General features: G+C 44.3%; 42 protein-coding genes, 3 tRNA genes and 1 riboswitch (1 of these 46 cut by a window edge). Of the genes, 35 read left to right on the forward strand and 10 right to left on the reverse strand.

Annotated features, from left to right (window positions below; translation table 11 throughout):
- A protein-coding gene (locus CIK90_RS00245) for an alkaline phosphatase (RefSeq protein ID WP_094464051.1) crosses the window boundary here: on the forward strand, positions 1 to 350 show its end. 559 nt of this gene lie to the left of the window's left edge; the window shows 350 of its 909 coding nt (coding positions 560-909); the start codon falls outside the window, past its left edge; the stop codon is at positions 348 to 350.
- Positions 351 to 504: 154 nt separating this feature from the next.
- Here the strand turns inward: CIK90_RS00245 and hisB are convergent, their stop codons facing one another.
- Together hisB and CIK90_RS00255 are read right to left on the reverse strand one after the other, a co-directional pair.
- Positions 505 to 1,563: a bifunctional histidinol-phosphatase/imidazoleglycerol-phosphate dehydratase HisB gene (gene hisB, locus CIK90_RS00250; RefSeq protein ID WP_094435338.1), complete on the reverse strand. Its 1,059-nt coding sequence runs from the start codon at positions 1,561 to 1,563 to the stop codon at positions 505 to 507.
- A 195-nt stretch (positions 1,564 to 1,758) separates the two neighbouring features.
- Positions 1,759 to 2,739 (reverse strand): hypothetical protein, encoded by a 981-nt coding sequence (locus CIK90_RS00255; RefSeq protein WP_094464026.1) that lies wholly within the window; start codon positions 2,737 to 2,739, stop codon positions 1,759 to 1,761.
- Positions 2,740 to 2,860: 121 nt separating this feature from the next.
- On the opposite strand from CIK90_RS00255, the gene CIK90_RS00260 reads away from it, so the two are divergent.
- Genes CIK90_RS00260 through CIK90_RS00295 form a run of 8 tightly spaced genes read left to right on the forward strand, consistent with a single transcriptional unit; the run spans position 2,861 to position 11,411 of the window.
- Positions 2,861 to 3,847 (forward strand): Gfo/Idh/MocA family protein, encoded by a 987-nt coding sequence (locus CIK90_RS00260; protein ID WP_094390798.1) that lies wholly within the window; start codon positions 2,861 to 2,863, stop codon positions 3,845 to 3,847.
- 7 nt (positions 3,848 to 3,854) lie between these two features.
- On the forward strand, positions 3,855 to 5,027 hold the full coding sequence (locus tag CIK90_RS00265) for a DUF4421 domain-containing protein (protein ID WP_094390797.1): 1,173 nt from the start codon (positions 3,855 to 3,857) through the stop codon (positions 5,025 to 5,027).
- Entirely contained in the window at positions 5,027 to 5,872 is an 846-nt protein-coding gene (locus tag CIK90_RS00270) for an N-acetylmuramoyl-L-alanine amidase-like domain-containing protein (protein WP_094390796.1), read from the forward strand. The genes CIK90_RS00265 and CIK90_RS00270 overlap by 1 nt, the downstream gene beginning before the upstream one ends.
- 27 nt (positions 5,873 to 5,899) lie before the next feature.
- Positions 5,900 to 6,292, forward strand: coding sequence for a YkvA family protein (locus CIK90_RS00275; RefSeq protein ID WP_173824974.1), 393 nt, complete (start codon positions 5,900 to 5,902; stop codon positions 6,290 to 6,292).
- The gene (locus CIK90_RS00280) at positions 6,289 to 7,857 is read left to right on the forward strand and encodes an NAD(P)/FAD-dependent oxidoreductase (RefSeq protein ID WP_094390794.1); all 1,569 of its coding nucleotides are present in this window, start codon (positions 6,289 to 6,291) and stop codon (positions 7,855 to 7,857) included. The genes CIK90_RS00275 and CIK90_RS00280 overlap by 4 nt, the downstream gene beginning before the upstream one ends.
- A gap of 46 nt (positions 7,858 to 7,903) precedes the next feature.
- A complete protein-coding gene (pheT, locus tag CIK90_RS00285) occupies positions 7,904 to 10,354 on the forward strand; it encodes a phenylalanine--tRNA ligase subunit beta (RefSeq protein ID WP_094464027.1) in 2,451 nt (816 codons plus the stop codon).
- 33 nt (positions 10,355 to 10,387) lie between these two features.
- Positions 10,388 to 11,125 carry a YebC/PmpR family DNA-binding transcriptional regulator gene (locus tag CIK90_RS00290; protein WP_094390792.1) on the forward strand — a complete coding sequence of 246 codons (738 nt, stop codon included), beginning with the start codon at positions 10,388 to 10,390 and terminating at the stop codon, positions 11,123 to 11,125.
- Between the two features lie 13 nt (positions 11,126 to 11,138).
- On the forward strand, positions 11,139 to 11,411 hold the full coding sequence (locus tag CIK90_RS00295) for a TIGR03905 family TSCPD domain-containing protein (RefSeq protein WP_094464028.1): 273 nt from the start codon (positions 11,139 to 11,141) through the stop codon (positions 11,409 to 11,411).
- Positions 11,412 to 11,495: 84 nt separating this feature from the next.
- On the opposite strand, the gene CIK90_RS00300 is transcribed toward CIK90_RS00295, so the two are convergent.
- The 4 genes from CIK90_RS00300 to CIK90_RS00315 form a co-directional block, all read right to left on the reverse strand.
- Positions 11,496 to 11,891, reverse strand: coding sequence for a hypothetical protein (locus CIK90_RS00300; protein WP_144007178.1), 396 nt, complete (start codon positions 11,889 to 11,891; stop codon positions 11,496 to 11,498).
- 43 nt (positions 11,892 to 11,934) lie between these two features.
- Positions 11,935 to 12,552: a formate/nitrite transporter family protein gene (locus CIK90_RS00305; protein ID WP_094464030.1), complete on the reverse strand. Its 618-nt coding sequence runs from the start codon at positions 12,550 to 12,552 to the stop codon at positions 11,935 to 11,937.
- Between the two features lie 62 nt (positions 12,553 to 12,614).
- Complete coding sequence (locus CIK90_RS00310; protein WP_094464031.1) at positions 12,615 to 13,508, reverse strand: AraC family transcriptional regulator; 894 nt, start codon at positions 13,506 to 13,508, stop codon at positions 12,615 to 12,617.
- Between the two features lie 4 nt (positions 13,509 to 13,512).
- Positions 13,513 to 14,136: a flavodoxin family protein gene (locus CIK90_RS00315; protein ID WP_094464032.1), complete on the reverse strand. Its 624-nt coding sequence runs from the start codon at positions 14,134 to 14,136 to the stop codon at positions 13,513 to 13,515.
- A gap of 191 nt (positions 14,137 to 14,327) precedes the next feature.
- On the opposite strand from CIK90_RS00315, the gene CIK90_RS00320 reads away from it, so the two are divergent.
- The 7 genes from CIK90_RS00320 (at position 14,328) to CIK90_RS00350 (ending at position 23,629) form a co-directional block, all read left to right on the forward strand.
- On the forward strand, positions 14,328 to 15,389 hold the full coding sequence (locus tag CIK90_RS00320; RefSeq protein ID WP_094464033.1) for a UDP-N-acetyl glucosamine 2-epimerase: 1,062 nt from the start codon (positions 14,328 to 14,330) through the stop codon (positions 15,387 to 15,389).
- Positions 15,390 to 15,404: 15 nt separating this feature from the next.
- Positions 15,405 to 16,346, forward strand: coding sequence for an adenosylcobinamide-phosphate synthase CbiB (cbiB, locus tag CIK90_RS00325; RefSeq protein WP_094464034.1), 942 nt, complete (start codon positions 15,405 to 15,407; stop codon positions 16,344 to 16,346).
- A gap of 57 nt (positions 16,347 to 16,403) precedes the next feature.
- Positions 16,404 to 17,924, forward strand: a complete 1,521-nt coding sequence (locus CIK90_RS00330; protein ID WP_094464035.1) for a cobyric acid synthase — start codon at positions 16,404 to 16,406, stop codon at positions 17,922 to 17,924.
- A gap of 69 nt (positions 17,925 to 17,993) precedes the next feature.
- Positions 17,994 to 18,184: riboswitch (cobalamin riboswitch) on the forward strand.
- A 42-nt stretch (positions 18,185 to 18,226) separates the two neighbouring features.
- Positions 18,227 to 20,245, forward strand: a complete 2,019-nt coding sequence (locus CIK90_RS00335; protein WP_094464052.1) for a TonB-dependent receptor — start codon at positions 18,227 to 18,229, stop codon at positions 20,243 to 20,245.
- 39 nt (positions 20,246 to 20,284) lie between these two features.
- On the forward strand, positions 20,285 to 21,475 hold the full coding sequence (locus CIK90_RS00340; protein ID WP_094464036.1) for a YncE family protein: 1,191 nt from the start codon (positions 20,285 to 20,287) through the stop codon (positions 21,473 to 21,475).
- 10 nt (positions 21,476 to 21,485) lie between these two features.
- Complete coding sequence (locus tag CIK90_RS00345; RefSeq protein WP_094435306.1) at positions 21,486 to 22,622, forward strand: ABC transporter substrate-binding protein; 1,137 nt, start codon at positions 21,486 to 21,488, stop codon at positions 22,620 to 22,622.
- Positions 22,619 to 23,629: an iron ABC transporter permease gene (locus CIK90_RS00350; RefSeq protein ID WP_094390770.1), complete on the forward strand. Its 1,011-nt coding sequence runs from the start codon at positions 22,619 to 22,621 to the stop codon at positions 23,627 to 23,629. The genes CIK90_RS00345 and CIK90_RS00350 overlap by 4 nt, the downstream gene beginning before the upstream one ends.
- Positions 23,630 to 23,732: 103 nt before the next feature.
- Here CIK90_RS00350 and CIK90_RS00355 read toward each other — a convergent pair whose 3' ends face one another.
- Positions 23,733 to 25,172, reverse strand: coding sequence for a tagaturonate reductase (locus CIK90_RS00355; RefSeq protein ID WP_094390769.1), 1,440 nt, complete (start codon positions 25,170 to 25,172; stop codon positions 23,733 to 23,735).
- 386 nt (positions 25,173 to 25,558) lie between these two features.
- Between CIK90_RS00355 and feoB the strand changes: the two genes are divergently transcribed.
- Both feoB and CIK90_RS00365 read left to right on the forward strand, forming a co-directional pair.
- Entirely contained in the window at positions 25,559 to 27,940 is a 2,382-nt protein-coding gene (feoB, locus tag CIK90_RS00360; protein ID WP_094464037.1) for a ferrous iron transport protein B, read from the forward strand.
- A gap of 18 nt (positions 27,941 to 27,958) precedes the next feature.
- Entirely contained in the window at positions 27,959 to 28,678 is a 720-nt protein-coding gene (locus tag CIK90_RS00365) for a DUF5715 family protein (RefSeq protein ID WP_094390767.1), read from the forward strand.
- Positions 28,679 to 29,158: 480 nt separating this feature from the next.
- Here CIK90_RS00365 and CIK90_RS00370 read toward each other — a convergent pair.
- Positions 29,159 to 29,233: transfer RNA gene (locus tag CIK90_RS00370), tRNA-Arg, on the reverse strand.
- 527 nt (positions 29,234 to 29,760) lie between these two features.
- Between CIK90_RS00370 and CIK90_RS00380 the strand changes: the two genes are divergently transcribed.
- The 12 genes from CIK90_RS00380 (at position 29,761) to CIK90_RS00435 (ending at position 40,738) form a co-directional block, all read left to right on the forward strand.
- Positions 29,761 to 32,151 carry a TonB-dependent receptor gene (locus tag CIK90_RS00380; protein WP_094464039.1) on the forward strand — a complete coding sequence of 797 codons (2,391 nt, stop codon included), beginning with the start codon at positions 29,761 to 29,763 and terminating at the stop codon, positions 32,149 to 32,151.
- 176 nt (positions 32,152 to 32,327) lie between these two features.
- Positions 32,328 to 33,884 (forward strand): sensor histidine kinase KdpD, encoded by a 1,557-nt coding sequence (locus CIK90_RS00385; RefSeq protein ID WP_094390765.1) that lies wholly within the window; start codon positions 32,328 to 32,330, stop codon positions 33,882 to 33,884.
- A 47-nt stretch (positions 33,885 to 33,931) separates the two neighbouring features.
- A complete protein-coding gene (locus CIK90_RS00390) occupies positions 33,932 to 34,630 on the forward strand; it encodes a response regulator transcription factor (RefSeq protein ID WP_094464053.1) in 699 nt (232 codons plus the stop codon).
- Positions 34,631 to 34,731: 101 nt separating this feature from the next.
- Positions 34,732 to 35,334, forward strand: coding sequence for a ribosome biogenesis GTP-binding protein YihA/YsxC (gene yihA / locus CIK90_RS00395; RefSeq protein ID WP_094464040.1), 603 nt, complete (start codon positions 34,732 to 34,734; stop codon positions 35,332 to 35,334).
- A 1-nt stretch (position 35,335) separates the two neighbouring features.
- Positions 35,336 to 37,129, forward strand: a complete 1,794-nt coding sequence (locus CIK90_RS00400; RefSeq protein WP_094464041.1) for an ABC-F family ATP-binding cassette domain-containing protein — start codon at positions 35,336 to 35,338, stop codon at positions 37,127 to 37,129.
- A gap of 27 nt (positions 37,130 to 37,156) precedes the next feature.
- Complete coding sequence (gene recR, locus CIK90_RS00405; protein WP_173815116.1) at positions 37,157 to 37,774, forward strand: recombination mediator RecR; 618 nt, start codon at positions 37,157 to 37,159, stop codon at positions 37,772 to 37,774.
- A 78-nt stretch (positions 37,775 to 37,852) separates the two neighbouring features.
- On the forward strand, positions 37,853 to 38,287 hold the full coding sequence (locus CIK90_RS00410) for a hypothetical protein (protein ID WP_094464042.1): 435 nt from the start codon (positions 37,853 to 37,855) through the stop codon (positions 38,285 to 38,287).
- Complete coding sequence (locus tag CIK90_RS00415; RefSeq protein ID WP_094464043.1) at positions 38,284 to 39,192, forward strand: glycosyltransferase family 2 protein; 909 nt, start codon at positions 38,284 to 38,286, stop codon at positions 39,190 to 39,192. The genes CIK90_RS00410 and CIK90_RS00415 overlap by 4 nt, the downstream gene beginning before the upstream one ends.
- On the forward strand, positions 39,189 to 39,701 hold the full coding sequence (locus CIK90_RS00420) for a GNAT family N-acetyltransferase (protein WP_094464044.1): 513 nt from the start codon (positions 39,189 to 39,191) through the stop codon (positions 39,699 to 39,701). The genes CIK90_RS00415 and CIK90_RS00420 overlap by 4 nt, the downstream gene beginning before the upstream one ends.
- Positions 39,702 to 39,772: 71 nt before the next feature.
- Positions 39,773 to 39,849, forward strand: a tRNA-Asp gene (locus CIK90_RS00425).
- Positions 39,850 to 39,870: 21 nt separating this feature from the next.
- Positions 39,871 to 39,944, forward strand: a tRNA-Asp gene (locus CIK90_RS00430).
- A gap of 104 nt (positions 39,945 to 40,048) precedes the next feature.
- Positions 40,049 to 40,738 carry an SGNH/GDSL hydrolase family protein gene (locus CIK90_RS00435; RefSeq protein WP_094390759.1) on the forward strand — a complete coding sequence of 230 codons (690 nt, stop codon included), beginning with the start codon at positions 40,049 to 40,051 and terminating at the stop codon, positions 40,736 to 40,738.
- Here CIK90_RS00435 and CIK90_RS14020 read toward each other — a convergent pair.
- Positions 40,732 to 40,908: a hypothetical protein gene (locus CIK90_RS14020; RefSeq protein WP_158214652.1), complete on the reverse strand. Its 177-nt coding sequence runs from the start codon at positions 40,906 to 40,908 to the stop codon at positions 40,732 to 40,734. The genes CIK90_RS00435 and CIK90_RS14020 overlap by 7 nt on opposite strands.
- Positions 40,909 to 41,054: 146 nt before the next feature.
- Between CIK90_RS14020 and rpsF the strand changes: the two genes are divergently transcribed.
- From rpsF to CIK90_RS00460, 5 genes are all read left to right on the forward strand, one after another.
- A complete protein-coding gene (rpsF, locus tag CIK90_RS00440; protein ID WP_094390758.1) occupies positions 41,055 to 41,399 on the forward strand; it encodes a 30S ribosomal protein S6 in 345 nt (114 codons plus the stop codon).
- A gap of 3 nt (positions 41,400 to 41,402) precedes the next feature.
- Positions 41,403 to 41,669 carry a 30S ribosomal protein S18 gene (rpsR, locus tag CIK90_RS00445; RefSeq protein ID WP_094390757.1) on the forward strand — a complete coding sequence of 89 codons (267 nt, stop codon included), beginning with the start codon at positions 41,403 to 41,405 and terminating at the stop codon, positions 41,667 to 41,669.
- Between the two features lie 20 nt (positions 41,670 to 41,689).
- A complete protein-coding gene (gene rplI / locus CIK90_RS00450) occupies positions 41,690 to 42,223 on the forward strand; it encodes a 50S ribosomal protein L9 (protein ID WP_094464045.1) in 534 nt (177 codons plus the stop codon).
- A 151-nt stretch (positions 42,224 to 42,374) separates the two neighbouring features.
- Positions 42,375 to 43,445 (forward strand): carbohydrate porin, encoded by a 1,071-nt coding sequence (locus CIK90_RS00455; protein WP_094464046.1) that lies wholly within the window; start codon positions 42,375 to 42,377, stop codon positions 43,443 to 43,445.
- 58 nt (positions 43,446 to 43,503) lie between these two features.
- The gene (locus tag CIK90_RS00460; RefSeq protein ID WP_094390755.1) at positions 43,504 to 43,791 is read left to right on the forward strand and encodes a hypothetical protein; all 288 of its coding nucleotides are present in this window, start codon (positions 43,504 to 43,506) and stop codon (positions 43,789 to 43,791) included.
- Between the two features lie 139 nt (positions 43,792 to 43,930).
- Here CIK90_RS00460 and CIK90_RS00465 read toward each other — a convergent pair.
- Positions 43,931 to 44,124 (reverse strand): transposase (locus tag CIK90_RS00465; protein WP_216820902.1); only part of this gene is annotated, 194 nt, incomplete at its 5' end.

Genomic DNA, 44,124 nt, shown 5'->3' on the forward strand with positions numbered 1-44,124 from the left:
GTCATGAGTCTGGTCATGACACACCAGCCTATTACGATGCAATTGCAAGAGCCGACCGCTATGTGGGTCGTATCATTCAAGCCACAAAAGATGCAGGTATCTTTGAAAATACCATATTTATTATAACCTCCGATCATGGTGGTAAGGAGAAAGGTCATGGCGGTAAGACATTATTAGAAATGGAAACCCCATTTATTATCTATGGAAAAGGTATTAAGGAGGGATATCAAATTACAGATGTGATGATGCAGTTTGACGTGGCTGCCACTATTGCTGAAATTTTCCATCTAAAACGTCCCCAGGCATGGCGTGGACAACCCATTACCAGTGTCTTTAAAGGTCGCAGATAATCTTCTTGATGAAGCGACTCTATTAAACGGAAAAAATAATTCATTATAAAAACATAGGTTGCTAAGTATCCTCTTTCATGATAAGTTAGCAACCTATGTTTTTTATACGAGTTAGCCATATAGCTTTCACCAAGCGTGCCAACTAAAGAGAGCCTTAAAGCATTCCTTTGGTGCTGGGTAGTTGGTAATGGAAGATATCGCGTTTGACGGCCATGCGCAAAGCACGTGCAAGGGCCTTGAAGATGCCTTCAATTTTATGGTGCTCGTTTTGACCTTCAGCACGGATGTTGAGGTTCATGGCAGCCGCATCACTCAGACTCTTGAAGAAATGCAGAAACATCTCTGTTGGCATTTCGCCAATGCGTTCACGATGAAATTCTGCATCCCATACCAACCATGGGCGTCCACCGAAATCTAAACATACTGAGCATTGACAATCGTCCATGGGCAATGCGTAACCATAACGCTCAATGCCTCGTTTGGATCCTAAAGCCTGATGCAGGCAAGCGCCCAGCGCCAAAGCGGTGTCCTCTATGGTGTGGTGCTCATCGACGTGAAGGTCGCCTTTGGTGTGGATGGTCAAGTCCATCATACCGTGTTTTCCAATCTGTTCAAGCATGTGGTCGAAGAACCCTAATCCAGTATGTATGTCACATTGCCCCGTACCATCAATATTCAAACGAACGTAAATATCAGTTTCTTTGGTGGTGCGTCGAACCTCGGCAGTACGGTCACCAGCAAAGATGCGTTCTGTAACCTCATTCCAGTTGCCGATTTGAGCAAATTGGCAACCAATATTTTCTGCAAATTGTCTATCAGTATCTCGGTCGCCAATCACATAGCTGTGAGCCATGTCGTAGTCGGGGTTGTTCATGTATTTCTCCACCAGACCAGTAGCGGGTTTACGCGTAGGCGCATTGTCGTTTGGAAAATGGCGGTCGATGAGTATATCATCAAATTCAACACCTTCGCCCTTCAGCGTTTGAAGTATGAAATTATGAACAGGCCAAAATGTTTCTTCAGGAAATGAATCGGTTCCTAATCCGTCCTGATTGCTCACCATGACAAGCTCATAGTCGGTGTGTTGTCTGAGAAAAGCAAGGTTGCCGATGGCGCCCTCTACGAATTGCAGTTTCTCAAAAGCATCAATTTGTTCGTCCTCGGGTTCTTTGATTATGGTTCCGTCCCGGTCTATGAAGAGTATTCTTTTCATGTTAATTTATGGGGTTTGTGAAAATATATCAAGTGTATGATTTTTATTATATTCTGAAGTTCCATTCATGCCGCATTTTCTCGCCATGGCAGATTTAAAGCGAGCTTTACCTCTGCTCATTTGGCTTGCCGAAAACGTTGGATTTCATCCTTCGTTTTCTCGCCATGGCAGATTTAAAGCGAGCTTTACTTCTGCTCATTTGGCTTGCCGAAAACGCTCTTGTTCACGAGAAACAATGGCGCCATAAGCATAATAACTGTGGAATAGAGCCGGAAGAGTGGCGAAAAACTGGAAAAATCCACAGATGGTAAATGTCACAAAGGTAAGCATTGGCATATAGGCAGGCATGGACAATGGGTCACCATAAAGTTGGCCTGTCTGTGCCGAGAGGTTGGCCATAAACAGGATTTTGGCAGGAAGGCAGATGATGAGATCAACGATGATGGCCCATAGAACATCTATGATTACGATAGCGAAAAGACCACCCCAAAAACGGAATCCCCCTTTGTAGTTGGCACGCAAGGCCTGTAGGAAAGGAGTGCGTTCACAAAATATATAATGTATCAGGGTAGGAACGATGGGTAGTCCGAAGGCAATAATCAAGAGGGAAAGAATAACTACTGCCACACACACGGTAGTAGAATGAGTAGCGAAAGATTGAGGTGAGGCTATGGAATATGCGATGGTACCGCCTGCCAATAATGCAATGGGTATTATCGTTAGTAAGGAAGTGAAAATACCGCCTTTAACGGTTCGCCACGCTAATAGAAAATTGGGCTTCCACCAACTTGTAGGCAACACTAATGTATGGTTTTCTTTGTGCTCTTTAAGACGTGTCAACACACACCCTATGGTAACTGCGAGTAATAGCATACATACAATCACAAAGACCACGAGAAGTCCACCAGTGATAAAATAACTCTTCTGTGAGTCAATAAGTGCAGTACTGTCTGCACCGTATTGTGTTAAAGTTATCAGTTTCATAACGACCTTGGGCATTTGTACCGCAGCAACCAATCCTGTAAGACCGACCATAAGTGAGTAGGCTAATGCCATCAGCCATGAAGACTTAAATACAGTGCGAAAATGTGCTGTATAGAAACGGAATCCAGAAGAAACAACTGCTCTGTAGCTGCGCGGTTTCATCAGCTCGTCGATTTGCTCTTTACTATTCATTTAATCTTTAATTTTAGAAATCGAAGCCAAAGGTAGTCAATTATATTTAAAAAATAGGTGAAGACTGCAAAGAATTAAGAGATTTTTTCTAACTTTGCATGAAATTAAAGAAACTATACGCATGTTAGAGACCGTAAAATGGGGATTTATCGGTTGCGGAGAAGTAACTGAGAAAAAAAGTGGACCTGCCTTTTCTGAGGTTGAGGGTTCTACTGTAGTGGCTGTTATGAGTCGTACCGAAAAACGTGCACGAAGCTATGCTGTTTGCCATGGAATACCCAAATGGTACACAGATGCTCAAGAGCTCATAGATGACCCTGATGTCAATGCCGTCTATGTTGCCACGCCTCCGTCGAGTCATGCTACTTATGCCATTATGGCCATGCGTGCAGGAAAACCCGTTTATGTGGAGAAGCCATTGGCTGCCTCATATGACGATTGTGCGCGAATCAATCGAGTAAGTGAAGAAACAGGAGTGCCCTGTTTTGTAGCATATTATCGTCGTTATCTGCCTTATTTCCTTAAGGTGAAGGAAATTGTGGATAGTGGTCGTATTGGTCGTCTTGTCAATGTGCAGGTGCGTTTTGCTGTGCCTCCACGAGCACTTGACTATGACCGACCAGATAAAATGCCGTGGCGCTTGCAGCCCGATGTGGCAGGAGGTGGCTATTTCTACGATTTGGCTCCTCATCAGTTGGATTTGTTGCAATATATGTTTGGCACCATTATTGAGGCTCGTGGAATTAAGGCTAACAGAGGTGGTCTCTATGAGGTTGAAGATTCCGTTAGTGCCTGCTTCGAATTTGAAAACGGAGTACCAGGAAGTGGCTCCTGGTGTTTTGTAGCTCATGAGTCAGCACAGGAAGATCGTATCGAACTGATTGGTGATCAAGGATCGGTGAGTTTCTCAGTATTTGTCTATCAGCCAATTCGTCTGCATACCAGCGAAGGCGAGGAAAACATTACCGTACCTAATCCCCCATACGTACAGTATCCCATTATTAAGAATGTGATAGAACATTTGAGAGGTATTGGCGTTTGTGAGTGTACAAGTATATCGGCAACTCCAGTTAATTGGGTGCTCGATCGTATTCTTGGTAAGTTCTAAAAAAAAGATGATGACGGTGGAATACTTAAGAATGGTATTGATTGTTCTTGTGTTGGCATTGGCTACGACGATGAAAGGCCATGCTACTCAAGTTCTGCCGTCTGTTAACTATCCTGTAAAAGCGGAAACTGATACACAAAAAGTACCAACGGAAGTTTCTGTACCTCCCAAGCGCAAATTGAGTTGGTTGCGGCGTACTATACGCGGATTCAGTTATATTGATACAAATTATGTAGAACCGCAACATTATAACTGGGCAGTTATGCTACAAGCTACCCAAAGTTACGACATCTATCAATTACGTACGTCAGAGAAGAATGGGCAGTCTTTGACATTTTCTCCGAATCCGACCGTAAAAATCGGACCGTATTTTGGATGGAGGTGGGTGTTTCTTGGTTATACTTTCGATGTAAAGCACTTTGGATTCAACCAAGAAAAAGCCAAACAAGGTTGGGATTTTAGTATCTATGCTGCACAGGTCGGTCTTGACATTTTTTATCGTAAGACAGGAAGCGATTACAAAATAAGTAGGGTGAGACTATCTGATAAAAGCTCAGAGCAGCTGTTGAAAGGCCACTCATTTGATGGACTCAAGGTTGGAACTACAGGTTTCAATCTCTATTATATTTTCAACCACCAACGTTTCTCTTATCCTGCTGCTTTTGCACAAAGTACATGTCAGAAAATCAGTTGTGGTTCATGGATGGCTGGTATAGGATATTCGCACAATAGTCTGTCGTTTGACCACGAACGGTTACAAGATCTTATAGATAAAAACGAAGGAATGCATGGTGAACAACTCGATAGTGCACTAATGTTCAATAAAGTGAAATACTACAACTATAATGCTTCCGTGGGCTATGCTTATAATTGGGTTTTTGCACCTAATTTTCTGTTCTGCGCCAGTACATCGTTGGCTCTTGCCTATAAAAAAACGAAGGGAGAAATGAAAGAACCTGCAGCACATGGATTTGATATAAACAATGTTAATATTGATGGAATAGGACGATTCGGGCTTGTCTTCAATAATACCCGTTTTTTTGCAGGACTGAGTGCTATCGTCTATTGGAACAACTATAAGAAATCTCGTTTTTCCGCAAGTAATATATATGGTACAGTAAATGCCTATGTAGGTTATAATTTCGGTAAACGTGGAAGATATAAAAACAGAAAACAGTGATGAAAAAATATATTCTGATGCTCATTATGGGCATTTCGCTGCAAATTCACGCACAACGTTGTGTTTATCAAAAGGTGGATAGTGTAAAAATTGTGACTATGCTGCAAAAGGCGGTTGATAATCATAAGAACAAGACGCCGCTATTCTTTGCCCATCAATTGATAGGACGGCCTTATGTGGCTCATACACTTGAAGGTCAACCGACAGAACGACTTGTGGTTAATACCCGACAGCTTGACTGTACCACCCTTGTGGAAACGGTGACCGCACTTACCATCTGTGCAAAAAACAAGCAAACCTCGTTCGATGCTTATTGTAGCATGTTGGAAAAATTACGTTACCATCATCACAAAATCAATGGATATACGTCCAGATTGCATTATTTTACAGACTGGATACTGTCTAATGGAAAAGCCGGATGGGTTAAGGAAATTCAAAGCAACAATACCCCATTTACTGCGGTACAAAACGTCCGTGTAGGCTATATGAGTGCTCATCCGCTATCCTATGTGGCCTTGAAGAACAATCCTAAGGATGTCAAAGTGATAGCTGCACAAGAACGGAAACTTACAGGACAGACCTTCAGTTATATTCCCAATAAACAGATTACAAATAGCAAGATTCTTCGACAGACGATACATGATGGCGATATTTTAGCTATTGTAACCAATAAGAAAGGGCTCGATATTTCACATGTCGGATTTGCAGAATGGAAAAGTGATGGATTGCATTTACTCAATGCGTCTATGATACATAAAAAAGTGGTGCTCGAACCTATGACACTTGCTCAGTATATGAAGAAGCATCCATCATTTCTTGGAATTCGCGTTATTAGAATAAAATAGTATAAAACAAATTTAAAACTGAAAAATATGGAATTACCTGATTTCATGAGTTATGCCAACAAGTTCTCTCAGTCAGACTTCGTTGAAAAGATTTCACGCATCGCTAAACGTGCCGGTGCGAAGTTGGTCTATGCGGCCCTTATCCTGTACTATACGTTACAAAGCGACAAAGTAAGTACAGCCAATAAAGCGCTGATTATTGGAGCGCTGGGATATATGATAAGTCCCTTGGATGGTATTCCTGATGCAATTCCCATTGTGGGATTGACCGATGACCTTGCAGTATTGCTCTATGTACTGAAAAAAGTATGGGGCGATGTGGCACCTGAAATACAGGAAAAAGCAAAACAACGCTTAAGCAAATGGTTTGACGAGGACGAAATAGAAGAAGCAAACGATCTCTTCGGTAAGTCAGAATGATCCGAGAATACGACGTTAGAGTAATACCGCAAGTGGCTGCCTGCGAACAGAATCTTGTGGCGTTTTTGGCAGATGAGTACGGCTTTGACAGACGTACGGTGAAAAGTGTACGTGTCTTGCGGCGGAGTATTGACGCAAGACAACGTAGGGTGGTGGTAAACCTCAAGGTGCGATTATACATCAACGAACTGCCCACAGACGAGGCCTACGAACAGACAATTTATGGCGATGTGTCAGACAAACCTGCCGTTGTGGTAGTGGGCGAGGGGCCTGGCGGACTTTTTTCCGCTTTACGCCTTGTGGAGCTCGGACTTCGTCCTATCGTGTTGGAACGCGGTAAGGATGTTCGCGAAAGAAAGCGTGATCTTTCGTTGATAACCAAAAATCAACGTGTTGATGGCGAAAGCAACTATTGCTACGGAGAAGGTGGGGCAGGTGCCTATTCAGATGGAAAACTCTATACACGTAGCAAAAAAAGAGGAAACACTACCAAAATACTCAATGTGTTCTGTCAGCATGGTGCTTCAACCGCTATATTGGCAGACGCACATCCTCATATTGGTACCGATAAGTTGCCACGTGTGATAGAAAATATGCGCCACACCATTTTACAATGTGGAGGTGAAGTGCATTTTCAAACGAAGATGACACGGCTCATGTTGAAAGACGATGTGGTGGTAGGTGTAGAGGCTGTCTATTTACCCACAGGAGAACAGCAAGTTTTCAAGGGCCCCGTGATTCTCGCAACAGGACATTCTGCACGTGATGTCTATCGTTATCTCGCAGATGCGCATATTGAGTTGGAAGCCAAAGGAATTGCTGTTGGTGTGCGCCTGGAGCATCCTTCTGCTCTGATAGACCAAATTCAGTATCATTCTAAACAGGGACGTGGACGTTATCTTCCTGCCGCAGAATATTCTTTTGTGACGCAGGTTGAAGGACGTGGTGTATATTCGTTTTGTATGTGTCCGGGAGGTTTCGTAATACCTGCCGCAACAGATCAGCAACAGATTGTTGTTAACGGAATGTCACCTAGCAACCGAGGTGGACAATGGAGTAATAGCGGTATGGTAGTAGAAATCAGACCAGAAGACGTGGAAGGAGATGATCCACTTTGCATGATGCGTTTCCAGCAACAGATGGAGTATGACTGTTGGTTGCAAGGCAATAGGAAACAAACCGCTCCAGCACAACGTATGGCTGATTTCGTAAATGGTAGACTCAGTGCCGACCTACCGCGGTCATCGTATGCACCAGGGCTCATATCTTCACCACTTCACTTTTGGATGCCACCAGCTGTAAGCAATCGGTTAAAAGCAGGATTTTTACAGTTTGGAAAGTCATCACATGGTTTTTTAACCAACGAAGCATTGATGATAGGCGTTGAAACTCGTACCTCTTCGCCAGTACGTATTGTACGCGACCGTGACACTTTAATGCACGTTCGCATTAGAGGACTTTTTCCTTGTGGTGAGGGCGCAGGCTATGCGGGAGGAATTGTTTCAGCAGGCGTCGATGGAGAACGTTGTGCCGAAATGTGTGCTAAATATTTGGGTGTTTGCTGATTTTTTAGTAATTTTGCGCGGAAATTGAAACAATAAATTCATTGCAATGAATATTTCTTATAAATGGTTAAAAGAATATGTTGACTTCGACCTGACGCCACAGGAAGTGTGTGACGCCTTGACATCTACTGGTCTCGAAGTTGACGCACTTGAAGAAGTTCAGAGTATTAAAGGTGGTCTTAAAGGTCTGTATGTTGGCAAAGTAGTCACCTGTGAAATGCATCCTAATTCAGATCATCTGCATGTGACAACTGTTGACCTCGGTCGTGAGTCACTATCGCAGATCGTATGTGGAGCGCCAAATGTTGCTGAAGGACAGAAAGTTATAGTGGCAGATTTGGGCTGTGTCCTGTATGATGGTGATAAGGAGTTTGTTATTAAGAAATCAAAACTGCGAGGTGTAGAATCTTGTGGTATGATTTGTGCAGAAGACGAGATAGGTGTTGGTAATTCACATGATGGAATTATCGTATTGCCTGAAGATGCAAAGGTCGGAATGACTGCCGCAGAATATTACCATTTGGAGAGCGATTGGCTCATCGAGGTTGATATTACTGCCAATCGTGCTGATGCACTTTCACATTGGGGAGTGGCTCGCGACCTTTATGCTTGGCTCAAGCAAAATGGTTATAAAACACAACTTCACAAGCCTTCAACGGCAGATTTTAAGGTAGATAACCACGACTTACCCATTGAAGTGGTTATTGAGAACCAGGAAGCTTGCAAGCGTTATGCATGTGTTAGTGTTACAGACTGTGAAGTGAAAGAATCCCCTGATTGGCTGAAAAATAAACTTTCTACCATCGGTCTGAGACCAATCAATAACATCGTTGATATTACCAACTACGTGATGATGGCACTGGGTCAACCTTTGCATTGTTTTGACGCAGATATGGTAACAGGACGAAAGATTGTAGTGAAAACCATGCCAGAGGGAACTCCATTCCAAACTCTTGATGGAGTAGATCATAAACTTTCAGAACGTGACCTCGCCATTTGTAATGCAGAATCACCTATGTGTATTGCAGGTGTATTCGGTGGAAAGGGTAGTGGTACGTATGAAAGCACTCGTAATGTGGTTCTTGAGAGTGCTTATTTCCATCCTACCTGGATAAGAAAGTCTGCACGTCGCCACGGTCTGTCAACCGATGCTTCATTTAGATTTGAGCGTGGTGTAGATCCGAATGGTACAGTAGAGGCTTTGAAATATGCAGCATTGCTTTGTAAGCAGTTGGCAGGTGGTAAGGTTTCTATGGAAATCTGTGATGTATATCCAAAACCTATTAAAGATGCAGTGGTTGACCTGAAGTTTGACTATGTAAACTCACTCATTGGAAAAAACATCGATGTGGTTACATTGAAGTCAATCTGTCTCTCGCTCGAAATGGAAATCATTGAAGAAAACGAACTTGGCTTAACACTTAAAGTTCCAGCCTATCGTGTAGATGTACAACGTCCTTGTGATGTGGTTGAAGATATTTTACGCATCTATGGTTACAATAATGTGGAAATTCCAACACAGTTGAAGAGTTCACTCGTTATAAAAGGTGAGGAAGACCATAAACACAAAATGGCCAATCTCGTCAGCGAACAACTTGTTGGCATGGGCTTCAATGAAATTCTAAATAATTCGCTGACAAAAGCCACTTATTATGATGAACGTCAGGATACGTTGGTGAAAATCATGAATCCGCTTTCATCTGACTTGAACGTCATGCGACAATCATTGCTTTATGGAGGATTGGAAAGTATTGAACACAATGCCAATAGAAGAAATGGAAACTGCCGTTTCTTCGAATTTGGAAATGTTTATTATTTTGATCCGAATAAGACAAATGAAGAAAATCCAATGCAAGCCTATACAGAACAGTATCACCTCGGTATTTGGCTCACTGGTAAACGAATTACAGGATCTTGGGCGCATCCTGACGAAGATTTCTCATTTGCAGAACTGCGCGCTTACGTTGAAAACATCCTTACTCGAATCGGATTACAGTCTGGTATGGTTGTGCGCAAAAAATCAACAAATGAGATTTTTAGTGCTGGACTGACATACGAAAATCGTGGTGGTAAGGTTTTGTTGGAGATGGGCGTTCTGTCAAAGAAGGAACAGAAAGCTGCAGGTATCGACACACCTGTATATTATGCAGAACTGAATTGGACAGCTTTGATGAAAGCTGTACGCAAACAAAAGGTTCTTTACACCGAGATTGCAAAATATCCTATAGTAAGCCGTGATCTTGCATTGCTTATTGATCAACAGGTTGAATTTGCTCAGATTGAGGAGGTTGCCCGTCAGACAGAAAAGAAACTCTTGAAGAAAGTGGAACTCTTTGACGTCTATGAAGGAAAGAACCTTCCAGAAGGTAAGAAAAGCTATGCAGTAAATTTCATTCTCCAGGATACTGAGAAAACGATGGGAGATAAACAGATTGATGCTATCATGCAGAAGCTCATCAATAACCTTAAGCAGAAACTTGGTGCCGAACTTCGTTAATTCAAAGAAATAATAATAAAAAAATACAATAAAATGGGAAGAGCATTTGAATATCGTAAAGCTGCAAAGCTGAAAAGATGGGGCCACATGGCCAAAACATTCACAAAAATTGGTAAACAAATAGCAATTGCCGTTAAGGCTGGTGGACCAGACCCTGACATGAACCCTGCTTTGCGTGCCATTATTGCCAATGCAAAGCGCGAAAACATGCCGAAGGATAACATCGAGCGTGCTATCAAAAACGCCATGGGTAAAGATCAGAGTGATTATAAGGAAGTGACTTATGAAGGATATGGTCCTCATGGAATTGCCATCTTCGTAGATACACTGACCGACAATACCACCCGTACTGTGGGAGACGTACGCTCGGTATTCAACAAGTTCAACGGAAACTTGGGTACTCAAGGATCACTCTCTTTCCTTTTCGACCATAAGGCCGTGTTCACTTTCAAAAAGAAAGATGGATTGGATATGGATGAGATGATTCTTGACCTCATTGATTACGGAGTAGAAGATGAATTCGACGAAGATGAGGAAGAAAACAGCATCACCATCTATGGTGATCCGCAGTCTTTTGGCGCAATTCAGAAGCATTTGGAAGAAAACGGATTTGAAGTAACAGGCGCTGAGTTTACTCGTATTCCTAACGACCTCAAAGATGTTACTCCAGAAGAGCGTGAGACTATCGACAAAATGGTTGAAAAGCTTGAGGACTTCGATGACGTTCAGACTGTTTATACAAACATGAAACCTGAAATCGTAGAAGAATAATAAGTTGGTCTCAATGGCAACAAAGCATATTTGTTACGAAACGCATGGTACATGTTCTAGAATGATTGATGTAACTTGCGATGAAAATAATATTATTCAGCAGGTCTTTTTTCTTGGAGGTTGTAATGGCAATCTTCAAGGAATTGGCCAACTGGTGAAAGGACAGCATATTGATAATGTGATCCGCAAAATTAATGGAATTCGTTGTGGAACAAAAAATACCAGTTGTCCTGACCAACTTTGTAGGGCTTTAGAAATTCTTAAAGAAAAAACGGTTGATGATTAAATCATTAACCGTTTTTTCTTCACTTTCTTATCAGATGTACGTTATTTCGTCTATGATGCTAATTTGCTAGGTATTGGAAGATATTCACTTTTGATAGTCTTTTGCCTTATATATCACGTCAAGAAGTTTCTGACCTTGTTGCTTACGTGAATAATAAACGTAGCGAAAGTTGTAGCCAGCTTCTTTATAAATTTTTAGTGATGTGGCATTTCTTAAGTCCATCAGCATTTGCTGTTTTAGTTCAGACTTGTTCACTATTGCAGAGTCATCCAGTACACCACCTAAGGTGTAAGCATAACACAATGTGTGGGATTGTTTGTCGAATGTCAGACTGTCTATTGTTACATCTTTGGCAATAAGTGCAGGACAGTTTTTCTCTGTATATGCTTGGGCTTCGCGCTGGCAACGTTGCTCTAAGGTCTCTTGACAAGCTGAAAACATTGCAATAGCAATTATCGTGTATATACCGATGTGTTTCATTCTATTTATCTTATTATTTTCTATTCACTTGTTGATTTGATAGTTATTTTACCCTTACTTGCTCCGGTGTCATCCATCGATAGAGATTGCAACCGATAAAGTTGCCAATAACCTCAGAGACATAAATCAACGCAACGATAGGTTGACAAACCACATCCCAAGGTGCGGCAAGAAAATAAAATGCATCGGCGATACTATGGGTGAATCCACAGAGAATGAAAACTGGCACACCGAGTAAGAGTGCTAACATTTTACCCTGTCGTGCAAATTGAACAGCAGTCGTCATAATAAAACCACATCCGATGGCCAACAAACCGCATGCAAATGGACCTTTGGTAATACGCCCTGTCAATATATCTCCTGCTTTGTCAATACAATCAGGATGAGTATATCTGATGGCAAGGGCTGTTAAAAGACAACCAATAATGTTTCCGATGAGTACTATAACGAGCATCGACCAGTCGCCATGTCGGCGTATAAAACCTGCAGTTCCTGTGTATAATTTCAATCCATAATACACTACGGTTGTTAAGCCAAAAGCGAAGAGTACTGCACCAGCTACTCCTCCTACTTTGAGATTGACTGTTCCACCAATTGCAATGCAGATACCAGCCAAAATAGCCAACGGAAAATGTGTGTTGAATGTTTCTTTTAGGTTCATATTTATATTATTTAATTTGAATTCAATGATCTACGACATGTACTGTGACTCTCTTGTTTCTTTTAACGTTCCATCTCTCTAAAATCTGAAGGTAGATAACCAGTATGGCGCTTGAAGTGTTTTACAAAATATGAAGGATCGTCATACCCTAACATGTAAGCAATTTCTTTAATCATTAAATCAGAATAAAGAACAAGACGTTTGGCCTCCAATATGATGCGGTTATTAATGAAAATCAATGGAGATTTTCCAGAACACTCGTTGACGCTATTGCTGAGTGAACGGACGGACACATTTAAACGATTAGCATATTCTTGAACAGTATGCAGTTGTCTGTATTCCTGTTCAAGTAACTGTCTGAAACGGATAAAAAGTAGGTGGGAAGGTTTACGATAATCAACAGTTTGTTCTGCCTCATGTTTGCCGTATCGTTCTATTTTTGCAAGAAAGATGGTTAGTAGTGATTTTAAGATGTCTATATTACCCAATTCACCATTTCTCTCCGCTTCTAACTCCATTTCGTGTATTAACGGTTGAAGTAACTTTGATGTTGGCTCGTCTATAATATAATATGGTGTTCCTTCGTAGGTATGAAACGCGTTGTATTCAAGGAATAAACGACTGATATTGGTGGAAGAATTTGAGACTTTTATCAAATCAGTACACATTTTTATAGCAACACCCCGATAGTTGTCTTTACAATCGAAATGGTGAATCTGTCCAGGAGACAGAAAAAATATGGTGCCTGGAACAACCTTGTAATCAACGAAGTCCACCGTGTGTATTCCTTCACCATCCTGAAACCATAGAATTTCATAGAATGAGTGGACATGTGCCATACAATCGTCAATGTCACTTGTGGCAAAGAGTTCGGGTATGTGCTCTACTCGAAATCCATTTCCACCAGGTGCATTACAGACGGTTTGGTAAATATGACTCAGATTTATTTCTGACATAGTATTATCTAATAAAATTCATGGGTGTCCATGCTTCGCGTTCTGGAAGGTCTGAAGAATTATTGTTGTTTAGTTTTTTTAACATCCATGCCATGTTGTTGGCCAATGTACGCATGGTTTGCATACCTTCAATATCTTGTGCGGCTTCGCCTTCGCCTCTTCCATAAGCCAGATTCCAATATTGGGAAGTCACAATCGGCATGTTCATCATTTGGAAAGGCATGAGTATTGTTTGATATACTGCAGAAGCACCACCACGACGACAAACTGCTACGGCAGCTGCTGGCTTTCCAATGAAGTATGCCCCTCCTGCATAAAGCATACGCTGTTGAAGGCAAAGTAACTGACCTGATGGTTGACCGTAATAGACGGGAGAGCCTATGATGACTCCATCGCAATGAGACATGCTTTCGATGACGGAGTTTGTTATGTCATCAGAAAACACACATTGTCCGTTGCCGTTCTCTTTGCATTTATTGCAGGCGATGCAACCGCGAACAGGTTTCTTACCAATCCATAGGATGGTACTTTCTATTCCGTGGATACTAAGTTGTTTTGATATCTCCGTTAAGGCAGTATAAGTATTACCTTCCTTTCGTGGACTTCCATTAATGAGTAGAACTTTCATAACAATTTGTTGAAGAGTCTTGTTGTAAATCGTACACTAAGTTTATTTTGAAGGCAAATTTACTAATTTCTACTGAATTGAGCAACGTCTTTTGATTCAAAGTGCGAATAACATAGAAGAAAAAGTGAAAAACTCTTTGTAATTAGTGCAAAATATAGTAAATTCGCAGTCGGAATAGAAAAAAAAGACTTATGCAGAACGTATGTGTTTTTACAGGAGCAAGACCGAACTTTGTAAAGGTCGCTCCAATTGTGAGGGCCATCATTAAGACAGAAGGTATTGCCTATCAATTGGTATATGCAGGACGTCAAGATGATCCTACCCTTGAAGCATCATTGTTTGATGATCTTCAGATGCCAAAACCAGATATATATCTCGGTGTTGATTGTGAAAATCTTAATGAACTGACAGGAAGAGTGATGGCTGAGTTTGAAAATTATCTTAATCATCATTCTACAGATATTGTTATCGTCGTTGATGACCTTGCTTCTACCATGGCAGCTGCCATAGTAACAAAGAAACGAGGTGTAAAATTGGCTCATCTTGTTGCTGGTACTCGTTCCTTTGATATCAATATGCCGAAGGAAATCAATCGCTTGGTCATTGATGGATTGAGTGATTTGTTGTTTACGGCAGGTGTTAGTAATAATAGTATTGTTACTCGTGAAGGTGCTGATATGCAAAAAATTTACATGGTTGGCAATATCCTGATGGACTCATTGCGTGCTAATCATGACAGATGGACGAGACCTCAATGTCTTGAAAATGTGTCAGACGGTCAGTATATTGTCTTGACTCTTAATCGCAAAGTACTCTTGGCAGATACAGATAAACTCCAACACCTCCTTGCTACTATAATCGATGTGTGCACTGGATGTGAAATTATTGCGCCATTACGTGGAGTAGCAAGAGAAGCTGTGGAAAAATTGTCGCTACCTATAACCCTTGTTCCAACATTGTCGTATTTGGAATTTGGTTACCTTGCTGCACATGCTAAAGGTGTGATAACGGATTCTGGTAATGTGGCAGAAGAAGCCACATTCAATCATGTACCATGTATCACTCTTAATAGTTATACAGAACATATTGAAACGGTGAATGTAGGTACTAATGTGTTAGTAGGTGAGGATTGCCAAAAATTGCATGATGCCTTGAAATTACTGATGGCTGGCAATTGGAAACATGGTGATTTGCCTGACCGTTGGGATGGACGTTCGGCAGAGCGTATTGTACAGACGCTTCTTGATTTATAATACTAAGAATAGCAAATGCGTTCAATCTTGGCCATTTCCATTTTGCCAATTCTTGTAGCTTGGCTGTTGGATAAGATATTAGGTGACCCGATGTGGTTACCGCATCCTGTTGTGCTGTTTGGTAAAATCATACATAAGTGCGAAACAATATTAAACAAAGGCCATTGGAAACGGACAAAGGGAGCGGTAATGGCTGTTGTGCTTATTATAATGACTTTTGTCTTGACCGATTACCTTTTGAAAATAGCGTTGGATGTGTCTGTTTATCTATGGATGACCGTGACAACCATACTTGTGTTTTACTGTTTGGCAGGAACAACACTGATTCGTGAAGTTAGACAAGTTTTCTACGCTCTTGATATTTCATTACACAAAGGACGTGAGCGTGTAGCTCGCATAGTAGGGCGAGACACAGCTAATCTTACAGCTCAGGAGGTACGTTCGGCAGCATTAGAAACCATGTCAGAAAACCTAAGCGATGGTGTCGTGGCGCCACTCTTTTGGTTGGTACTACTGGGCGTGCCGGGAATGATGGCATATAAAATGGTCAATACTCTCGATTCTATGATAGGTTACCATAATGAACGCTATCTTCGTTTTGGAACTTGGGCAGCACGCATTGATGATGTAGCCAACTACATACCAGCTCGATTGACAGCATTGATGATGATATTGACTTCAAGTTTTTATCGTTGGTGGAGCAGGTTACGTTTTGTAGCAAAACATGGCAGAATGCATGCAAGTCCTAATAGCGGCTATCCAGAAGCTGCATTAGCATCTATTCTTGATTGTCGTTTTGGTGGATCTCATGATTATTTTGGTCAACGTTTTTATAAACCATATATCGGAGACTGTGATCGCCAACTAAGTACGAAAGATATGATCATTGCCATTGGTGTTAACCAAAGAGTCGAGATTGTTATGATGGTAATTGTATGTGCATCGATTTTGTTTTGAGTACAGAAAAAATTGATATTTCTTTGTTTTTGAGATGTAAACTATAATATTTATCAAATGGCTATAAGTTCACAATCGAATCATAGGAAAAAACTTAATCCACTAATGTTTGTGGGAACAGGAAGTGATGTTGGAAAGAGTGTTGTAGCTGCTGCGTTTTGTAGAATATTTCGGCAAGACGGATATCGCCCAGCTCCATTTAAAGCACAAAACATGTCGCTCAACTCGTATGCCACTCCCGATGGATTAGAATTAGGACGCGCTCAGGCTGTACAAGCTGAAGCGGCAGGAATCCCTTGTGAGGCCGATATGAATCCCATCTTGCTGAAACCGCAGTCTGACCATACATCGCAAGTAGTCTTGTTGGGACGTCCTGACAGCAATCAGTCTGCTGGAAGCTATTTTCGAAAGGAAGGACGAGATCGCTTTCGTAATGTTGCTCATGAAGCATTTAATCGTTTGGCATCCCGTTTCAATCCTATTGTGATGGAAGGGGCAGGAAGTGTTTCTGAAATCAATTTGCGCGAGGTAGATATTGTCAATATGCCTATGGCTCTTTATGCCCATGCAAATGTAATTCTTGTTGCAGATATTGACCGCGGTGGCGTTTTTGCTAGTATTTATGGCAGTATTATGTTGATGACACCTGAAGAACGAAGTCACATGAAAGGTATTATTATCAATAAATTCCGTGGAGACATCAGTCTCTTCGAATCAGGCGCGAAAATGATAGAGCAACTATGTGGAATACCAGTTCTCGGTATCCTGCCTTATTTTCGTGATATTCATATTGAAGAAGAGGATAGTGTCTCGCTGCAGGTTAAGTCGAGACAGGCTGTAAAAGGCAAGGTAAATGTTGCAGTAGTATTGTTGCGCCACATGAGCAATTTTACAGACTTTGATGCATTAGAACAAGATTCACGACTGCATCTTTATTATACCAACAATCCTGCTGATCTTGAAGATGCAAATATCATCATCGTTCCTGGATCCAAATCTACGATAGATGATCTTTGTCTGTTACGTCAGAATGGAATGGCAAAAGCTGTTGTAGAAGCACGAAAACGTGGCGTTACGGTGCTAGGCATATGTGGCGGCTATCAGATCTTGGGAAAGGAAGTACGAGACCCGAATCATGTCGAGGGTGAAATCGAGCGATTGCCAGGGTTGGGACTTTTGCCTGTCGTGACAGTTATTGGTGGTGAAAAAACTACTCGACAAGTTACATTCCAATGTCCTACGCTGGTAAAAGATGAAAATGTCAAGCTTCGCGGTTATGAAATTCACATGGGAACGACAACACTTGATGACAATGCTCAGTCGATGAATCTATTTAATAACCAAACAACTGATGGATGTTTCGTTGATGATCGCTGCATGGGCACCTACATTCATGGAATACTTGATAATGCACCTATTGTTGATGTTTTATTGTCACCATATCTGAAAGATGCTCAACAGCAGTCTGTCTTTGACTATGAAACCTATAAAAACCAACAATATGATTTGTTGGCAGATCATGTTAGACAACATGTTGACATGGAACGCATTTATCGCATTCTTACTACGTCTGATTAGCTTTAACTGACAGATAAAGCAGATGTCGCATTTGTGGCAAAAGAAAGAAAAACATAATTCTTCTTTGTTTTTCGCTTACAAATTCGTAATTTTGCAAACGCATTGAGAATAGAAGGGAATGAGGTGAAAATCCTCGACTGTCCGGCAGCTGTAAACAACCCTATATCGACGTGAACAACAAAGTCACTGGTTTGTTACCGGGAAGGCGTTCGCGATCAGGTTGACAAGTCAGAATACCAATTCCAAGCATAAACAAAATTTTTCATCGTACTCTTGGGCTAGGCGATGAGATGTTTATAAATATGAAGAAATTCAATTTGTCGATAATTGCAATGCTTGTCTCTGTAAGCGCAATGGCGCAGACAGACACCATAACAAGCCGTGTTCATCAATTGAAAGAAGTGACTGTGACTAAGAGTCAGCGCAAGCGAATGCTCACAAGTACAGCACCTTTGCAAATGATGGACCGAAAAGACATGCTTACTATGGGAGTAACAGATATGGCAGACGCACTTCATCGAATGTCGGGCGTTACGCTACGCGACTATGGCGGTGCAGGAGGCATGAAGACCGTGGCTGTGCGTGGTTTTGGAGCAAAGCATACCGGTGTAAGTTATGACGGTGTTATGCTTAGTGATTGCCAGAGCGGCGAAATAGACCTTTCTCGTTATTCGCTTGATAATGTCGCCAAGTTATCGTTGGTAATTGGTGATAATGATGATATTTTCATTCCTGCACGTCAGGCGGCATCATCAGCAGTTCTCAACATACAGACATTGCCTTTACCTTCTGATGAAAGAAAACCGCATTTAACTTCTCAGTTGAAGATGGGGTCATTCGGATATGTTAGTCCCTATTTGCGATATGAACAGAGTTTTTCTAAGGCCTTTGCCGTGTCTGCTGTAGCTGAATATATTTATGCCGAGAATGATTATCCTTATGAGATTAGAAATGTAAAGACTGTGACGAAAGATCGTCGTACTAACAGTCTCATGAGTAGCGGACATGGCGAGTTAAACTTTTCATGGCAACCTCATGCAACAAATCGATTGACAGGTAAGATTTACTATTATGACAATTCACGTCAGTTGCCTGGTATCGTCCATTATTATACTAACGTAAGTGGGGAGACTCTTCATGACCGCAACTTCTTTGTACAGGCGGGGTACCAAAAACGTTGGGGAAATACGTGGGCGTTGAAAACCATTGCCAAAGTAAATTGGTACGAATCTATCTATCACGACAAACTAATGCCTGGCGCTGTTAACGATGCAAGTTATTGGCAACGGGAATATTATGCTTCTGCTGCCCTGCTGTTTGTCCCAACGAAACATTGGGCAATGGATTATTCTGCAGATTATTCTTTTAACAATCTGAATGGCAGTTCATGGCGCGCCATTATTGGACATCCGTTTCGCCATAGTATTCTTCAGTCCGTTACTGTAAAATATCAAACTGGTCGTTGGGTCATGACGGGAAAACTGTTGCATTCGCTTTTTATCAACCGTCAGAAGAACGTCGAACAGACAGATCGTACCGATGTGCAAATAAATTCTGCACGAAATATGCGTCGTCTCTCACCATCGCTGTCGTTGTCATACAAACTGCTTGAAGATGAGGAACTCTTTCTGCGTGCCAGTTACAAAAATATTTTTCGTTCTCCCACCTTTAATGAGAGTTACTACTATCATTATGGCAGTACCGAATTGAATCCCGAATTAACTGACCAGTGGAATATAGGTGTGACATACTCACCTCATCTCTCACGTTACACTACTGCAATGTTTATGTTTGACAGTTATATCAATAAGGTGAAAGACATGATAGTAGCAGTACCATATAATATGTTTGTTTGGACGTGTATCAATGTCGGTAACGTGCGCAGTATAGGCATCGACGCAACAATGCAGGTTGAACACCAGTTCAATAAAGCTCATGGGTTGATGCTCTCTGGAAGTTATAGTTTGCAAAAGGTGCAAAACCGAACTAATCCTGAGTCGCCCAACTACAATAAGCAGATTGCCTATATGCCTCAACATACAGCAAGTGGTTCTGTTGCTTATGAGAATCCTTGGATAAACTTAATACTGCATGCGACAGGTATGAGTAGCCGTTGGCCTAACAACGAGCATTATCCTTCAACAATGATAGAAGGCTATGTTGATTTTGGCTTGACAGCATATAAACAAATCCATTTTGGAAACCATCATGTAGAAATTCGTGGAGACATTAAAAATCTCTTTAATAAACAATACTGTATCGTGGCTCATTATCCGATGCCCGGCAGAAGTTGGATGATATCAATCAATTACAAATTATAATTAAATTATTTATTCAAAATGAAAAAACATTTATTAAGTATGGCAGTACTGCTCATGGGAGCAGCTATGTTTACCGCCTGTGATGACAACGACAATGAACAGCATGAATACATTGTTCCTGTAACAAAAGGTGCATTCCTTGTATGTAGTGGAAACATGAGCAGCAACATCGATGGTAGCGTTTCATACCTCGATTATACCTCTAATCAGGTTGCCAACAAGCAGTTCCAAGCACAGAATGGTCGTTCCTTAGGTGGTACTCCTAATGATGCTTTGGTTTATGGTAGTAAGATGTATATTGCCGTAACTGGTGAGAATACTCTTGAAGTGGTTGATGCCAAGACATTGAAGTCTCTCAGACAGATCAAGACCAATGTGACTTTTGGTGAGGGTTGTCTCAAACCTCGTCACCTTACAGCTTCAGGCGACAAGGTGTATATTTCATTCTACGGCAAGTCTGAATCTTCGTATGATGAGAATTGGAACGCTACAACTAAAGGTAATGGATATGTAGTTGCAATTGACACCACAACATTCACTCGACAAGGTATCTATGAGGCTGGTTCTTTCCCAGAGGGCATCAGCGTGGCAGATAAAAAACTGTATGTCTGCAATTCTGATTATGCAGCATGTACCAAACCTTCTATTTCTATTATCGACCTGACTACAGGTTCTGGAAGTCTGATTAAGAATGATAATATTGTCAATCCACAGAAGATTGTCTTGACTGCTGCTGGCGATATGTATGTACTTGATTTTGGAAACTATGGCGATAAGAAGTCTGGTGTATATAAGATTTCTGCCAAAAATAACGAGGTGACACGTCTGATGGATGCCAACGACATGGATTGCATTGGTAGCAATATCTTTGGTTATTATACTGAGTTCGACGCTTCTTATAAACCAGTCAAGACTACTTATCAGGTCTATAATCTTTTAAGCCAGGGAACATCTACTTTCTACACAGATACTAATAACGAGATTATCCCTGCATGTATTGGTGTTGATCCGGTTGTCGGTACCGTGTTCATTGCTTCTAACGTGAAGAATGCTGATACTGACAAAACTGATTATAAGGCAAATAGCAAGATCTTCATGTTCAACGTTGAATATTCACAACATGGCGTTTTTGTATCCGCTTCAAAGAATGCTAAAGTGTGGGGCGCTACTGCAGGTGTAGGTCCTTGCGCTTTTGCTTTCAACGTTACCACTAATGTGATCAAATATTAAATAGACAGAGATGCGTCAGTTCATCCTGTTTGGAATGATGACCGTGTTGCTGTCATCCTGCGGAGGCCGAATGGCCGAAGTGCAGGATGGTGGCGACACGCTTCATTTAAAATATTCCTCTTTGTTGACTATTGTGCGTCATGAGGGATATACGATGGCTCAAATCCGTAATCCTTGGAAATCAGGGAAGACTCTTCATACCTATGTATTGGTTCCGAAAGACGAACAGTTACCAGATCAAGCATTACTGCCTGCACAGGCTACCATTATCCGTACACCCGTAGAGCATTCTGCTGTATTTACCACAGTTCATTGTTCTTTACTCGGTATGCTTGGAGCACAGGACAAGATAGTGGCTGTTGCTGATTTGAAATATATCAAACTGCCATTTGTCCAACAAGGGGTAAAAGCTGGTAAAATAGCAGATTGCGGTAGTGGAATGCAACCCATGGTAGAGAAGATTATGGATGTGAAGCCCGATATAATCATGCTTTCTCCTTTTGAAAACAGCGGTGGCTATGGAAAGGTTGAGGAAATCAATATTCCTATTGTAGAATGTGCAGAGTATATGGAAAACTCTCCGTTGGCACGTGCAGAATGGATGCGATTCTATGGATTGCTTCTTGGACGTGAACAGGAGGCAGACAGCCTTTTCGCTTGTGTAGATAGCTGTTACCACATGCTTCAACAACAAGCTTCAAAGGCTCGTCATGGAGGACATCGCCGTACTGTGCTTTTCGACAAGATGACAGGTTCTGTATGGCATGTTCCCGGTGGACGCAGCACCATTGGGCAGATGGTTAAAGATGCGGGTGGTGACTACCCTTGGGAGAACGATACCCATGGAGGAAGTCTGGCTCTGCCCTTTGAGAATGTTTTAGAACGAGCTGGCGAAGCTGACGTCTGGCTGTTCCGTTATAGTAGTGACCATACCTATACGAAGGCAGATCTCTTAGGGGAGCGCGACGGTTATAAGATGCTGAAAGCATTTCGTCAGAATGAAGTTTATGGATGTAATGTAGAGAAGACATCTTTTTATGAAGAAACTCCATTTCGTCCTGACCTATTGCTTTCTGACATCATCCAGATACTTCATCCGAATTTGATCCAATCAAAACACTTACGCTATTTCGAAAATACAAAATGAACAAAGGCTACATTTCATGCATCATGCTTGGCATCATGGTGCTCTTGTTTTTTGTGGTGAGCCTATTGATTGGTTCTGTCTCGATTCCTGTGAGCGAAACATTTCGCATTCTGATTGGAGAAGAGTCCGTCAAGCCCAGTTGGCAGTATATCGTGATTGAATCGCGTCTCCCTCAGGCTGTTACTGCCATGCTTTGTGGTGCTTCTTTAGCTGTTTGCGGACTTATCTTGCAAACGGCGTTTCGTAATCCGTTGGCAGGTCCCAGCATTTTTGGTGTTAATAGTGGTGCAGGCCTTGGTGTAGCCTTGGTGATGTTGTTTTTCGGTGGAAGCGTTTCGGCTGGAACTGTCAGCATTGGCGGTTTCATGGCTGTTCTTCTTGCTGCATTTGCAGGTGCTATGGGTGTCATGGCGTTGATCTTTTTCTTTTCTACATTGGTGCGAAGTCATGTGATGTTGCTGATTGTTGGCATAATGATAGGATATATGGCTGGTTCTGCCATTTCCTTGCTCAATTTTTTTGCAACAGATGAAGGGGTGAAATCGTATATGGTATGGGGAATGGGATCTTTTGGAGGTGTTTCGCTGAAAATGCTTCCTACTTTTAGTGTGATAACTTTGATAACCTTGGCTGTTTCTTTAGCTCTTGTCAAGCCTCTCAATGCCTTGGTCTTGGGAGATCGCTATGCTGAAAACCTTGGCGTAAACATTATACGTGTACGCAACTGGCTGTTGCTGGTAACAGGTGTCCTTACTGCTGTAATCACGGCTTTTTGCGGTCCCGTGGCATTTATCGGTTTGGCAGTACCGCATATTGCGAGATTGGTGTTGGGAACAGACAATCATCGGGTTCTTCTTCCTGCTACAATTCTGACAGGAAGTGCTGTGGCTTTGCTTTGCAATATATTGACGGTATTACCTGGTGAGGGTGGGATAATACCTCTTAATGCCATTACGCCCTTGATAGGAGCACCTGTTGTCATCTACGTTATTCTTTCAAGGCGATAAGCGTGCTATAAAAATTTTCCGAATAAGAAAAGGCTACACCCAAACAGGTGTAGCCTTTTAGTAATGAAAACATATCTTTTTTCCTTTGAGAATTCCTTATGTCTTAAAGAATAGTTTTAACAGCCTCGAGCATACCCTTGTCTTGAATCAGGTCAAGGAAGAGTTTAACCATTCCGTTGAGATTGCTGATCTTGTTGAGGTCTTCTCCCCAGATGAACTCGGCACCGAGTACTCCGTCTGCAACCTTCTGGGTGTCACCAGTTGCCCACAGATCCTTGAGCAAATCCATAATCTTCTGGTCGTCGTTAGGAACGATTTCTGCACCGTCAGCACGCTTGCCACCTTTGTAGTAGGTGATGATGGCAGCCAAACCGAATACCAATCCCTTAGGCAGTTCGCCCTTGCGCTCGAGATATGTCTTTACTCCGGGCAGATCGCGTGCACAGAATTTGGGGAATGAGTTGAGCATGATGCTGGTCACCTGATGGTCAACGTATGGATTGTCGAAACGCTCCAAAACATCGCTTGCAAACTTCTCAAGCTCTTCAATAGGCAAATCGAGTGTTTGCATCAGTTCGTCAAACTGCACTTTGTGGATGTATTTACCGATGACCTCATGGTTGCAAGCATCGCGTACAATATTAACGCCGCTGAGGTATGCCACAGGAGAGAGTACGGTGTGTGGGCCGTTGAGCAATGTCACCTTGCGCTTGTGGTAAGGTTCCTCCGAAGGAACGAAGAGCACATGGAGACCAGCTTTGTCTGCGGGGAACTCATTAGCTACTTCCTTAGGAGCTTCTATCACCCAGAGGTGGAATGTCTCTGCCTGTACAACAAGGTTGTCGCGGTAAGAAATCTTTTCCTGAATCTCAGCAATTTCCTTGCGTGGGAATCCTGGAACGATACGATCCACGAGAGTGGCATAAACGCCACAAGCTTCTTCAAACCATTTCTTGAAAGCATCACCCAACTGCCACAGTTCGATGTATTTATAGATGCAATCCTTCAGTACGTGTCCGTTGAGGAAAATCAATTCACAAGGGAAGATGATAAGTCCTTTAGTGGGATCTCCGTTGAAAGTCTGATAACGGCGATAAAGCAACTGTACGAGTTTGCCAGGATATGAAGATGCAGGTTTATCATCCAACTTGCAAGCAGGGTCAAAAGCAATACCGGCTTCTGTGGTGTTGCTAATGACGAAACGCATCTCAGGCTGGTCTGCCAATGCCATGAATGCATCGTTCTGTGAATAAGGATTCAAAGCGCGACTGATCACATCGATTCGCTCAAGCGTATTGACGGGCTTTCCGTTTTCACGACCCTGAAGATTAACGTGGTAAAGACAGTCTTGTCCGTTAAGCCAGTCTGCCATACCTCTTTCTATAGGCTGTACTACAACTACGCTACCATTGAAATCGGTTTTCTGGTCCATGTTCCAGATAATCCAATCAACAAAAGCACGAAGGAAGTTTCCTTCACCAAACTGAATCACCTTTTCAGGCATCACACTCTTAGGTGCGAAATGTTTGTTTAACGGTTTCATTTCTTAATATTTTATAGATTGTTTTTAAATGTAGGGCAAAGTTACGAACTAATTGCGAAACTGCAAAAAAAATATTTATTTATGTCCCATTTTTCTGCGTAAAGGTTTGCGGAGAAAAAAGTGCTTGTTTCTCATTCATAAGTTGAAAAGAATAGGAGTTGATGACTCGTTCTCGGCTTCGGGATGTATTCGGGATGACTTCGAGGTTTTTCCTTTCGTGGACTATCCCCACGACATGTATTTATGAGTTTGGTATCTATTCCCTTGTAAAAACTTTAGAATCCATTTCATTTAGGAATACCTATTTTTGATGATTTATAGTATGGTTTTTGCCTTATTTGCAGATAATTTACTAATTTTGCACTCGTATTTTTAAAGTATAGCAAATGAAACTATCCGATCTGAAAACGGGGCAACATGCCACGATAGTGACGGTACAAGGCCATGGCAGCTTCCGAAAACGCATCGTAGAGATGGGATTTGTCAGAGGAAAAGATGTAGAGGTTTTGCTTAATGCACCATTGCAGGACCCTGTCAAATATAAGGTAATGGGCTATGAAATCAGTCTGCGTAGGCAAGAGGCTGAGATGATTGTGGTGGATACTGACCCATCCCATCAGCAACCCGTTGTGAATCATGGAACCATGACAGATACAGTTCAAGACACTTGCGACCAATCTTTGCCAGCACATGTTGGCAATACCATCAATGTGGCTCTGATAGGTAATCCGAACTGTGGTAAGACGTCGCTTTTCAATTTCGCCAGTGGTGCTCACGGGCATGTGGGTAATTACAGTGGTGTGACGGTTGATGCCAGCGAGGCTCGTGCGACGTGCGACGGGTTTGTCTTTAATCTTACGGATCTTCCCGGCACCTATTCGCTCTCCTGTTACAGTCCGGAGGAACTCTACGTGCGTGAGCATCTGATGAAACGTCATCCCGATGTTGTCATCAACGTGATAGACTCTTCCAATCTCGAGCGTAATCTTTATCTGACAACTCAACTTGTTGACATGAACGTCAGAATGGTTTGCGCACTCAATATGTATGATGAGTTTGAACGCCGAGGAGACACGTTAGACACTCAAACGCTGTCAACGCTTTTTGGTGTGCCTTTTGTTTGTACGTCATTCAAATCGGGTCGGGGAGTCCAGGAGCTGTTTCGTGAGGTCATCAGCGTATTTGAAGACTGCAACGCGTCTGTTCGCCATATTCACATCAACCATGGTCACGAGATAGAGTCCGGTATTGCCCATATCCAACAGTACCTGAAGCGCAACGAGGTGGTTCGCACGCTTTTTTCAACTCGCTATATGGCCATCAAACTTCTTGAGCATGATGACCGGGCAGAGGCTTATGTGGCGAAGATGGAGAATGCCAAAGAGATTATGGCAGCGCGTGACGCAGCAGAACTTCGTGTGAAAGGGGAGAAAAAGACTGACTCTGAAACTGCCATTATGGATGCGAAGTATGGTTTTATTCATGGCGCTCTGACAGAAGCGGGCTTTCGGCAAGGCACCAAGGAAGATACTTACCGCATGACGCATTTTATAGATGATGTGCTTTCCAATAAATATCTGGGCTTTCCCATCTTCTTTTTGATTCTCTATGTGATGTTCCAGACCACTTTCTCGTTGGGCCAGTACCCGATGGACTGGATAGAGTCTGCCGTTTCATGGTTGGGCGAACAGGCTTCTGCGCTGATGCCCGAAGGTCCCTTGCGTTCCATGCTTGTTGATGGCGTGATTGGTGGAGTAGGAGCAGTTATTGTTTTCTTGCCTCAGATATTGATTCTCTATTTTTTCATCTCGCTGATGGAAGATAGCGGCTATATGGCACGTGCAGCTTTTATTATGGATAAGTTGATGCATAAGATGGGGCTGCATGGTAAATCGTTCATCCCTCTTATCATGGGATTTGGTTGTAATGTTCCTGCCATCATGGCTACGCGCACCATAGAGAGTCGGCGCTCTCGTCTTATCACGATGCTTATCTTGCCTTTCATGTCGTGCTCGGCGCGCCTACCTATTTATATTATGATCATAGGAACGTTTTTTGCTGCCCAATACCGTTCATGGGTGATGATCATGCTGTATGTCATTGGTGTGATTGTGGCAATCATAGTCAGCAAGGTGTTCTCGTCATTTGTTGTCAAGGGCGAAGATACTCCTTTTGTGATGGAATTGCCTCCTTACCGCTGGCCAACTCCCAAAGCCATTGGCAGACATACGTGGGAGAAAGGTAAAGAGTATCTCAAGAAGATGAGTGGTATCATTCTCGTGGCTTCCATCGTCGTCTGGGCGTTAGGTTATTTCCCCCACGATGAATCATTATCACCTGTCCAACAAAAGGAGCAATCCTATATTGGCAGTATAGGTAAGGCCGTAGAACCGGTTTTCGAGCTGCAAGGTTTCAACTGGAAACTCGATGTCAGCCTCATTGCCGGTGTGGGTGCAAAGGAAATCGTGGCTTCTACAATAGGTGTTATTTACAGTGGCGACGACTCGTTTGGCGATGATGACTCGTTCAGCGACGATACTGCCAAATATAGCCGCTTGCGCAATCAGATGCTTGCCGATGGCATCACACCGCTTGCTGCCTTCAGCTATCTGCTGTTTGTATTATTGTATTTCCCCTGTATAGCTACGGTCATTGCCATACGCAACGAAACAGGATCGTGGTCTTGGGCTGCTTTCTCTGCCTTCTACACCACGGCAATAGCATGGATTGTCAGCATGTTAGTCTATCAAATTGGTAGTTTGTTTTAGAAACGGTAACTCATAAAAATGAAAATATCAAAAAGAAAATATGTCACCGTCTTCTATGCCGTTGTAGTGGCATTGGCCGTGATTAAAGAGCCTTTGTTGGGCTGTTGTGATTCTACTGAAACCAACGAGGCTGTCGTGACAGATACTGTTCAGAATGTTCCGGCTGTCGTGGCGGAGATAGGAGAAAAACCTCACAAGATTGGTTATGTGCCTCCTTACAAGACGACCTTTCCCGATAGCCAGCAAGTGCAACTTGCCGCTGCTGAGCGCCTGGGTGTTCGTCCTGTTGCCAATCGTGCTGATGCGGAAGCACGTAAAAAGGAGTTGGTTTATATTGCCTCAAGTCCTTATTATCATGTAGATCATCTCCGGAGTTCCCTGCCTTATCTTGTGCCTCGTGCGGCAGTATTGCTGCAAGACATAGGTCAGGCTTTCTATGATAGTCTTTATGTCAAGGGAATACCCATCAATCAACTGATTGTAACCAGCGTATTGCGTAGTGAGGAAGATGTTGATAAATTGCGTCGCCGTAATGGCAATGCCACCGAGCGCAGCTGCCATCTTTTCGGCACTACGTTCGATGTTTGTTACAACCGTTATCATCCCGTGATGCGTCCTGTTCGCAACGATACTTTGAAATGGGTCTTAACACAAGTGCTTCGCGATATACGTGAACAAGACCGGTGTTACATCAAATACGAAGTGAAACAGGGTTGTTTTCACATGACAGTCCGTTAATACAGATCATAAAAAGAAGACAATGATATTGCTATTGGCACAAAAACATCTGTTATACATATATAAAAACAATATTCCTTAAATTAGCAGACAAAGTCTTTCCGTATATTCTTTCTCAAATCCGCAACCAATAGGGTTTAGTGTGATTTTGCTTGTAAAACGACAAAAATTCTTTTATTGTACATATTCCGTGCATAATAGTAACTTTTTAAACACAAAATCCCCTTACCCCATAAAGCGACTTGAGGTAATACGCCGGTTTAACCAGAAAAGCATGGCCTTTAACCAAAGTCTGTCTTGAACAGGTTGGCATAAGCATTGTTGTCTGAGTAAATGTTCAATACGTGCCTACGTGGCGTCTTAATGATTCTAATTTTAGTTTGATTTTATTGACAGCTTAGAAGGTGTACTGTATTTGTATGTTTTTTACTACCTATTAAATACAAAAAAGAGAACCATTGCTGATTCTCTTTTTTGAAGTGATTCCGTAGGGATTCGAACCCTAGACCCACGCCTTAGAAGGGCGTTGCTCTAATCCAACTGAGCTACGGAACCAACTTTTCGGCTGCAAAGGTACAAAGAAGTAAGTGAAAAACCAAAGAAAAATGATAATTTCTTCTTGTTTTCTGAGTGAAAGCGATTCTGACTTTGAAATCAGCATCGTTTTCATTGTCTTTTCTGTTTATGGTGAAATATGCCACATAAGCTCCAAATATATCCTGAAGATGATATTAAGTGGCAAACTCTTCCAAATTATAAATCTGTTGTTTCATGCAGGCCTTTTCAAAAGAATAAGATTATAGGTTGGAAACTAAAAATACGGTCCAGTTTGAAGTTATTGAGCGTAAAGTTACGTTTTTTTCTTGAATTATGTGCTGTTTTTGAGGAAAATCATAGCTGTCACTTGGCCGAAGAAACGATGTTCTTTGTCGTTGGCATCCAAACTGCTTGATAGCATAGAAATGTGAGTGGAAACGCCTCTGCCCGACACTGCAGAAAGTGAATGCAGAAGAGGAAAATGCAATTTTCCATATAAATGTGGATAGGACAGGCAGAGAAAATAACGTAACTTTGCAGCCGTTATGAGAAACAAATCGTTATTTATTATTTTATTGCTATGGCCTGCAGTAAGCAAGGCTGAGTCTTTGAATATACCATCCGACTCTTCGCGCGTTTATGACCTTGACGAAGTCGTTGTGGTTTCGCAGCCCAAAGATACCTATCGGTTGCGCCAGCAGCCTTTGGCTTCAACGGTAATAGGTCACGACCAACTTGTTGACCATGGAATGGGAGATATTCGAGACGTCTCTGCTTTTGTTCCTTCGCTTGCCATGCCTGCGTATGGTTCACGTTTTACATCCTCTATTTACGTGCGTGGCATCGGCTCCCGCGTCAACAGTCCGTCAATGGGTGTGTATGTTGACAACATCCCTCTGTCCAACAAAACAGCGTTCAACACCCATCTTTACCAGACCGACCGCGTTGACGTGTTGCGTGGTCCCCAGGGTACGCTCTATGGAATGAATGCAGATGGCGGACTGGTAAGAATCTACTCTAAATCACCTTTTAGCCATCAGGGTACGGCATTGAAACTGGGATTGGGAACCGCCTTCTATCGTAATGTGGAAGTGGCACACTCCCAACAGTTAAGCTCCAAAGCAGCTTTCTCGTTGGCAGGGTTCTATCAAGGCACAAACGGATTCTATCGTAACACGCAGACCGACCGTTCTGCCGATAAGATGGATGAGGCTGGCGGTCGTTTCCGCCTGATGCTTCGTCCGTCAGCGCATTGGAACATTGATTTCATTAGTGACTACCAGTATGTTCGCCAGAACGCCAACCCTTATGGCGTGCTCCATCTGGACAACAACCGCGTAGATGATCCTAGTCAGAACGAGCAAAGTTGCTATCAGCGCAATCTGTTGACCAACGGACTCCATATCCAATACTCAGGAGCAGGATTCATCATGCAAAGCACCACTTCCTGGCAGTTCTTGCGCGACCGTCTGCTGATGGATGCCGACTATTCGCCTTCCGACTTCTTCAAGGTCGATCAGCGTCAGTTGAGCAATTCGCTCAGTCAGGAGTTTACCATAAAGAGCGCCAATAAGAGCCGTTGGCACTGGACTAATGGTATGTTTCTTGCCCATGAATGGTTGAAGACCACAGCCCCCAACACCTTCGGACAGGCATTCAGTCAGCAGATGGGCAGTAGAATCGGCAACATGATTTACGGACAGATCTTCCGTTCGCTGGCTGACCGCATGGGCGAAACGGCTGCCGCCGCCATGATTGAGCGATTAGGAGGTGTCCGTGTAAACATGGGATTGTGGGTGCCGAGTTCTTTCCATACTCCACAGTCCAATATCGGCATTTTCCATGAGTCGAATATTGAAATAGCCGAACACCTCACCGCTACCGTCGGTTTGCGATACGATTACAGCCGCAACAGTATTTCCTATGATACGAGCGGACAGGCCAACATGGACTTCAGTATCATGGGTTCGGCAGCGAAAGTCAAGATGGTTTCTCCATTTGTCAATCAGGAACATTCCTCGTTTCAACAGCTGTTGCCTAAGTTCGGACTGCTCTATCGATGGTCTAACGGAAGTAATATATATACCACTGTGACAAAAGGTTATCGTAGTGGAGGATTTAATATCCAACTCTTTAGCGACATTATTCAGACCGATGTGCAGAACAATCTGCGCGTTGCTTTGCAACAAGCCATGGAGGCACGCAAGGATATTGAGGTCAATATCAGCCATACTGATGAGGAATATGCCACGTTGCTCGAAGGCATCCGCTTCAAACCAGAGGAGAGTTGGAACTACGAGGCAGGTGCCCACCTCAATCTCTTTGGTAACACCGTTCAGGCTGATTTAGCTGCATACTACATGCAGATTCGCAACCAACAACTCTCTGTGTTTAGCAGCGATTATGGCTATGGACGAAAAATGGTCAATGCAGGACGCAGTTACAGTTGTGGACTCGAACTGGCAGTACGCGGTCAGGCGCTGTCCGACCATTTGTCTTGGGCTGCCACTTATGCCTATACCCATGCCGCGTTCAAAGATTACACCACCAATGATAATGCGACAGGCGAAGCTGTTGACTATTGCGGCAAACGCGTGCCTTTTGTTCCCGAACATTCCTTCTCATTGCTTGCAGACTATCGTGTTGACCTTCATCACGACAATTTTAAGGCCATCATCTTCGGAGCCGACCTCAACGGACTCGGCAGCATCTATTGGGATGAAATGAATACTTACCAACAGCAAGTCTATGCGCTGCTGGGGGCTCATATCGGCGTGCAACTGGAATGCTGTCATGTCAATCTTTGGGCTCGCAATCTCACCAATACCCATTACAATACCTTCGCATTCCAAAGCAAAGCGACGGGAGAATCGCTGTATTTTGCACAGCGTGGTAACCCCTTCCAACTCGGAATCGATTTCGGTTGGAACTTTTAATCTCAATCGGTCCTTAGGGAAAAAGGTGATTAAACACACCGATGACCTAAGGACTGATTGTGCTTAGTTGCAAATGTGATACTAAAAATCGGTATTTATGTTAATATTGTTAAAATTAACGAAGATAATTAACGAATAAGTACCCCCATGTTTGTAATATCGCTAACTTTGCAGACATGAAGAAATCCACAATCTGGGCAATAGCCATTATCATGGGACTCTCGTTCCTGGTGCTGCTCTTCCTTCAGTTCTCTTATGCAGAAGAGATGATCAAGATGAAGAAGGAGCAGTTTGACGAGAGTGTCAACCGAAGTCTCTACCAAGCCTCGCGCAACTTAGAGATGAACGAGACGCTGAGGTATTTGGAAAAGGATGTCAACGAGACCGAGCGCCGGGCATTCCGACAGGATTCGGTGATGGTCGATGGACTGGACGGAACCATCAAGCACTCACATCAGTTCTCGGTAGCTACCGACGACGGAACAGTCTATTCTTCCTTCCAGATGAAATCGTTTGAGATGAAACCCGCTAGCGTACCCAAAGGCATGATCATCCGCAAAGACAAGAGTTCCATCTCCGAAGCTGCCAAATCCATGCAGGAGATTGTGCGCAAGCGCTATGTTTATCAAAAAGCACTGTTGGACGAGGTGGTCTATAATATCCTTTATACCGCCAGCGACAAATCCCTCAAGGAACGTGTGAATTTCAAGATGCTCGACCAGGACATCCGTGCCGAGCTCCTCAACAACGGAGTGAATATTCCCTATCATTTCACCGTCTCTACCACCGACGGCCGTGAGGTCTATCGCTGTCCTGACTATACTGACGAGGGAGAAGAGTACAACTATTCGCAGTTGCTCTTCCGCAACGACCCGCAGTCGAAGATGGGCCTGGTGAGAATCCACTTCCCTGAGATGAACAGCTACATCTTTTCATCGGTGCGCTTCATGATCCCGTCCATCATCTTTACCATCGTATTGCTCATCACCTTTATCTTTACCGTGGTGGTGATCTTCCGACAGAAACGCTATACTGAAATCAAAAACGATTTCATCAACAATATGACCCATGAGTTGAAGACACCTATTGCTTCCATCTCACTGGCTGCGCAGATGATGAACGACAATACCGTGACCAAGACAGAAGCCATGACCAAACATCTCGGTGGGGTGATTGCCGATGAGTCGAAACGCTTGCGTTTTTTGGTAGAAAAAGTATTGCAGATGTCGATGTTCGACAAGAAGAGCATCGTGTTCAAGAAGAAAGAACTCGACCTCAACGAGATGGTTGAGAATATCGCCTCTACCTTCTCATTGCGAGTGGAACATACAGGAGGAAAGATATTTACCGAGATAGAAGCGGTGGATTCAGCCATCTATGTGGATGAACTGCATTTCCAGAATGCCATTACCAACCTGATGGATAATGCCGTGAAATACCGCAAACCCGAAGAGCCGATCAATATCTTCATCCGCACATGGAACGATAACGACCGTCTGTACCTCTCCATACGCGACAACGGACAGGGCATCAAGCGCGAGAATATCAAAAAAGTTTTTGAGAAGTTCTACCGCGTGCATACGGGCAACAAACACGATGTGAAAGGCTTCGGTTTGGGACTGGCGTATGTCAAGAAGGTCATCGACCTGCATCAAGGTGAAATCAAATGTGAGAGCGAACTGGGCAAGGGTACTAAGTTTACCATCTCCCTCCCCGTGCTCCACGAACAATAAATAAGAATAAACAAAAATAGAATAATAACATCTAAACATTCATGATTATGGACGACAAACTGAAAATTCTTCTTTGCGAAGACGATGAAAACCTCGGAATGCTTTTGCGTGAGTATCTGGCAGCTAAAGGTTACCAGGCAGAACTTTGCCCCGATGGAGAGGTAGGCTACAAAGCTTTCCTTAAGACCAAATTCGATATTTGTGTACTCGATGTCATGATGCCGAAGAAAGACGGTTTTACTTTGGCACAGGAAATCCGTAGTGCCAACGCAGAGATCCCCATCATCTTCCTTACTGCAAAGACCCTCAAAGAGGACATCCTGCAAGGTTTCAAAATCGGTGCAGACGATTATATTACCAAGCCTTTCTCCATGGAGGAACTCGTTTCACGTATCGAGGCCATCCTGCGCCGTGTACGTGGCAAGAAAAGCAAGGAGAGTTCGGTCTATCACATCGGTAAGTTTGTGTTCGACACCCAGAAGCAGACCTTGACCATCGGCGACAAGGTGTCTAAGCTGACTACGAAGGAGAACGATCTTCTGGGCTTGCTTTGCAGCCATGCCAACGAGATTCTGCAGCGTGATTTCGCATTGAAGACCATCTGGATTGACGACAACTATTTCAATGCACGCTCTATGGACGTTTATATCACCAAGTTGCGTAAACACTTGAAAGACGATCCGCAGATAGAAATCATCAACATTCACGGCAAGGGTTATAAGTTGATTTCTCCAGAAGAAGACTAAACCGCTGTTACCTTTGTGAACCCAGTATAGACTGGCGGGTTGCCTTACGAAGTGTAATCCGCTGGTTTCAGTAATATAACATACCGACAAGATTTTATTGCATGGATATAAAAAGTGCTGAATTTAGTTTGAGCGCACCAATGGTAAGCATGTGTCCCAACGACACAAAACCAGAATATGCCTTCATCGGCAGGTCCAATGTGGGCAAGTCGAGCCTGATCAATATGCTGACCAACCGACGCAAGTTAGCAAAGACTTCAGCAACACCTGGCAAGACCTTGCTTATCAACCATTTCATCATCAACAAAGAGTGGTATCTCGTCGATCTGCCGGGCTACGGCTATGCGAAGCGCTCCAAGAAAGAGGTGGCAAAACTCGATCAGATGATCAGAGGATATATTCTGCAACGGGAGCAGATGGTCAATGTCTTTGTATTGGTGGATTCGCGACACGAACCGCAGGCGATAGACCTGGAGTTTATTGATTGGCTCGGACAGTCAGGAGTGCCTTTCGCCATCGTGTTTACCAAAACCGATAAGTTGAGCGGAGGCAAGGCCAGTCAGAATATTGCCAATTATAAGAAGAAGTTGCAGAAAACATGGGAGGAACTCCCGCCGATGTTCCTGACATCCTCCGAAAGTCGGCAGGGTAGGGACGAACTCCTGGATTATATTGATAGTATCAATCAACAACTGAAGGGATAGTATGGCGAAGGACACTCCGTATGTTGATGTGCAAAACCTCTCCAAATCGTTTGGAGCACTTCAGCTGTTCGACAACATCAGTTTCTCCATAGCCGAAGGACAACGCGTGGGACTCGTTGCCAAGAACGGTACGGGAAAATCCACACTTCTCGCTGTCCTTGCGGGCAAAGAGGGATGCGACAGCGGCGACATCGTCTTCCGTCGCGACCTGAGGGTTGGATTCCTGGAACAGTCTCCACGGTTCGACCCTGACGAGAGTGTGCTCGATGCCTGCTTCAACCACCAGGGCGATCCCGATAAGGTGTTGAAAGCCAAACAGGTGTTGACGCAGTTGAAGATTCGCGACCTCAACCAACCCATGCGGCAGTTGAGTGGCGGACAGCAGAAACGTGTCGCACTCGCCAACGTGCTGCTCACCGAACCTGATCTGCTGATTCTCGACGAACCCACCAACCATCTCGACCTGGAGATGATAGAATGGCTCGAAGGCTACCTCTCGCGAGGCAACCGCACCTTGCTCATGGTCACCCACGACCGATTCTTCCTGGACCGCGTCTGTTCGGTCATCCTCGAACTCGACGACCGTACGGTCTATACCTATCGTGGCAACTACGCCTATTACCTCGAAAAGCGACAGGAGCGTATTGATGCGAGACGCGCAGAAATTGCCCGTGCCAACAATCTCTATCGCACCGAACTGGAATGGATGCGCAGAATGCCACAGGCGCGAGGCCATAAGGCACGCTACCGCGAAGAGGCTTTCTATGAGTTGGAGAAGGTGGCTAAGCAGCGCATGGAAGAGCGCCAGCTCCGCCTCAAGGCGAGCAATGTATATATCGGCAGTAAGATCTTTGAGTGTCAGTACATCTCCAAGCGCTTTGACGATGTGGTCATCCTCAAGGATTTCTACTATAACTTCTCACGCTTCGAGAAGATGGGTATTGTGGGCAACAACGGCACGGGAAAATCCACCTTCATCAAAATGCTACTGTCTCAGGTGCAACCTGACGAAGGACGTATCGTCATCGGCGAAACGGTGCGCTTTGGCTATTTCTCGCAGGAAGGCTTGCAGTTTGACGAACAGATGAAGGTCATCGATGTCATCACTGCCATTGCCGATTATGTTGACCTGGGTAGCGGAAAGCGCCTGACACCGTCCCAGCTCTTGCAGTATTTCCTGTTTACACCCGAACAGCAGCACAACTACGTGTATAAGTTGAGCGGTGGCGAGCGACGCAAACTCTACCTCTGTACCGTGCTGATGAAGAATCCCAACTTCCTGGTACTCGACGAGCCCACCAACGATCTCGATATTGTGACCATGCAGATCCTCGAAGAGTATCTACAGGATTTCCCCGGTTGCGTGATTGTCGTCAGCCACGACCGCTATTTCATGGATAAGGTGGTCGATCATCTCCTGGTTTTCAAGGGACAGGGCGAGGTTAAAGACTTCCCCGGCAACTACAGCCAGTACCGCCAGTGGCTCGCCATGGAAGAAGCGGCAACGGTCAAGGATAACAAGGAACCGAGGGGAAAGACTGCCAAGTCCTACCGGCATGATGACCGGCGGCGAATGACTTACAAAGAGCGGTTGGAGTTTGAGAAACTCGAAAAGGAAATCGCACAACTCGAAGAGGAACAGCACCTGATAGAAGATGCCCTATGCAGCGGTACGCTGTCTGTCGATGAACTCACCGAGAAGAGCAAGCGCCTGCCAGTGCTTCAAAGCGAACTCGATGAGAAGTCGATGCGGTGGCTTGAACTTTCAGAGATAAAAGACGAATCGAGGAAATAAACGAATCGGGAAAATAATACCAAAGAAATGATCAGTCAGCAATATCCGTCGCAGTTGCTCGAAAGAGCCGTGCAGGAGTTTTCCAAACTCCCTGGCGTGGGCCGTAAGACAGCACTTCGCCTCGTGCTTCATCTGTTGCGACAAGAAGATCAGGACGTACAGGCTTTTGTGGAGGCCGTCAGTCGCCTGAAGCACGATGTCTGCTATTGCAAAACCTGTCACAACATCTCAGATGCTGAGCGATGCCCCATCTGTGCAGACCCAAGGCGCGACGCCACTACGGTCTGTGTCGTGGAGAACATCCAGGATGTCATGGCGGTGGAAAACACTCAGCAGTATCAGGGATTGTATCATGTGTTGGGCGGAGTCATCTCACCCATGGACGGCATTGGACCCTCCGACCTTGAAATCGATTCGTTGGTCAAGCGGGTGGAAGAAGGGGGAGTCAGGGAGGTAATTCTCGCACTCAGCCCGACCATGGAAGGTGACACCACCAATTTCTATATCTTCCGCAAACTCGCTCCCTATGATGTCAGCATCTCTATCATCGCACGGGGTGTGTCTGTAGGCAACGAACTGGAGTATACCGATGAGGTGACCCTCGGAAGGTCTATCGTCAACCGCACGCCGTTTGAGGGCAAATGACCGCTACAAATTATTTATATCTATAAGAAACGGTAATAATCTCTGTAGCATATAGCAAACGAATAAACAACAAACGAAATGGCTAAGACAATATCCTATCTGCAACACCGGCTGATGATGACCTTCTGGACCATCCTGACACTTACCCTGCTAATCACCGTACTGCTGCGCACCACCGATTGCTGCGCAACTCTGCAGGTGATCTCCAATCCTGTCGTGGAATATGTAGTCGATATGGTAGCAGTATGCCTCACTATCGCATTCGTACCCCTTGCCTTACGACTCATGTATTGCCAGTCCGTACGCCGCAAGTTGCCCGAGAAGTATGCCCGTTGGGCATGGACACGCCAGTTGCTGCTCCAGTCGGTATTTGCCATCGATGCGGTATGTTACGGACTCTTCGATAAGGCATCCTATTTCTATCTCGCCATCATCTCACTGTTGGCAATGGTATTCGTCTATCCCTCGCAAAAACGCTGTGAGGCAGAGACAAGCAAAAGCGAAACGGAATGAAAAAACTCTCTGTCGTCATCGTAAGCTATAATGCACGCCAGTATCTCGGACCCTGTATCCGTAGCGTAGAACAGGCGATGAAAGGTATTGACGGAGAAATCATCGTCGTCGATAACCAGTCGTCCGACGGCACCGTCGAAGACCTCAAGGCCCATTTCCCGCAGGTGCAGGTGGTGGAGAGTGGGGGAAATATAGGTTTCGCAAAAGCCAACAACATCGGCATACGGTTGAGCCACAGCCCCTATGTGCTGCTCCTCAATCCCGATACCGTGGTGGGCGCCAATACACTCCGTCAGACCGTCGATTTCATGGAACAGCATCCGCAGGTGGGAGCAGCAGGAGTCCAGATGCTCAATGCTGACGGAACACGCGCACCGGAATCACGGCGAGGACGCCCCACAGCCCTTGTCGCTCTGTATAAGATGTGTGGACTGGCACGCCTCTTTCCCAACAGCCACCGCTTCGCACGCTATTACATGAGTTGGCTGTCATGGTCAGAACCGGCGGAGATCGATGTGATCAGCGGAGCCTTCGCCATGTTGCGCCGGAAGGCACTCGACCAGGTGGGACTGCTCGACGAAGATTTCTTCATGTACGGCGAAGATATCGACCTCTCCTGTCGCCTCCTCGATGCAGGGTGGCACAACTGCTATCTGCCCTGTAAGATCGTACACTATAAGGGAGGATGCAGCGACAAGACCACCGTCAGTTACGTCCGTGTGTTCTATAAAGCCATGATCATATATTATCGGAAACATCATGCACAGACCAATTTCTGCATCAGAAAACTCGTGGAACTCGCCATCTGGATTCGTGCATTGTTGGCCATGATAGGCATCCTGCCCTCACGACTGGTCAGAACACGCGTCAAAACCATTATCACCCCTCAAGACTTACTCACATGAAACAATTACCCGTTATCACCCTCCGTGCCATGGAACCCGAAGACCTTGAAGTGCTCTATACCATCGAGAACGATCGTTCCCTGTGGGACATGGGAACCTCCAATGTGCCGTATTCCCGCTATTCACTCCGCGACTACATCGTTCATGCCAGTAATGATATCTATGTCGATCGGCAGGTGCGGCTGGTCATAGAAAACAGCGAACACCAGGTAGTGGGACTTGCCGACCTTGCCAATTTCGACCCACAGCACCTCCGTGCCGAACTCGGACTGGTGGTACTTCGCCAATACCAGCGCCGGGGATATGCCGAAGCTGCCGTGGTACAGGTCCTCGATTATGCCCGTCATATCCTGCATCTCCATCAGCTCTATGTCATCATCGACCAGCGCAACGAAGCTGCCTTGCAAATCTTCCGTAAATACTGTTTTATAGCAGGCAGGCCCCTCAAAGATTGGCTATTTGACGGGGAAAAATACCATGATGCCAGCTTTTTTCAAAGAATTTTATAACTTTTCTTTAAAAAGGTTTGGTGGTTTCAAAAATTCTCACTACCTTTGCACCCGCTAAACAAGAAAAGACTGGTGCGTTAGTTCAGTTGGTTAGAATGCCTGCCTGTCACGCAGGAGGTCACGAGTTCGAGTCTCGTACGCACCGCCACTCTTTTCAACGCATAGCAAAGGTGCGTTAGTTCAGTTGGTTAGAATGCCTGCCTGTCACGCAGGAGGTCACGAGTTCGAGTCTCGTACGCACCGCTGAAACAAAGCTCATTGAAGAATATTCAGTGAGCTTTTTTATTTGTCGGCTGCCGAAACGGGCAGTAACGCTATTGTAGATGCTGACATAAACAACAATAATAATGAAAACAAAACAACTGATAATACTCGTTGGCGCGATGCTCTGTTGCGCAGCGTCGCTGATGGCACAGGCAAAACCGTCCGTTGCCATCCTTGGAGATTCCTACAGCACCTTCAAAGGCTATGTGCAACCCGATACCAATGCCGTTTGGTACCCACAGTCTGATGTAAAAAACAACGATGTGCAAGATATCACCCAGCTCTGGTGGTATCAGTTCATCTGCGACAACGGTTTCCGCCTCAGTCAGAACAATTCGTTTTCAGGAGCAACCATCTGTCATACAGGCTATGATGAGGCAGACTATAGCGACCGGTCGTATGTCACCCGCCTAAACAACCTATTGCCCGCAGACCTCATCTTCGTTTTCGGAGGCACGAACGACAGTTGGGCGAAATCGCCTATCGGCAACTACCAGTACGGCGGTTGGAGCAACCGGGATCTCTATCAGTTCCGCCCCGCCATGGCATATCTTCTTGACGGCATCCAGAAACGCTATCCCGGCACCACAGTCTATGTCATCATCAACGATGGCTTGACCGACGAGATCACCACGTCGATGAAGACCGTCTGCGACCATTATCAGGTGAAATACATCCAATTGGAATGCATCGACAAACAATGGGGACACCCCTCACAGAAAGGCATGAAACAGATTGCTGCGCAGGTGGCAAAAGCGGTATGCCGTCAATAGCGTCCGCCATGCTTGATGCCACCCACATAAAGGACGATGCCCCCCACAATCAGCAGTAGTCCTGTGGTCAGCAAACCATTGGTGGTATGGTGCAGGAAATATGCCGTGGCAAGAGTTATCACGCCAGATAGAATCAGCAAAATTCCTATGGAGGCAAATTTTTTATTCATAGAAAAGGCATTTCTGTGTTGTAATTCGTTAAAAATTAGTGCAAAGATACAAAATAATTGCCGATAAATGACGGAATTAACAAAAAAATCAGTACCTTTGCACCCGCAATTTTGCAAAAGTAACACAATTTTTTATTTTAAACAGTATGAATCAATACGAAACCGTTTTCATTTTGACTCCCGTTTTGTCTGATGAGCAGACAAAGGAAACGGTCGCTAAATTCACCAAACTCCTTGCCGATAACGGCGCAGAGGTTGTGAACGAAGAGGCCTGGGGTATGAAGAAGATGGCTTACGCCATTCAGAAGAAATCTACAGGTTTCTACTACCTGGTAGAGTTCAAGGCTGAGCCCAATGTGATCAAGAAGCTCGAAACAGCTTTCCGTCGTGACGAGAAAGTTATCCGTTTCCAGACAGTTAAACTTGAAAAGCACGCTATCGAATATGCTGAGAAGCGTCGCAACAAAACCGGTAAAAAAGAGGAGGCTTAAGTTATGGCAGAACAATCAGAAATCCGTTATTTGACAGCTCCTTCTATCGACACTAAGAAGAAGAAGTATTGCCGTTTCAAGAAGAGCGGCATCAAGTACATCGACTACAAAGATCCCGAGTTCCTGAAGAAGTTCCTGAACGAGCAAGGCAAAATCCTGCCCCGTCGTATCACTGGTACCTCACTGAAGTATCAGCGCCGCGTGGCTCAGGCTGTTAAGCGTGCTCGCCAGATTGCACTGCTTCCTTACGTAACTGATATGATGAAATAAATAAGGAGGAGGACGACAATATGGAAATTATACTGAAAGAAGATATTATCGGTCTGGGTTATAAGAACGATATCGTAAATGTAAAGTCTGGCTACGGCCGCAACTATCTGATTCCTCAGGGTAAGGGCGTTATCGCTTCTCCCTCTGCTAAGAAGATTCTCGCTGAGAACCTCAAGCAGCAGGCTCACAAGCTCGCAGCTATCAAGGCTGAGGCAGAGAAGAAAGCTGAAGCTCTCAATGGTGTTGAGTTGACTATCACTGCTAAGGTGAGTGCTACCGGACAGCTCTATGGTTCTGTCAATGCTAACATCGTTGCTGATGAACTCAAGAAGCAGGGTCACGACATCGATCGCAAGATCATCACCATGCGCGATGCTAAGATGGTTGGTGATTACGCTGCTACCATCCACTTCCACAAGGAGGTTGAGGTTGTGATTCCTGTAAAGGTTGTTTCTGAGGCAGCTCCCGTTGAGGAGGTAAAGGCTGAAGAGGCTACTCCCGCTGTTGAAGAAGCTCCCGCTGTTGAGGAGACCTCAGCTGCTACAGAAGAGTAATATTCTGTAAATCAATACATAAGTTATTAACATAAGAGGGTGCGCATACGTATGTGCGCCCTTTTTTCAGCTAACAGCCCAGCATCTCGGTGCGCAATTCGGGGGAGGGGAAGTTGGAGTGATCAATGAAACCACAAAACTCAGAGAATAGATGAAACGTATTGTGACAACGATGTTATGCGGATTTTACCTGTCTTGCGCCGCAGCACAGCATGTCAGCGGTCAGTATATCACCGATGGACATTGGGATTTGAAGAAAAACGTCAATTGGGTCAACCTTCTCCGACTGAATCTGAGTATTACCCTGGGCAAGGGGTCTGTTGAGGCAGCCACCATCCATGTTGCACAAACCGACCATAGCGTAATTGGCGACTGGCAGGGATTTTGCAATATCGATGCTGAGAACACCCTAGCAGCCATTGCCGTATTGGGATACATGCACCAATGGGACAACGCCCATCTCTTTGCAGGAGTGAGAAATGTCAACGAAGACTTCTTTACCTCCGACGTCACAGCCCTCTTCATCAACAGCTCATGCGGCATCTTTCCCACGATTGCCGCCAGCTATCCTATTGCCAACTACCCCTTGTCGGGACTCACCCTCTATTTCGACGTGACAAAAGGCGAATGGACCTTCCGCAACAGCCTGTATAATGGAGTAGGGTATAAAGGGTGGAAGCGTCATGACAATCCGTTCTTGGTGCGCCCCAAGCGTGATGGTATGTTCAACATCTCCCAACTGGAATACGCTCATCGAGGTGCCCGCTATTTTGCCGGTGTTGCCATCCACTCCCGACAGTTCCCCGTTGGCAGCGACAGTGAAAACAGCTCTTCTGATGCATCGTGCGACGTGTCTAAAAATCATGATGACGATGCTCCCGCGCGCCATACCAGTTGCGCCTGGTGGCTCTATGGCGAACAACCCTTGTGGACAACCGACGGGAAGGCGGTACTCGGCATGGTGCAATACTCCGAGAATACCAATCGCAACAGCACCTGCTACCGCTATGCAGAAGTAGGCTGCGCCTATCGTGACGACCGCAACGAGTGCGGACTCTCCGGACAATATGCCCGCTATTACAACGGAACAGAGTATTCCGCAGAAGTCACGTGGAAACACAAGTTGACCGAGTCCATAGCCCTTCAGCCCAGTTTCCAGTATATCAGCAATAGCGATGGAAACTACACCGTCGCCAGTCTGCGCCTCTATTTTGATTTCTAATCCGTCACAATTGTTATCTCACAAAAAAATGCTAATCTTTCCATAAAATACCGATGCTATGCAAGAGATTCTCATGACCCCCGATGTGTGTATGAAATTCCTGGTCTGGTCGTACTACTACCACGACCTCCTGCCAGAGCAGCACATGAGTTACAAGACCTGTGGTCGGTTCTCCGAGGAAGATGCCCTCCGCCTTGACGAACTGAAAGACATGCTTTTTAAGTGTTTTGAAGTGCAGTCAGTCCTTAACGCCTGCCAGCAGTTCCGTTTGGCGAAACTGCGTCAAGAACCCTGTCCCTTCACCCAACAAGACCTCGACCGTATGTTTGCCACCGAAGTAGAGTAGCACGGCACACGGATTTTTTTCTGATTTCCATTTTCAGAAGGTGACTACCAACCGCAATTATCGCCATAGCAATCATCATTCTCGCAGCAGCAATCATCATAATCTAAAAAACAAATAAATTTAACGTGAGTTCGACGAATTAGAATAAGGTCAATTGTCTATCAATAGTCCTTTGAACGGCAATTGTAGGTTTCTTAGGAAAGAAACAATATGCTGCCAAAGCTCCAAGAGTATTGACAATGAAGTTGTCGAAAGATCTGTGTCTGGAATGTTCCACCTGTGCAATATTCTTAAGTTCATCGTTAACGGTCTCTATGATAGCCCGCTTTCTAA

The organism is Prevotella sp. P5-126, assembly GCF_002251185.1.
Classification (GTDB): domain Bacteria; phylum Bacteroidota; class Bacteroidia; order Bacteroidales; family Bacteroidaceae; genus Prevotella.

Bases quoted from the DNA above. Each gene is read 5' to 3' on its own strand.
- CIK90_RS00340 (WP_094464036.1), top strand. From the start codon at position 20,285: ATGGCAGTACTGCTCATGGGAGCAGCTATGTTTACCGCCTGTGATGAC.
- CIK90_RS00390 (WP_094464053.1), top strand. From the start codon at position 33,932: ATGGACGACAAACTGAAAATTCTTCTTTGCGAAGACGATGAAAACCTC.
- CIK90_RS00305 (WP_094464030.1), bottom strand. From the start codon at position 12,552: ATGAACCTAAAAGAAACATTCAACACACATTTTCCGTTGGCTATTTTG.
- CIK90_RS00295 (WP_094464028.1), top strand. From the start codon at position 11,139: ATGGCAACAAAGCATATTTGTTACGAAACGCATGGTACATGTTCTAGA.
- CIK90_RS00330 (WP_094464035.1), top strand. From the start codon at position 16,404: ATGGCTATAAGTTCACAATCGAATCATAGGAAAAAACTTAATCCACTA.
- CIK90_RS00280 (WP_094390794.1), top strand. From the start codon at position 6,289: ATGATCCGAGAATACGACGTTAGAGTAATACCGCAAGTGGCTGCCTGC.
- hisB (WP_094435338.1), bottom strand. From the start codon at position 1,563: ATGAAAAGAATACTCTTCATAGACCGGGACGGAACCATAATCAAAGAA.
- CIK90_RS00385 (WP_094390765.1), top strand. From the start codon at position 32,328: ATGAAGAAATCCACAATCTGGGCAATAGCCATTATCATGGGACTCTCG.
- CIK90_RS00255 (WP_094464026.1), bottom strand. From the start codon at position 2,739: ATGAATAGTAAAGAGCAAATCGACGAGCTGATGAAACCGCGCAGCTAC.
- CIK90_RS00275 (WP_173824974.1), top strand. From the start codon at position 5,900: ATGGAATTACCTGATTTCATGAGTTATGCCAACAAGTTCTCTCAGTCA.
- CIK90_RS00410 (WP_094464042.1), top strand. From the start codon at position 37,853: ATGGCTAAGACAATATCCTATCTGCAACACCGGCTGATGATGACCTTC.
- CIK90_RS00365 (WP_094390767.1), top strand. From the start codon at position 27,959: ATGAAAATATCAAAAAGAAAATATGTCACCGTCTTCTATGCCGTTGTA.
- yihA (WP_094464040.1), top strand. From the start codon at position 34,732: ATGGATATAAAAAGTGCTGAATTTAGTTTGAGCGCACCAATGGTAAGC.
- CIK90_RS00415 (WP_094464043.1), top strand. From the start codon at position 38,284: ATGAAAAAACTCTCTGTCGTCATCGTAAGCTATAATGCACGCCAGTAT.
- CIK90_RS00315 (WP_094464032.1), bottom strand. From the start codon at position 14,136: ATGAAAGTTCTACTCATTAATGGAAGTCCACGAAAGGAAGGTAATACT.
- CIK90_RS00345 (WP_094435306.1), top strand. From the start codon at position 21,486: ATGCGTCAGTTCATCCTGTTTGGAATGATGACCGTGTTGCTGTCATCC.
- CIK90_RS00335 (WP_094464052.1), top strand. From the start codon at position 18,227: ATGAAGAAATTCAATTTGTCGATAATTGCAATGCTTGTCTCTGTAAGC.
- CIK90_RS00350 (WP_094390770.1), top strand. From the start codon at position 22,619: ATGAACAAAGGCTACATTTCATGCATCATGCTTGGCATCATGGTGCTC.
- CIK90_RS00310 (WP_094464031.1), bottom strand. From the start codon at position 13,508: ATGTCAGAAATAAATCTGAGTCATATTTACCAAACCGTCTGTAATGCA.
- CIK90_RS00290 (WP_094390792.1), top strand. From the start codon at position 10,388: ATGGGAAGAGCATTTGAATATCGTAAAGCTGCAAAGCTGAAAAGATGG.
- CIK90_RS00300 (WP_144007178.1), bottom strand. From the start codon at position 11,891: ATGAAACACATCGGTATATACACGATAATTGCTATTGCAATGTTTTCA.
- feoB (WP_094464037.1), top strand. From the start codon at position 25,559: ATGAAACTATCCGATCTGAAAACGGGGCAACATGCCACGATAGTGACG.
- CIK90_RS00435 (WP_094390759.1), top strand. From the start codon at position 40,049: ATGAAAACAAAACAACTGATAATACTCGTTGGCGCGATGCTCTGTTGC.
- CIK90_RS00460 (WP_094390755.1), top strand. From the start codon at position 43,504: ATGCAAGAGATTCTCATGACCCCCGATGTGTGTATGAAATTCCTGGTC.
- CIK90_RS00320 (WP_094464033.1), top strand. From the start codon at position 14,328: ATGCAGAACGTATGTGTTTTTACAGGAGCAAGACCGAACTTTGTAAAG.
- CIK90_RS00400 (WP_094464041.1), top strand. From the start codon at position 35,336: ATGGCGAAGGACACTCCGTATGTTGATGTGCAAAACCTCTCCAAATCG.
- CIK90_RS00265 (WP_094390797.1), top strand. From the start codon at position 3,855: ATGATGACGGTGGAATACTTAAGAATGGTATTGATTGTTCTTGTGTTG.
- rpsR (WP_094390757.1), top strand. From the start codon at position 41,403: ATGGCAGAACAATCAGAAATCCGTTATTTGACAGCTCCTTCTATCGAC.
- cbiB (WP_094464034.1), top strand. From the start codon at position 15,405: ATGCGTTCAATCTTGGCCATTTCCATTTTGCCAATTCTTGTAGCTTGG.
- CIK90_RS00260 (WP_094390798.1), top strand. From the start codon at position 2,861: ATGTTAGAGACCGTAAAATGGGGATTTATCGGTTGCGGAGAAGTAACT.
- recR (WP_173815116.1), top strand. From the start codon at position 37,157: ATGATCAGTCAGCAATATCCGTCGCAGTTGCTCGAAAGAGCCGTGCAG.
- CIK90_RS14020 (WP_158214652.1), bottom strand. From the start codon at position 40,908: ATGAATAAAAAATTTGCCTCCATAGGAATTTTGCTGATTCTATCTGGC.
- CIK90_RS00270 (WP_094390796.1), top strand. From the start codon at position 5,027: ATGAAAAAATATATTCTGATGCTCATTATGGGCATTTCGCTGCAAATT.
- CIK90_RS00455 (WP_094464046.1), top strand. From the start codon at position 42,375: ATGAAACGTATTGTGACAACGATGTTATGCGGATTTTACCTGTCTTGC.
- rpsF (WP_094390758.1), top strand. From the start codon at position 41,055: ATGAATCAATACGAAACCGTTTTCATTTTGACTCCCGTTTTGTCTGAT.
- CIK90_RS00420 (WP_094464044.1), top strand. From the start codon at position 39,189: ATGAAACAATTACCCGTTATCACCCTCCGTGCCATGGAACCCGAAGAC.
- rplI (WP_094464045.1), top strand. From the start codon at position 41,690: ATGGAAATTATACTGAAAGAAGATATTATCGGTCTGGGTTATAAGAAC.
- pheT (WP_094464027.1), top strand. From the start codon at position 7,904: ATGAATATTTCTTATAAATGGTTAAAAGAATATGTTGACTTCGACCTG.
- CIK90_RS00380 (WP_094464039.1), top strand. From the start codon at position 29,761: ATGAGAAACAAATCGTTATTTATTATTTTATTGCTATGGCCTGCAGTA.
- CIK90_RS00355 (WP_094390769.1), bottom strand. From the start codon at position 25,172: ATGAAACCGTTAAACAAACATTTCGCACCTAAGAGTGTGATGCCTGAA.